The following is a 57,671-nucleotide window of genomic DNA, read 5'->3' on the forward strand; positions in this document are numbered from 1 at the left end:
ATGATTTAATTAAACTTATTATCGAGAGCTGCATCTAATTTTATTAGAAAATCTTTTCCAAATGTATCATTCTCTAAACCTTCGTACAAAAATGCAGGTAAAGTTTTATCGCAATTTTCTTTGTTACTCAAAATCGCCATGCGTAAGGCGGCAACCGTATCGGTATCTCCACCATAATCTATACTTGTTTTCAGGCAATCTTTCATAGAAGTGGCTTCCGAAACGATTTTAATGACCGCTTGTGTCGTTGGATAACCGTGCATATCAATTGGTGAAGTAATCCTGTAGGTTTCATTTTCCTTTAGCGTTTCATTCAAAAATGATATCAGGGTTGATCCATCCCCTAAATTGTATTTAAAGTAGTGAACAGCCAACGCAATACGCTTCGCACAACTGATCCCTTCAACTGTATAATGGGAAGTTCTTGCCTGAATTTCGCAGAACTGCATCAATTGATCGATATCCTTTAAGTAGCCAATACTGTAAGCTCTCATGGCAGAACCGTTTCCGCTACTTCCTTTATCGATTGTTTTGATAAAATCAATTCCGCTCTTACTGGCGTCCAATGCATTGTAAACTCTGTCGGAATACCCTCTTCTTTTATCTCTGTGAAAGACCTCAACAAATTTATCGGCCACTTTTACTTCGTTCCAGTTCTCGTCCTCTAACAACAATTCCGAAATTGCAATTGCCATCTGAGTATCGTCTGTATATCGTTTATAAATTTCGGTATAAAGTCCGTGTTTATGATATTGGGTTAAATGGTTGTTTTGAGCAATAAAATTCAGATCCCGAAATTCAAAACCTGCACCGTATGCATCGCCTATTGCTGCTTCTAGTATCATAATGAGTTGTGTTTTATAATTTAAAATGGCGGCTGATACTTTTTACGATTTGAATTCTATGTACTTTGCCGGTACCTCAGCAGTCAGCCAAACATTATTTTCGGACAAATAAAATTTAAATCCGTCTTTGTACATGGCACCGCTTCTTACGGTCAGAATCTGTGGAGCGCCACGTCTGCTTCCCACTTTTATCGCAGTTTCTTTGTCTTGGGAAAGGTGTACGTGCTGACGGCTCATTTTTTGTAAACCTTCACGTTTTATGCTTTCCATAAACTTTCCAACGGTTCCGTGGTAAAGAAACTCTGAAGGTTCGGCCTCATTCAGGTTCAGTTCGACTGAAATCGAATGTCCCTGACTGGCTCTGATTTTTGTTTTGTCTTCATTAAAAGCAAAACGTTTTTTATCATTGTTTTCTACCACATAATCCAAAAGTTCGACGTCTAATTTGTTTCCCTTTTGAGAACATTTCGTAATTAGTTCTTCTACATCTGCCCAACCGTTTTCGTCTAATTTTAAACCTATCGTTTCCGGTGAGTGTCTGAGTACCAGACTCAGAAATTTACTCACACTTTTTGCTATTTTTTCATTCATATTTTTTAATTTTTTAACGTTAAAGACAATCGTTCACACAAATCATCAATATCGTTTTTTCTTGCTACTCCCAAAATCCACTTCTGAGGAATGTTGTCAATTCCATAGTAAATACCTGCCAAACCACCTGTGATAGCAGCGGTTGTATCGGTATCTCCACCTAAGTTTACGGCTTTTAAAACGGTTTTCTCGTAGGAGTCCCCATTTAAAAAACACCATAAACTAGCTTCTAAACTATGAAGAACATAACCTGACGACTGGATTATATTTTCGGGATATTCAGCTATATTATTCTTTAAAATCCTATCAAACAATTGAAGTTCAAGAGGACTGTATTTCTTGTCCTTTAAAAATTCGACAAGAATACCCTGCATCTTTGTATATGCTTCTGTCTTATCACTGCCTTTTAAAAGTTCTAAGCAATACACAACGTAGATAAAACAGGCAAATCCTGATCTAAAATGGGCATGGGTAATAGACGATACTTCTTTTACTTTTTTATAAATGACTTCGATATCTTTTTCTTTTTTGAGATAAAAGACTAAAGGTAAAATTCTCATCAAAGAACCATTTCCGTTATCCTCTTCAAAAAAATTCCCTGAGAATCTAGCAGATTCACCTTTTACCACTCTCGCTAAAGAATATCTTGTTGAGCCTCCAATATCAAATACTTTGTGGTGCGCTCCCCAGTACCCTTCCTGCATCCATTTTACAAAAGTTTGCCCCATGTTCTCTATGTCATAGCCCGTACACAAACTTTCGGCAGTACAAAAAGTCAATGAGCTATCATCGCTCCACGTTCCCGGAGGCTGATTCCAACACATATACCCCATCATATCTAAAACAGGGTTTTCACTCAAAGTATCTCTTGATTTAAATTCAACCGGAACACCCAGCGCATCACCAACCGCTACACCAAACAAGCCCGATTTAATTTTATAATCGTAATCATCTTCTGTTATATCATTATAAATTCTGAAATTCTCTTCATCAAAACAAACGAAAACAATTTTCTCGAATTGATTTTTTAATTCAAAATTATTGATAGTATTAATCGCGATTTCGGCCGCCAGGTCTTTTGGGAACTTATAGATACCTGTACTTATATTAGGAAAAGCAATTGTTTTTATATTATTTGCGATCGCCAATTCTAAAACACTCAAATAGCAATTTTGCAACAATTCGACTTCGAGACTTTTACCTCCATTCCAGACAGGTCCAACGGTATGAATCACATATTTTGAAGGCAAATCACCAGCTGTTGTTAGTACAGCATCGCCCACTTTACATCCACCTTGTTTGTTTCGAATTTGAATACATTCCTCTAAAACCGCTTTTCCACCTTTTCTATGAATAGCGCCATCGACTCCGCCACCGCCTAATAAGGAAGTATTCGCTGCGTTTACAATTGCGTCAATCTGAATTTCAGTGATATCTCCTTTTAGAATTTCTACAATCACTTTTTAAATCTATTAAGTTTATCTCTTAGTTCAATATTCTCAGTTACCAAAGAACGATCCGTAAAATGTACATTCAATACACCTATTCCATCAACTATATTAGCGTTAAAATCAACTAAATCTTCAGAAGGAATCCAAAGTTCGTTATGATTTTTGTCTCCAACATTCTGAACTTCATATTTCTCTAAAAATGCAGTTTTAACCTCAAAAGCAGTAACGATTCCAATAAACCCGGAAAACTCATCAACTGTATTCCACTCAAAAGCTATTTGTTCAGCATATTTCTGATTGGTTACCGGATAAAAAATAGGTTGCCAGTCCAATCTTGGAGGAAATGATACATAACCTGTCTCGGCAATTAACTCCATTTCTTTCAATCCTACCGGACGATATAATCTTGTTGTTTCCATAATCTAATTATCTCAATTCATCCCTAACTTCCATCAAAGCAAAACCTAACAAATTTAAACCTTTCCATTTAGCAGGATTCAAAACATCTTTGTGATCACCAGCCATACCAATTCCCCAAATAGCATCAACCGGACTGGCTTCTACAATAATTCTGTCGTTTGTATTTAGTAAAAAAGTTTTTAGTTCTTGATTTTGACTGAATTTATGATAATTGCCTTCTTTCACAATGTCAAATCTGGCAGCTAACCAAAGCGTTTCATTATAATTCTTCACTTCTCGTCCTAACTTTTTAGCTTCGGCAGGAGAATTAGCTTTAATAATTTTTGCTAAAACTTCGTTATCTTTAAACAATTCAGCCTTCTTAGCCATCATCCAGTGTTCGGCAGTTTTGTAAGTCACTTTATCAACGGTAAAAGCACTTAACCACCACTGACTGAAACAGGTTTTCGAAATGCTTCCGTCGTTTGTTGGCTGGTGTCCCCAAAAAAATAAAAATTTACTTTCCGGAGCTATAGTATTTATATTGTATTTCATGTTTTCTGTTATTGAAACAAAGATGTGATTTCTTTGTTTTTTTGTTTCAGGTTTCAAGTTTCAGGTTCACTATATAACTTGAAACCTGAAACTTGAAACTTTTTAAACTAATTGATCCAATCCAATCACCTGAACGCTTTCGCCTTCGAAATCTTTTACGGAATTGGTGGTAAAAATAGCGTCGAAGCAATTTAAAACTTCGAAACCTTTATTGAAAATTCCGTGGCTTACGGCCAGGTATAATTTTCCTGCATTTTTCTTTTTTAACTCTTCAGCCAGTCCTACGAAAGTTCCTCCTCCGTCACAAATATCATCCACAATTAAACAATCCATTCCGTTTAGATCGTCTTCGTATACTTTGAAACCAGATAGTCTTCCGGTTTTTACATCACGGCTTTTGCTGCATTCTACCACCTCAATACCGCCAAGAAATTCAGAAACTTTGTAGATTTTCTTTAAAGCGCCACCATCCGGAGAAATTAATTTTACGTTTTCTCCAATTACTTTTAAAACTTCTGCTATAAAAGTATGATTAGGGATCACTTCACAATTGTTTACCAATGCCGGAGTCACTTCAGAGTGCGCATCAAAAACAAACACTTTATTCAACTGAAGCGCATTGATGATATCAGCATATACTTTTACAGATAAAGATTCGCCTTTAATCATAACACGATCCTGTCTGGCTGCCGGGAAGTAAGGAATGAACAAATCAATTACTTTAACCTCCATTCTGCGCAAAGCGTCTACTGTGATGCACAATAAACCTAAATCGTTGAATGAATTTAATCGGTGTGTAATGGTTACTTTTTGTGTAGGATCAAAATCAGGGTTAATTTTGATATGAGGCTCTCCTCCTGAAAATGTAAAGCTTTGGAATTTTATTTCTTCTTTATTAAGAATTGGAGTGAATTTTGGGTCTAAATTAAGTATCATAGTTTTTTAGTTTGCGTTAATTATACGCAAATATAGATCAATATATTTATTAAACAATTTATTTTGTGTAAAATTTACGCAAACTTTATTTCGAAGTGAAATCCTTTTTCGATTAACACTTTATATTTCAAGTCATTAAACCTAAAAAGTTTTGCAGGACGGCCGCTTTTTACGGGCGAAAAATGATCGGTTTGATCTAGAAAACCATAGCTGAGTATCTTCTTTCTGAAATTTCGACGGTCTATTTCTTTCTCCAAAATGGTACAATAAAGGTTCTCTAAGTCGGAAAATAGAAATTCTTGTGGAAGTAAATCAAAGCCAACCGGTTCATAAGTCAGTTTTGCTTTTAGTCTTGCAATCGCTTTTTCTACGATTAAATTATGATCGAAAGCCAGAGCGGGAATCTCGTCTATTTTGAACCATTGCACTCGTTCGGCATCAGTATCGGCTTTAATTTCCAGACCTGAAGCGTCTACTAAAGCATAATAGGCAACCGAAATGACACGATTTCTGGAGTCCCGGTTAATATCATCTCCAAAAGTATACAGCTGTTCCATATAAGTAAGCCGAACATTGGTCTCTTCGTGCAACTCTCTGATAACCGCTTCACTTAAAGATTCGTCGTGTTTTACTAAACCGCCTGGCAAAGCCCAATACTTTTCGGCAGAGCCAAACTTTTGCTCAATTAAAAGTACATACAAACTGTTGTTCTTATATCCAAACACAATGGCATCAACCGCAATCCGAATATTTTGAAAATTCTCCATATCTAAAAAATCATATCTCACAAATATAACGAATGAGAGCCAATTTTATAATCTATCGCCTAAGCAATAAATCATAAAACTGACTCTCATCACTATCCTTTTTCTTTCTGCCTGTCTAATTTATTGTTACTGTTCTTTTTGGAATAGACGTACAATCTGCCCCATTTTTTGCAACAGTAACCTCTGCTTTCACTTCATACGTTCCTGCTGCCGGGTAAATATGCGTAGTACTGGTTCCGGTTCCGGTGGTACCGTCTCCAAATGTCCACTTTACCCCCACTAAAGTCCCGGTTCCGCTATATCCAACGGAATAGTTCATTAATTTCGGATTAGTAGCATCAGTTGAATTATGTAGTTTTACAAAAATTGCTTCTCCCAGGCAATCTACGATCTCCTCAGCGTCGTCTTTGCTGCAGGAGTTCGCCGCAAAAAACACCAGAGCAAGCATTAAAATTGATACTATCTTTTTCATTTTTATTTTTTTTAAGAATTTATTTATCAAAATTATTCTATAAAAATACAGAAAACAATGATTTTCATCATAATCGGTTACCAAAAAACAATTTTAACTCTTTGGAGATAATTTCAAAAAACGAATTCAAGTTATTGTTTTTAGCGGTCAGCAGATACACATACTCTTCCGGTACATGAAAACTGTTCCATAACAATTGTAGTTTATTCTCTGTAATGTATTTTCTCGCATTGCAATTCCAGGTAACCGCAACCCCTTCATTATCGGATAACATTCGGAGCATTTCAGATTCAGAAGGAATAATATAATTTGGCACCATCGACGGCCTTTTTTTATTGAAAGCATGCAGCCAGAATAATTTTATGTGCGGAATTCTCGCATCATGGCTGTACCATTTTTGCTCATTCAGCCACTGCTCTACTGCTGTATAATTATCCGCCTTCAGTTTCTGACGAAATTCAGTCGCATCCAAACGTACCGGCGCCACCATGATTAGCTTAATTTTTCCCACGATTTCATAGATCGTATCAAACGTATCATACCTTTTTGTGGTGATTGCAAAATCAAGTTTTTTAGCATCCACTAACTCAAAGAGCACATCGTTTTCTGCAAAAGTAAAATCGATTAAATCAAACTTAGAGATCAGCAGATTTCCAATACAATTAAAAAGATTCCTCGAAATACCAACCGAAATTAATCGGGTAGCATCTTCTGCTTTTGCGCGAAAAGTACTCTCTACATTTTCAAGCCGGTCAAGGGCATCTATGATTAAATTATTGAGTAACTTAGCGTATTCCGTTGGTTCTACGCCTTTTGACTTTCGGTTAAACAATTTATTCCCAACATGGGCTTCCAGCATTGAGATTTGCTGGCTAACTGCAGGCTGACTCATAAATAACTCTTTTGCAGCAATCGAAAAATTTCCGTTTTTATATACAGCCTTAAAGGTTCTGTACCACTCCAGATTCACCATGACATAAATATATTTATAACAAACATAGTTTATTTTATTTTTACTGATATCACTTTAACCGTAAATTTGATCAAAATTTAAACTTATGAAAAAAATAGCCTTACTTACGATTATAGCATTCAGTGCTTTTAGCACCTCTGCTATAGCTCAAAAATCAACAAAAAAAGGTACCAAAAAGGTACTATTTGTTGTAACCAGCAACGATAAACTGGGGAATACCGGAGAGAAAACCGGATTTTGGTCAGAAGAATTCGCTGCACCATATTATGAACTATTAGATCAGGGTGTCGAAATCACCATTGCTTCGCCTTTAGGAGGTCAGCCGCCAATTGATCCAAAAAGTGTCGATCCGGCATCGGCAACTGCAGACACCAAACGTTTTGACGCTGATAAAACTTTACAGGAAAAATTAAAACACACCCATAAACTTTCTACGATCAACCAGAAAGATTATGATGCTGTTTTTTATCCGGGAGGTCACGGACCACTTTGGGACCTGGTAGAAGATAAAAACTCGATTGCTTTAATTGAATCTTTCTACACTCATAAAAAACCCGTTGCTTTTGTTTGTCACGCTCCGGCAGTTTTAAAAAACGTAAAAGTTAACGGTGTCTTTTTAGTAAAAGGCAAAAATGTTACCGGTTTTACAAATGCCGAAGAGGAAGCTGTGGGGCTAACCAAAGTCGTTCCGTTTTTACTCGAAGATGCTTTGACAAAAAATGGCGCCAAATTTTCGAAAGAAGCCAATTGGCAGCCATACGCTGTACAAGACGGTCTTTTAATTACAGGACAAAATCCGGCCTCGTCTAAACTGGTAGCTGGTAAATTATTGCAACAGTTAAAGTAAAAAAGGCGCTAAGGTTCTTAGGCACTTAACAAAAAAAGCTTAGAGCCTTAGTACCTCAGCACCTCAGAAACTTAAAAACACAACAATTAAAACAACAAAGATCATAAGGTTATGAATTACTAAGATTGTAAACAAAAAAACTTAGTACCTCAGTGCCTTAGCATCTTAGAAACTTAAAAAAAAATGCTAAACTTTGAATTATACAATCCGACGAATTTAATCTTCGGAAAAGGACAAATTGAAAAACTTTCTACTCTGGTTCCTAAAGATGCCAAAATCTTAGTGGCCTATGGTGGTGGAAGTATTTTTAAAAACGGAATTCACGAACAAGTCATCAACCACTTAAAGGGTTTTGATATTGTAGAATTTGGCGGTATTGAACCCAACCCGCATTTCGAAACTTTAATGAAAGCGGTTGCTGTTATTAAAGCGGAGAAAATTGATTTCATTTTAGCTGTTGGTGGCGGTTCAGTAATCGACGGGGTAAAATTCATTTCAGCGGCTGTAAATTTCGACGGAGATCCGATTGATATTCTGCAAAAACGTTTACTTATTAAAGAAAACGCTGTTCCTTTCGGAACTGTTTTGACTTTACCTGCAACGGGAAGCGAAATGAATTCAGGAGCTGTTGTTACCATCGAGGCAACACAGGAAAAACTGGCTTTTGGCGGAAGTGCCCTTTTCCCTAAATTTTCAATTTGCGACCCAACTGTCATTGCTTCGTTGCCTAAAAGACAATTGCAAAATGGTGTTGTCGATGCCTATACACACGTAATGGAGCAATACCTGACTTACCCGCACGAAGGCTATTTACAAGATCGCATTGCCGAAGGAATTTTACAAACTCTTATCAAAGTTGGTCCAAAAGTAGTTGAGAATCCAACCGACTATGCTTTGGCTTCTAATTTTATGTGGAGCTGTACCATGGCTTTAAACGGACTGATTCAAAAAGGAGTACCTTCGGACTGGGCCACCCACATGATTGGTCATGAATTAACGGCTTTATACGGAATTGATCATGCCAGAACTTTGGCGATTATCGGGCCTAGTTTGTACCAAATAATGTTTGATACGAAAAAAGAAAAACTTGCACAATATGGCCGAAGAATTTTCAGCTTAACGGGTACTGATGATGAAGTGGCAAAAGGAGCAATCGATAAAACCGTTGCCTTTTTCCATACGATGGGAATGGATACTAAGCTCTCACAATACACCGACGATTACAGCAAAACAGCCGATTTTATCGTAAATCGTTTTAACGAAAGAGGCTGGAAAGGTTTGGGAGAAAAACAATTGATTACACTTGAAAAAGTAAAATCGATTGTTGAAATGAGCTACTAAGGTATAAATTCCAAATAGAAAAATCCAAATTCCAAATTTTAAGCTCATTTGGAGTTTTACAAAAAAGGCGTTCTCACTTTCGGGGAACGCCTTTTTACAATACTAAAACAAAATTAACTAACTCAATTCTTGCTAAACTCATTAAATTCTAATTTATAAATAGTTACAACGTATTGATTGTCTTTTTATTGTACAGACCTGAAAATATTTTCTTTTTAATTTTAAACCTTCTGGAAACCATTGTATTTAATGGCGGTTTCTAAATTTCTTAAATGAGATTTTGTATTATTACTACATTATTAAGTACTTTTGCTTTAAATTATTAAAATAATGAGCGAAAATTTAAAATTTGCAGTAATTGGAGGAGGAAGCTGGGCAACGGCAATTGCAAAGATGTTATGCGTAAATCTTTCAGAAATTGCCTGGTACATGCGTAATGATGCTGCTATCGAGCACATACAGAAATACAAACACAATCCAAACTACCTAAGTTCGGTTGAATTTGATACTACAAAACTTAAACTGACGAATAATATTAATGAAGCTGTCGCTTATGCCGACTATGTGATTTTTGCAATTCCATCTGCTTTTTTAGATGGTGAATTAAAGAATCTAACAGTTTCATTGGCAGACAAAATCATCTTTTCGGCGATTAAAGGAATTGTTCCTGAGACAAGTTTGATCGTTGGAGAGCATTTTCACATTCAGTACGACATTCCCTACTACAACATTGGTGTAATTACAGGTCCTTGTCATGCTGAAGAAGTAGCATTAGAAAGACTTTCGTATTTAACCATCGCTTGCGGAGATCCTGATAAAGCACAGGTTGTTGCAAAACATTTATCCGGAAATTACATCAAAGCCAAAATTTCGGATGATATTATTGGTACCGAATATGCAGCAATGCTTAAAAACATCTACGCTATCGCAGCAGGAATTGCACACGGTTTAGGATATGGAGACAACTTTCAGTCGGTTATGATGAGTAACGGAATTCGCGAGATGAAAAAGTTCATCCGAAAAGTTCACAAAATGAAACGTAACATCAATGATTCGGCTTATTTAGGCGATTTATTAGTTACAGGATACTCTGTATTCTCAAGAAACAGAATGTTCGGAAACATGATTGGAAAAGGGTATACGGTAAAAAGCGCCATGATGGAAATGAGCATGGTTGCCGAAGGATATTATGCCACTAAAAGTGCTTATAAACTAAATCAGGGTTACGGTGCTAAAACTCCAATTATCGATGCTGTTTACGCTGTTTTATACGAAGGTAAAGATGCAAAATCGGTTTTCAAGAAATTAACGGAGTCTTTGGATTAAGTTTTTTCTTAGAAGATAGAAGCAAGAGTAAAGAAGCAAGACTACAGAACATAGATTGTAAACTTGGTTTGCCACATAAAAAAAGAGTCAGGACAGAATTAAAATTCATCTTGACTCTTTTTCTTTAATATATAGAAATCTAAACTCTTGCTTCTTTACTCTTGCTTCTATAGATCTCCGCTCTACAATCTTGCTTCTATAATCTATTTCACCATAATCCCCTCAACAAACAAAATAGGCACTTCCTCGGTATCATTTTCGTTGATTAGATTTGATTTAAAAGTAAATTTCTTGTCGTACAAAGTATTTCCAATAAAGAACGTTACCATAAACTCGTTGTTTAATACCAGTAAACTCTTTTCGACCATTTCGATTTTGACAACTGAAACTGCGGGAACCTCAACAAAGGCATGACGCAGAACAGACGTTTTTTTCATCTCTCCATCGATTGTTCCAAATGCTTTTGAAACGACCATAACGCTGTCGAGATTAAAATCACTGTCGTTTACCAGGTAGGCGTACCAAACCTTTTCCATAAAATCGTCGCTCCATTCCTGAACGGCGGCTACGAATACATTTTCTACTTCCGGTATTGTTATGTCTTTTTTCATCTATTAAATTTTAAAAACCTTTGTCAAAGCCAGAAGCTTCAACAAAGGTTTGTTTATTGTAAAGGTAATTTATAACGTAAAGTCATAGCCCTGATGGAAGCGGCATCCTTTTATTTTTTTCTTTAAAAAACAAAAGATACAGCGGACAGCAGGAAATAGCTCCTAAATATTTGCTTTAAACTGCTCTAAGAAACGAACATCATTCTCGTAAAACATACGAATATCGCCAATTTGATACAGCAACATCGCAATACGCTCTACACCCATTCCGAAAGCAAAACCATTGAATTCGTCCGGATTGATGTCACAGTTTTTAAGAACATTTGGATCCACCATTCCACAACCACCAATTTCCAGCCAGCCAGTTCCTTTAGTGATACGGTAATCGGTTTCGGTTTTTAGCCCCCAATAAATATCAATTTCGGCACTTGGTTCTGTAAACGGAAAGTAGGACGGACGTAAACGAATCTTTGATTTTCCGAACATTTCTTTCGTAAAATAAAGCAAAGTCTGTTTCAAATCAGCAAATGAGACATCTTTGTCAATGTACAAACCTTCTACCTGATGGAAAATACAGTGTGAACGTGACGAAATAGCTTCGTTACGAAATACACGTCCCGGAGAAATGGTACGAATTGGCGGTTTATGATTTTCCATATAACGCACCTGAACAGATGATGTATGCGTACGCAATAACACATCAGGATTTGTCTGAATGAAAAAAGTATCCTGCATATCACGCGCCGGATGGTATTCCGGTAAATTCAAAGCGGTAAAGTTATGCCAGTCGTCTTCGATTTCCGGACCTTCGGAAACATTGAATCCAATGTTGGCAAAAATATCAATAATCTGATTTTTAACGATTGAAATCGGGTGACGTGAACCAATAATTACTGGCTCTGCCGCACGTGTTAAATCACCAAAAACTCCTTTTACTTCTTGTTTGCTTTCCAGCTCTTCCTGAATAACTCTTACTTTTTCTTCGGCAACCGATTTTAAAGTATTTATTACCTGTCCGAAATCTTTTTTCTGGTCATTTGGAATATTTTTGAACTCTGTAAAAAGCTCTTTCAACAAACCTTTACTACCTAAATACTTAATACGGAATTGCTCTAAAGATTCTTTATTTTTATCATTAAAGGCCTTGGCTTCCTCTATATGTTCTTTTATCTTGTCTATCATCAGTCTTGCTTTGAAGGTGCAAATTTACGTAATTTTAGTTGAAAGTTAGCAGTCACAATTGCAGTTTTCGGTGAACTATATTTACAAAAATGGGGGCCGCAACTAAAAACTAGTCAATAAGTTCTCTTTCTAAAAAATAATTCACAATGGCTTCTTTCATCAAAACCGATTGTTCTCCTGCTTTTAACGACGGTAATTCTTCTTTTACTTTATAATGCGGCCAGCCATCGGCATCAAAAAAGTCAAATTCGTAAAACCCGTATGGCTCTAACAATCGACAAATAGCGATGTGCATCAGGTTTAATTTTTCATCTTTTTTAAATTCGCGGTGTACTTTTCCGAGTTCCTGAACTCCGATTAAATAAATTATAGCATCCAAATCAAGATCTTCTCCTTGCGAGAATTGATTAGACAGTATATCGACGAGCTTTTCCCATCGCTCTTTTAGTTGTGTATCTCTAGACATTGTATGATTTTTGATGGTTGATTTTAGGTCTTAGATTGCTGAAAAATTCAATTCTGAAGGGGACAGAACTACAATCTTAACTCTAAATTTTGATTTGCAAAGATACGGACTTGAAGTCCAATCCTGGTAAAAATAAATAATTATAACAACCACACAGTACTGAACGTTTAAATCATTCAGCTATTATTGATATTCGATAACCGTTTTTGAAATCACTTTATTACTACTTTTAGAAACCTTTTTTATTTCTATTGGAAAATTATCATTGTTGTACACAATTTCATAATTAGTATAGCCTGGAGTTTCACTTGTAACCGGATAAAAATATTCCGACGACACTAAATTATTAACCGATTTTCCATTAAAGCCTTCAAGTACAAAAGCAAGTCGATAATATTTATTCATAAATTTCATCGGATGGTTTTTATCATCATAAAAATAATTACTTTTTGAATTCGTCTCAGAACCGAACATAGATTCTTTACTTTTTTCCTGACTCACATTTTTAGCCTGATTAAAAGTATAAGACACTTCACTAAAAACGATGTATTTCCCTCCCTTAAAGTAGCCTGATTTTTGTGATGCAAGTATTCCGCCTGTATAAAAATATTCCGTTTTCTCATCCTGATTTTCACCCGACAAAGTATAACTTAACAAGTCTCCATTATAATAAAATGTAGTAAAATCAGTGGCTACATTATCCCTAAAATAATTCACCTTACTTATTTTATCGCCATTATATTCAAACTCAGATTTATTTTTATTATTGGACGTAACCGTTTTCAAAACATTCTTTTCATAGGCAAAATCCAAAACGTTTACGTCTGATTGCCCGGAATAATAAATAGTTTCCGTTAATTTTTTAATTAGAACTGATTTTTCAACAGGAATAGTATCTTTGCCGCCGTCCTCATTCGAACAGGAAACAAACAAAATAACACACAAAATACAAAGGCTTTTTATTAATACGCTTTTTCTCATTTTTAATCTATTTTTGCCAAAAATAGAAATATATAATCCATTTCAAAGTTAAGACCATGAGTTTTTTTGATATAATTGTTGCCGCCCTTTTAGCATTTAGTCTATACAAAGGCATTAAAAACGGACTTTTTGTAGAAGTTGCTTCTTTCATTTCTTTATTGTTGGGAATTTATATTGCCCTTAAATTCTCTTCTTTTATGAAAGAGCTTATCATGAAACACGTTTCATGGAATCCGAATACGATACAAATTACCGCTTTCATTCTGACTTTCATATTAGTGGTTATAGGTGTTTACTTCTTAGCCAAAATTCTTACCGGAATTGCCGACTTTGCTTTTCTGGGATGGGCAAATAAACTGGGCGGAGGCTTTTTCAGAATTTTAAAAACCATTCTGATCCTGAGTATTTTTATCGCTCTTTTTGAGAAAATCAATTTCAACAATACTTTTGCCAAAAAAGAAACATTAGACCATTCGATTTTTTACAATCCGGTTAAAAAAGTGGCAGCTTTCGTTTACCCTTCTGTTGAAAAGTGGTACGAAGAATTTAAAGACATTCATGCCGAAACGTCTAAAGAAACACATAAGGAAGAGTAATATTCCTGCCATTATATCTTACTAATTCAAAAAATAGCAATCTTTACAAAACACCACAACCTCAGATAATTGAACAAAATAAATTATCTTGCCTGATATTTCCAACAACCGATTTAATTTATAATCAAAACCCGTATGTTGTATTTAACCGGCATTATAATCACCTTTTTTCTGGTTGTTGTACTGGCAAGCAAAAAGAACAAAACCGAGGCCGACAAGATTCTGGCACTCTGGCTGTTTTTTACCGGCTTTCATTTATTCCTGTTCTATCTTCATTACAAGAATGATTATAGCGACTTCCCCTTTTTTCTGGGAGTAGAACTTCCGATGCCTTTAGTTCAGGGGCCCTTTTTATTTTTATACACTTCGGCGTTAACCAACCAAAATCGGTATAAAAAATTTAATCTTTTACACTTTATTCCTTTTGTAACTGCCTTTCTGGTATTGACTCCGTTTTATAATTTCCCTTTCGACGAAAAAGTGACTGTTTTCAAAAATGAAGGAAAAGGCTACGAGGTCCTGAATACTGTTTTGTATGCCGCAATATTACTTTCGGGAATTGTTTATGCTTTACTTTCCTTGCAGAAACTCGTAAAACACCGCAAGAACATCAACAATCAATTTTCGTTCACCGAAAAAATTAACCTGACCTGGCTGCGCTATTTAATTATCGGATCGAGCATCATTTGGCTCGTAGTCATTTTCTCTAACGATCAGTATATTTTTTCAGTTGTCGTTTTTTATTTGATTTTTATTGGGTATTTCGGTGTCAAACAAGTTGGGATTTTTACGAATCAACCCTTTTCCGAAAACAATCAAACTCTTATTTCAGTAGCAGAAAAAGCTGCTGTTGCCCATCCATCTGAAAAAATTAAATACGAAAAATCAACCCTCACCGCCACAGAACTTCAAACGATTCATCAAAAGCTGACTCAGCTTATGAACGACGAAAAGCTCTATAAAAATGCCGATTTAACTTTAACCGAACTGGCCCAGAAGATAAACGTTCATCCCAATACCCTTTCACAGGTCATCAATTCGGTCGAACAGAAAAATTTTTACGATTACATCAACTCCCAACGTGTTGAGGAGTTTAAAAAAACAATCCGTTTACCCGAAAATCAAAAATTCACTTTCCTATCTGTCGCATTGGAATGTGGCTTTAATTCGAAAACGGCTTTCAACCGAAACTTCAAAAAAGAAACCGGACTTTCTCCTTCTGAATATTTAAAATAATTTTCGTTTTAAACCCGACAGGTTTTTGAAACCTGTCGGGTTTGAATTTATAATTCAAAAATCAATTCTCCTAAACACATAAAAACATAGTTTTTGTAAACTCAGAAAAGGCATTTTATTTGTTTCAAACAAACATAGCTATGTGCGAAAACTTGTTTTTTGATCTCCTTTATTTTAAGATAAAAATCTATGTCCTTATGTGTTAAAAAATGAGCTCATTCCTTTAATACCTGAAATAACTTCAATTTTAAACCCGACAGGTTTTAAAAACCTGTCGGGTTTTTGAATTATAAACTGGAACCACCTTACAAGTTGGGGCGACCAGCATAGTACCACCGCGCATCTTTGCAGAAATTTAAACCAATTTATGCAATGAAAACCAAAGTACTTTACTCAGCCGTAATCGCTGTTTCAATTTTCTTTTTTATTGGATGCGAAAATGAAAATGACATTCAGGGACCTGGAAATTTAGTTCCGAAAACCGTCGATCAGGATGCCTCTATCCCTTCTATTTTTATAAACGGAACGCAGCTGCACGCTGAGGCTTTCGGAAATCCCAACAACCCCATGCTGGTTTTCCTGCATGGCGGGCCCGGCTCAGATTACAGAAATGGTCTGAATGTAAAACAACTCGCTGACGAAGGCTATTATGTGATTTTCTACGATCAAAGAGGATCCGGATTATCTAAAAGACACGACAAAAACACTTATTCTATTCCCCTTGTACTCGATGATCTTACCGAAGTCATAAAATATTACCGAAAAACCAGTACTCAAAAAATATTTCTCTTTGGACATTCCTGGGGCGCCATGCTCGCTGCGGCCTATGTTAACCAATACCCTGCAACTATCAGTGGTGTTATTCTGGCCGAACCGGGAGGTTTAAATAAAAATCTATTAGACGATTATGGCGAAATGAGCCGGAAAATAAAATTATTCTCCGAAGCCACCAGTAATTTACTGTATGTCGATCAGTTCTTGACGGGAAAAGAAAACCAGCATGAGATTCTCGATTACAAATTTGGCATTTCTACCAGTTTCTCCTATGCAAAAGGCAACAAAGAAGGTATTCCCGGGCCATCACCTTTTTGGAGAATCGGAACAACCGTTTTAGAAAGTTTTACCGATATCGCCGAAAATGATGGTTTCGACTTTACAACAAATCTAAGTCAGTATAAAACCAAGGTTCTCTTTTTGTACAGTGAGTTCAATCAATCGTACGGTTTGTCTTTTGCTCAAAAAGAAGCCGCTTTTTTCCCGAATGCCGCCATAGCCGAAGTAAAAGGAACAGGACACGAGATGATTTACTTCAAATGGGAAAATGTACATCCGCTAGTGTTGAACTATTTAAACACTCTAAAATAACCAGACGATGAAAACAATACTAGTACTAATTACCTTTATCTTATCTCTTTTCCTAACCAAAACCTATTCTCAAACTATAAACTGGGAAAATCTTAAAGAGCATCAAAAACACATTCTAAACGTAAATGCGGGCTGGGAACATAGTTTTGTTTACGGACTTGCTTACGGTTACCATCTCAAAACCAAACTGCCAATTGTAGTCGAAGCTTCTTTTTCATTGCCATCAGGCGAAACAATACCAGATGATTTTAAAAGCAAAATTGGTGGACAACTGAATCTTTACCAACTGAATCATTTCCGCTTTAATGCTGCTATTCACGGAATTTATCGTCGATACGAAAATCCGCTAGTCACCTTACAAAATTTTGGCGCCGATGCAACTGCGATTATCGGCTATTACAAACCAAAATGGTTTGTGGCCGGAGAATTTAGTTTTGACAAAGCGATTGTGACTCATTTTAAAAATTCGGCTGTCTATAAAGAAGTCTATCCCGACGTAAAAAACGGCTGGTACGAACCGTCAACCGGAGGCAATTTCAACTATGGCATACAAGCCGGATATTCCTTTCGGCGAACGGATCTCACTTTACGACTGGGAAAAATAATTACCCAGGATTTTAAAACAGAACCTCTAATTCCAATATACTTTCAACTGGGGTATAATTTAAAATTAGAATGATTTAGTTAATTGCAACAAACCCGACAGCTTTTAAAAACCTGTCGGGTTTTATTCCTCCTCTTTTTAGAGAAAATCACAGCGTATTTTAACGTTTTAAAAGCCATTTTAAAATTCAGAATTCAACTATCGAAGATCAACATTCCAGAATCCAAAACTTTGCGCTATCTTTGCGGCTTAATAACATGCTCTAAGGCAATTGCTACAGTGCAAATTTATACCCGGAAATTACTTAAACTCGTTTAGAGAATTGACATATTAAAATGAAGAAGATACGTAACTTTTGCATTATTGCACACATTGACCACGGTAAAAGTACACTGGCAGACCGCTTATTGGGCGCTACACAAACCGTTACAGCTCGTGAAGAAAAAGCACAATTGCTTGACAACATGGACCTGGAGCGTGAGCGTGGAATCACCATTAAGAGTCACGCCATTCAGATGGAATACACTTACAAAGGCGAGGAATATATTTTAAATTTAATTGACACTCCCGGTCACGTTGACTTTTCATACGAAGTTTCACGATCTATTGCGGCCTGCGAAGGTGCTCTTTTGATTGTTGATGCCGCTCAAAGCATTCAGGCACAAACCATTTCTAACTTGTATCTGGCTTTAGAGAATGATCTTGAGATTATTCCGGTTTTGAATAAAGTAGATTTACCAAGTGCTAATCCTGAAGAAGTAAGCGATGATATTATCGATTTATTAGGATGTAAATTAGAAGATATTATTCATGCTTCGGGAAAAACTGGTTTTGGTGTTGAAAATATCTTAGCAGCTATTATTGAAAAAATTCCAGCTCCAAAAGGAAATGTTGATGAACCATTACAGGCATTGATCTTTGATTCACATTACAACCCGTTTCGTGGAATCGAAGTTATCTTCAGAGTGATGAATGGTGAAATAAAAAAAGGGCAGAAAATTAAATTCATGGCTACCGGCAATGAATATTTTGCTGATGAAGTGGGAACTTTAAAACTAAATCAGGTTCCAAAAAATGTAATTTCTACCGGTGATGTTGGTTATTTAATTTCAGGAATTAAAGAAGCCAAAGAGGTAAAAGTGGGAGATACTCTTACGGATGCCAAAACACCAACAACCAATATGATTACAGGTTTCGAGGATGTAAAACCAATGGTTTTCGCCGGAATCTACCCTGTTGATACAGAAGATTATGAAGATCTGCGTTCTTCTATGGAGAAATTGCAATTAAACGATGCTTCGCTAGTCTTTACTCCGGAAAGTTCTGCCGCTTTAGGATTTGGTTTCCGTTGCGGATTCTTAGGAATGCTTCACATGGAAATTATCCAGGAACGTTTAGAGCGTGAGTTCGACATGACGGTTATTACTACCGTACCTAACGTTTCGTATTTGGCTTACACCAAAAAAGATCCCGAAACTGCATTTGTTGTAAACAATCCTTCAGACTTACCTGAACCTTCTCGTTTAGACCGTGTTGAAGAACCTTTTATCAAAGCAACCATCATTACAAAAGCCGATTTCGTTGGAAACGTAATGAGTTTGTGTATCGAAAAACGTGGTCAAATTACCAATCAAACCTATTTGACAACAGAACGTGTTGAGCTGAATTTTGACATGCCATTGGCCGAAATTGTATTTGATTTTTACGATCGTTTAAAAACAGTTTCTAAAGGTTATGCTTCTTTTGATTACTCTCCTATTGGAATGAGGACTTCAAAACTGGTAAAACTGGATGTTCTTTTAAACGCACAAACAGTTGATGCGCTTTCTGCTTTGATTCACGAAGACAATGCTTACAACATCGGTAAAAAAATGACCGAGAAATTACGTGAGCTGATTCCAAGACAGCAATTCGACATTCCGATTCAGGCAGCGATTGGTGCGAAAATTATCGCTCGTGAAACGATTAAAGCACTTCGTAAAGACGTTACCGCAAAATGTTACGGTGGAGATATCTCTCGTAAACGTAAACTTCTTGAAAAACAGAAAAAAGGTAAAAAACGCATGCGTCAGGTAGGAAACGTTGAGATTCCGCAAGAGGCGTTTATGGCTGTTTTGAAATTGAACGACTAGTTTTTTTTTAGAATATAGAAGAAAAAACAAAGAATATAGAGAAAACCTGATGATGAAAATTGTCAGGTTTTTTTGTTTAGATTTGATACAAAAAGGAAGTAAAAAATGAGAATAGAAAAAAATAAAATCATACCATATAAAAATCTAACATGTAACGATTGGAATGAATATTCTCACTATAAAGACTTAGAAAATACAATTTTCATTATCAACTTTCCAATTATCAGAAATTCAAATCCAATAATTGGTCGATACGAAGATTTTAATTTTAAAAATTGTGTTTTTGAGTATGAAATTAAAATCATAAATATTAATGATCCTAGTTTAACAATTTCCTTTTTAAATTGTAAGTTCAAAAAACCAGTAAACATTGACAACAACAATATAAAAGAAATCAATTTAATCTGGCATTATTCAGACTCTGAGAAAGATTGGCATCTAAATTCTTTCTTCGAAAGTGAAATGAGTATTTCCAGCAACAAATTTGAATTATTTTGTAAAATTAAAGGGCTGAATCAAACGCAAAGTGGTTCTTTTTCTTTTGTCGGAAATATTTTCAATTCCCAGCCAAGAGAAATTAATCCAAAAAGAGAAACTCAATATGAAGTTTGCAACATCGAAAATTGTAATTTATTTAACGGAAGTTTCAACAACAATACATTTTACATGCCCTTTAGTTTTAAACACAATATATTAAAATACAATTCTGAATACTCAGGTCATAGTTTTATAAATAATCTTTTTCAAAAAAGTTATTTTTCATATACTGACTTTGGAAACAAAGCTAAATTCAACAGATGTGATTTTTTAGGAACAACTTTATTTGATCATGTTAAAAGCTCAAACCAGGAATTTGATAGCTGTAAATTCAATGGATATACTCATTTCAACAATGCAAAAATTTCAAATCTATCAATTTTATATTCTAGTTTTAATAGGCCAACTTCTTTCAACGAAGCAGAATTTGACATTCTAAAATTGTTTGAAGCAAAATTTATTAACGGCGTTTATTTTGATGAAATGAAAATAAATAAAGTTTTGGACAGATCATACTTAAAAGACAAATCTAAGATTTCGGACTGGAAAAAAACTTTGCGAACTATAAAGCAAGAGTCGCAAAAACTAGAAAATAAAATTGATTTCAATAATTATAGAAATTATGAGCTTGCAGCCCATTACGAAGAATTAAATATAGGCACAAATTTCAAAGACACATCGATTCTTTGGGCAACAAAATGGTCCTCTAATTTTGGAAACTGGTTTTGGGCGTTAGGATTTACAGTAGTTTCTGGATTATTTTGGTTTTCAATTTTATATCGAATTGAAAATTCAGGAACGTTTAACTTTGAAAAAATAAACGAGTATTTTGTTGGAGCCTTTAGATTTTTTCTTGTTACAGACTTTTTCAATCCATTAGAAAATGACAGAACATATTTAGATAATGGCTGGAGTTGGTTAATTTTTATCTTTGGAAAAATCTTCATTGCATTTGGAATTTACGAAATGATACAATCCTTCAGAAAATTTAAAGCTTAAAATCATCTTAATCTACTCTTGTTTCAGTACAATATCATTAAGAGACCGGACAAAGTAGGGATGAAAAATCAGGCCATTTTTTTAATCAACTATAAAAAAAGCTGCCCGACCCATGTTCTAAACAAAGGTAATCTGTCTCAATTTGGAACAGCTTTTTTATTTCTTTAAACATCAAACCTTTGTAACTTTGAACCTCTGAACCTTTGAACCTAGAAAAAAATGGACGAAACCCCAAAACGATTTGACCGAATTGTTGCCATCCTGATTCAATTACAATCCAAAAAAATTGTAAAAGCACAGGAGTTGGCCGATCGCTTTGAAGTGAGTTTGCGAACGATTTATAGAGACATTCGAACGCTGGAAGCCTCAGGAGTCCCTATTTACAGTGAGGCCGGAGTGGGTTACGCCCTGATGGACGGTTACAGATTGCCCCCGGTTATGTTTACACGTGAAGAAGTAAGCAGCTTTATTGCCGCCGAAAAACTAATGCAAAAATTTACCGATCCGTCTCTTGGAGCACATTATGCATCGGCTATGTATAAACTGAAATCTGTTTTAAGAAGTACCGATAAAGACTGGCTCTCCAATATCGAATCACGAGTTGTGATGAATACCGCTGAACCTTTGTTTAATGATAATTCGCCGAATACTTTAGCGCTTCTTTTTGAAGGTATTGCCGAGAAAAAACAACTTTTGCTTTCGTACAAAACCTACGAAACAGATACTGCTACACAAAGAAACATAGAACCGGTAGGCGTTTTTCACGACAACAACAATTGGTATTTTTTAGGATACTGCCATTTACGACAGGATTATCGTCAGTTTAGAACAGACAGAATTCAGGGTATTCGCAAAACAGACTCTGATTTTACAATCGAACACAATGCTTTAGAAACCTATATCAATAAAACAGAAACCTGCCCAACAACAAAAGTTCGCATCTTAATTGATAAAAAAATTGCCCGTTATCTGTCTACTGAAAAAAAATACCACGGTTTTATCTCTGAAAAAGAAGTAGACGGAAAAATAGAAATGACTTTTATGTCACGTGATATCGAAAACTCATTTCCACGCTGGTTTCTCATGTATGGAGACTATGCTACTATTCTGGAACCGGAAAGGCTCAAAACCACAACACTGCAATTACTGGAAATCAACCGAAAAAGACTTTTATAAAAAAAAACACCTAAAGATGAGCTTCATCCTTAGGTGTTTTTCAAATCTATTGTTTCTCTTTTACCACATTGTAAAAATTGTAATCGGTATTGGAAGCATCGGTAATACCTATATTTCTTCCCATCGTTACAATTTGACCTCTGTGATACGTTCCGTGATTCACCACCTGCAACAAGTAATCGCTGACAGGCAAATCACACTGAAACCATGGATTTTCAATTTTGATTGTTTTCAACAACTGTTCGTCTGATAATGATGTGATGAATGCCGCTAATTTTGCAGAGGTGTTCAATAAACCCTCAAATACTTCATCCTTATTTAAATCAGTACCTTCCCTTCTTTCGGGCTGAGGTATTTCAGCTATTACCGAAAACCAATATTCTTCGGTTTCCCAAATATGGTTTAATGTTTTAACAATACTTGTATAGCTTGAAAGAACTTCTTTATGCAGCAATTCGTCTGTTTTTGTTGAAAGCCAGTTCACAAATTGCTGATTGACCCATAAATTATAAGCTGCATAATTGGTCATAATTTTTTTAAAACTCATACCGTTTGATTTAAATTTGAATAAAGATAGAATAAAATTTATTTAACACTTCTGATCACTACTGTCTCTCCCAGAAAAAAGGAGGTTCGATATTTAAAGCTCTTAAATATACGTAAGCTTGTCCACGGTGATGTACTTCATTGTCAACAAAATACAAAACATTTTGGATTATAGGAAATTCATATTGACCAAACAGATTGAATGTTTCACTAAAATCTTCAATCGACAATTGTTTCCAATATTCGTTAATTTCAGCTGTGGCCTCGTCCCATTTTTCAAGATACTGCGCTTTAAAGATCAATTTTTCAGATGCTTCTGTATAAGGTTTGATCTCTTTATTTACAATTCCTTTTAATGCAGGAGCTGCAATAGCTAAAAGTTCGTCTGTCAACTGCGCGAAAGTTCGCATTCCTCCAATCGAAAATTCAAAAAAATCTTTCTCCGGAAATGCTTCAATCACACGACGTGTAAGTGCGCGATGTCCTTGCCAGTGGATCAATAAATCTTCAGGAGTAATTACTTGGGCTGCTAATGTTTTCATAGTTTTAAAGTTTTAATTATTTCTTACTTCAAAAGTATTGAGGGCCGGTGACAACAGTTTGTCAGCAGGAAATAAAAAAATAAAAAATTTTTCATTTTCTCTTGTATAGATGCGATTCTCTGCAGATAAAGAGGGCGTTCCCAGAGAACATCTCCCTAAATTCGATAAAACCTTTGTACCTTTGCGCCTTAGAAACTTTGGAACTTAAAAGAAATGATCGAAGATAAAAATCCGCAGCGTACCAGTATAGCACAATTAGGTGAGTTTGGTCTAATTGAACATTTAACCAAAAATTTTGATGTTACTCAGGAATCTACCCTGAAAAGTATAGGCGATGATGCCGCTGTTCTTGATTTTAAGGACAAAAAAGTAGTGGTCTCTACCGATTTATTAATTGAGGGAGTACATTTTGACCTGGCGTATATGCCTTTAAAACATTTGGGATACAAATCGGTTGTGGTTAACCTGTCCGACATTTGTGCGATGAATGCAAAACCAACGCAAATAACGGTTTCTGTGGCAGTTTCTAACCGTTTCCCACTAGAAGCCTTAGAAGAATTATTTGATGGCATTACACATGCTGCAAAAGAGTATAAAGTTGATGTTATTGGTGGCGATACTACCTCATCGCAAAAAGGACTAATTATTAGCATCACCGCAATTGGTGAAGCCAATGAGGAAGAACTTGTTTACCGAAATGGCGCCAAAGGAACCGATTTACTTGTCGTTACCGGAGATATAGGAGCCGCTTATATGGGATTGCAGGTATTGGAGCGTGAAAAACAAGTTTTTCAGGTCAATCCAAACAGCCAGCCAGATCTGGACATGTACAGCTATTTGATCGAGCGCCAGTTAAAACCTGAAGCCCGAAAGGACGTTCGCACCTTATTACATGCACTTGAAATTAAACCTACAGCAATGATTGATATTTCAGACGGATTATCTTCTGAAATTATGCACATCTGCAAACAATCGAAAGTGGGTTGTAATTTGTATGAAGACAAACTTCCGCTGGATCCTCAGTTCATCTCGACTTGTGAAGAATTTAATATCGACAGTACAACAGTTGCGATCAATGGCGGTGAAGATTATGAATTATTATTTACCATCGACATCAATGATTTTGACAAAATAAAAGGAAATCCGAACTTCTCTATCATTGGACACATGGCCGATGAAAGCGAAGGAGTGAATCTGGTAACGCGTGCCAACACAAAAATTGCTTTAAAAGCTCGTGGTTGGGATGCCTTGACCGAATAGTTTTTTTAGTCGCAGTTTTCAGTTACAGTGTTTAATAAAACCACTAACTGAAAACTGTGACTGCGACTGAAAACTGAGACCGAGACTAAAATAAAAAAATCCAAATTCCGGAAACATAACCGGAATTTGGATTTTTTTTATTTGAAATTTCCTTGCCTATAAAAGCCCTTTGCATTTTGCCTCTTTGACTAAGTCGTCATCAGAACCGCTTTTCACTTTAAGCAGCTCCTTAAGTCCTGTTTTACGCTTTTCGATGGCATTGACAGAAATTGGAATGTATTGCGGCATATCTTCCAGCAAAGTCCCTTTTGACAAATGAAATAAAATCTGCTTGTCAAACTCATCAATTTCAATTGAATTATGAGTCGACTGATTGAGCATCTTTTGAACGGACTGGCTGTAGTATTTATCACTTTTCATGACTTTATCAAACGCGAAAAGCAATTCATCAAAAGTGAGGTCATTTTTAATGATTAAGCCATTGGGGCTAATCGTTCGGATGATTGTTTTAATTTTTAATAATTCGGTATACATGGTAAGCAGAATTATTTTGCATTTTGGCATTTTCTTCAGGAGTAACTTCGCCAGATCTTCACCCGAAAAAATATCTTTCTCTTCATACGGGGGCATGCTGATGTCTAAAAAAGCAACGTCAAATTCCGGAGTCTGAACATCTTCGATTAAATCATATCCCGATTTACAATCGTGGGCCTGCAAAATAAGAAACTCATATTGTTTAGGATTGTAGCGTGTAATCGCATTTTTATATCCTTCAATAATAAAGGGATGATCGTCAACAATTAAAATATTTTTCCTAATTAACTGAGGAACCGGGGCGTTGGGGTCAATTGTCATGTATGCTGTAGGTTTATTTTTTGATCTATAGGAATTTTAACCACTAAAAGAGTTCCTTCTCCTTTGACTGATTTTAAAGAAACGACACCTTTACATTCTGCAGCTCTGTATTGAATATTATGCAATCCTATTCCGTTCTTCGTTGTCTTGGTATTAAAACCAACTCCATCATCAGCAATTGACAGCACCAGATGGTCGACCTCGCTTTTAAACTCAACCACAATGGTAGTTGCCTCCGCATACTTATTGCAATTCTGAAGTGCTTCCTGAACAATTCTGTATAAATTAATTTTTACGGTATTACTCACCAGTTCCCATTTAATATTGGAATCAAAAGAGCTAACTAATTTTGTACCATAGGTGTTTCTCTGATCCTCAAACAATTTGTTTAAAATCGCGATAAAATTATTAATTAATTCTGATTTCTCTCTGTTTAAATCATGCGAAATCTCACGTATATCTTCTTCAATTTTTTTCAGTTCCTCGAGGTACTTTTTCCTCTTGGGAGCTGCTTCCAGTTCGTCTACTTTATCTAAACTGTCAAGGCTGATTCTAACACCAAACATTCTTCCCAAAACACCATCGTGTAAATCCTGTGCTACTTTTTTCTTTTCTTTAATTCGGGTCTGTTCAATATCATTTTGCTGCAGAATCATCAAATTATAGATGTCTTCGTTGGCCACTTGCTGCTGTTGTTTAAAAAGTAATTCCCGGTGTCTGGCCTGCTGTGTTTTGTAAACGTAGAAAAACAAACCAATCAGGGTACAAATACTGAAAACATAGATTAAGGTTTTATTCTTTTCCTGTAAGCTTGAATTTTGATCTTTTATTTCGTTGGTTTCATATTGAATTCTGGAGAATTTCTCTCCAATAATCCGCTCCTCTCTTACCACTTTTTCATTAATCTCTATATATTCCTTTGAATATTTTGGAGCATTTTCAGGATCGACAATAGCAATCTGTTTAAGAGCATCTAAGGTATTTCCTAATTTATTTGAAACCCGGGATAAATTTAAAGCCTGTTTTGAAAATTGAAAAGCTCTTAAGGTATCTTTCTTAAACCAATAATATTCAGACAAATGTATTTTATTCAATATAATTCCGGACGTGAGCTTTAAACTATCTCTAATTTTCAATGCCTCATAAAATTGATCCGGAAGTCCGTCAAACTCTTTTGATTTAAACTTAGCATAAGCCAGATTGTCTAAAAGCATTGCATACAAGGTTGGCCCCTCTACAAATAAATTTCCCTGCATCAAACCTTTCCTAAAATAAATTTTTGCCTTTTCGTAATCCTCCATACTTAGATAAACAAAGCCTATGTTGTTTAAGGAAGTCGCTTTTAACTGTAAATCTAATGGGATTGTTTTATCTTCTAAAATAGTCAGTGCCTTATTATGAAACACCAATGCTTTATCATATTCTGTTCGTTCGTTATACAATATACCTAATAAATTATAACAATCATAAAGCTGATTATTAACGTCTTTCTTCTTTTTTAAAATTTGAAGTGCTTTAAAAACCATTATTTCACTTTCGAAATAATCGGCTTCACTAAACTGCAAATCTGCCTTGAGTAAAAATGTCTTGGCAAGATTAAGGTCGTCATTAATCTTTAAGTATATTTTTCCTGCTGCAAAATAATTTAAAAAGGCGCTATCTGAAATCGTTTGTGAGCGATAATAATCGCCCAGGTACGTATAGACCTTGGCAATACTGAATGAATCTTTGCTGCTTATGGCACGTTCCAGAATTAACTTTGATGTTTTTTTATAGGCTTTCCAATCGCTCATGTTATAATAACGATTCGCCACCTTAAACAAATTCACTCTATTAAGCGAGTCATTCTTTTGCGCTATAATGATATCAAAAGCTTTCTGATTGTAGTTTTGCTTATAAGCCAAAGGCAAATTAGCATCATTAGCCAATGAAAAATAGATAGAGAGGCTATCTATTGAAGAATTTTCATTTTTATCTTTCTCTGTTTTACTGGTACAACCCAACAAGATAAGAGATAAAAATAATAATATCGCGTGTGTGTGTTTCAATTGTACCTCTGATTTTTACCAAAAATACTAAAACTATAGACATAAAAAAAGGCTGTCAGAAACAGACAGCCTTTTACGATATGATTTTTTGTTTTTCTTAATCTAGTTTTATAGTAGATCTTGTTGCCTGGCTGGCAGAAGCAAAACTTTTCAATTGAATTTTCTCGCTATGAAAATCTACTTTTCTAGTAGGTCTTGTCAGTTGTCCACCGCCACCGTCAAGAGCCACTTTGTTTTTGTTGTTCGACACTGTCGCTGGGTTTGCAAATGAAGCTACCAATACTAAAGAAAATATTCCGAATACTAAAGCTGTTTTTTTCATGATTTGAGGGTATTAAATGTTTGATTTTTTGTTTTGGGGAATCATCGCATTGTGCGAATCATGGCGTAAAACTAAGCCCACATTTAAAAAAAATGAATAGGAAAAAACAGGTTTATGGTAGAACGTAGCCAATTGATAGTCAATGGCAGGCAAATCAGTGTAATCGCCTAATTTTTAGACTTCTAAATAATTTCCTACAGCAAAATCGGCAATAATTAAATCAACATTTGATTTATAGGTTTTTGAAAAAGGAATTTTTTTTGAAGAATTTCGAATATAACAGATAGAGTTTCCGTTGTGAATTCTTGCAATATAATTTTGATTGATAATGTAGCTGTTGTGAATTCGAACAAAAGGATGTGACAAAATACTTTCGAAATGTTTTAACGTTTTAAAAGCCGTTATCATTTCACCTGAACTCAAATAAATATCTGTAGAGTTGTTATCCGCCTGAAAGTAACTGATATCATTGGCATTGATGTACCGATAGTCGCCATACGATTTCACGCATAAAATAAGCGGTTGCTCGGCATCTTTAACAGGTTTTGCAAACAACTCACTCAACGGGGTACTCTCTTCCTCCATGGGCTCAGCCTCATTTCCAGGAAGTGTTTTTTCGAGTTTCAAAATGGTTTTCAATACATCTGACCGTAGGACGGGCTTTAATATATAACCAAAAACACCATACTGAATGGCCTCAAAAGCCAAATCTTTCTTTGTAGTTGTAACGACTATCTTCGGAATAAGAACTAAAAAACGATGCAGTTCATTTATAAAAGCCAGTGATAAATTACTGGATAAATCTTTGGGATCAATTTCTAAAAAAACAAGGCAGGGACGGTGTTCTAAAACCAAATTCAAACCCAATTGGTAATTCGCAGCCGATCCCGCAAAAGTCAGTTCTGAAAAACCTTCCGCAATTGTTCTGGTTTTCAAAATACTTTCCACATCATCGTCAATGATAATATACGAATACTTTTTCAATCTTACGTTCTGTTGATTTTTCATGAACCCCCTACAACTACCCCTTTAGTTTCACCAATCCTTTTAAAAAGATTTTGTCTCGCAATTTATTCGCAACTAAAAATACGAATTTCAGCTATTCTACTATTTCATTGTTAATATGTTACAAACAAATGTTAACACAAAAGGATGAAACGCAAAAATTATCGCCAAAATACACCATTTAACATTAAAAAAACCCAAACTCCGTGAAGGAATTTGGGTCTTTATATATGAGTATGAATAAAAAATTACATTTTCATCAACCAGTTTTTCATCGAAACTTCGTTTTCAATTATAGCTTTCAATTCAGAAATCTTTACACGATCTTGTTTCATTGTATCTCTATGACGAATAGTTACCGTTTCGTCTTCGATGGTTTGATGGTCTACTGTAATACAAAACGGTGTTCCAAGTGCATCCTGTCTTCTGTAACGACGACCTACTGCATCTTTTTCATCGTAAGCTACATTGAAATCCCATTTCAAATCTTCAATGATTTTTTTGGCGATATCCGGTAAACCGTCCTTTTTAACCAAAGGCAATACTGCTGCTTTTGTTGGTGCCAAAACAGCCGGTAATTTCAACACTGTTCTTGTTGTTTGGTCTTCGAGAACTTCTTCTTGTAATGAAGTTGCGAAAACAGCCAAAAACATACGATCTAAACCAACAGACGTTTCTACTACATAAGGTACATAGTTTTCGTTTAGTTCAGGATCAAAATATTGCAGTTTTCTTCCTGAATATTCTTCGTGTGCTTTCAGGTCAAAATCTGTACGAGAGTGAATACCTTCTAATTCTTTGAATCCGAATGGGAAGTTAAATTCGATATCTGCAGCTGCATTGGCATAGTGTGCTAACTTTTCATGATCGTGGAAACGGTAATTATCTTTTCCTAATCCTAAAGATAAATGCCAGTTCAAACGTGTTTGTTTCCAGTGCTCGTACCATTTCATTTCTTCACCCGGACGCACAAAAAACTGCATTTCCATTTGTTCAAATTCACGCATACGGAAAATAAACTGTCTTGCAACAATTTCATTTCTGAACGCTTTACCCGTTTGAGCAATTCCAAAAGGAACTTTCATACGACCTGATTTTTGCACATTCAGGAAATTCACAAAAATACCCTGAGCCGTTTCCGGACGAAGGTATAAATCCATTGCAGAATCGGCAGAAGCTCCTAATTTCGTTCCAAACATTAAGTTGAACTGACGAACTTCTGTCCAGTTTTTAGAACCTGTTTCCGGATCAGCAATTTCCAATTCTTCGATTAATGCTTTTACATCTTCTAAATCTCCATTGCCTAAAGAACGGCCTAAACGCTCTCTGATTTCTTTTTCTTTCGCCAAATATTCAATTACGCGGGCATTTGTCGTAACAAATTCCTGCTCATTAAAAGCATCTCCAAAACGAGCACTCGCTTTTTCAATTTCTTTTTTAGCTTTCAGATTAAGTTTTTCTGCATAATCTTCTACCAAAACATCGGCTCTGTATCTTTTCTTTGAATCTTTATTATCAATTAATGGGTCATTAAACGCATCAACGTGGCCTGAAGCTTTCCAGGTTGTCGGATGCATTAATATTGCAGCATCTAAACCGACAATATTTTCATTCATCTGAACCATTGATTTCCACCAATATTCACGGATATTCTTTTTTAACTCGACACCATTTTGTGCATAATCATACACTGCACTCAATCCATCGTATACTTCGCTTGACGGAAAAATAAATCCGTACTCTTTTGCGTGCGAAACCACATTCTTAAATATATCTTCTTGTTTTGCCATAGTGATGCAAAAATATAAAAAGTACGTTTAAAAAAAAGAAAAATAATAAAGTTTGAAGCAATCATTTGGTTATTTTTGTAACTAAATTCTTTCTATTTGTGTTTAATTATCTAATCAACCTTTTTTTTCCTAAGGTTTGCCTGGGATGTCATGCTCTTTTACTCGATGGCGAAACTATTTTGTGTACCCGTTGTCGTCATGAATTGCCTCTTACTCAACATCATTTAAATCCAAAAAATGAAGCTGTAAAAAAATTTTACGGTAAGATAGATGTCCGTCATGCATCGGCATTTTTGTATTTCAACAAAAAAGGCATTGTTCAGGAACTTATCCATAATCTTAAATACAAAGGTCATGAAGAAATCGGAATCGTATTAGGCAATTGGTACGCCGAAGTTCTAAAAGATTTAAATTTAGAAACTCCTTTTGATGTGATCGTTCCTGTGCCGCTGCACCCTAAAAAACTGAAGGAACGGGGGTATAATCAGGTTACCGCTTTTGGAAAAACTCTGTCTAAAAATTTAGCGGTTGCCTTTGACTCTACTACACTGTATCGGAAAAAATACTCAAAAACCCAATCCAAAAAAAATCTGTTAGGCCGATCTGAGAATATTGAAAGCATCTTTGATGTCCAATTTTCAGAAATAAATCACGACAAACATTTTTTAATTGTTGATGATGTACTCACTACCGGAGCCACACTTGAAGCCTGTTCAAGAGCTTTGCAAAAAATCCCGGGAGCAAAAATCAGTATCGTCTGCATGGCAATGGCGAACTCTTAGTATAAAAATCCCAATAAAAAAAATCCAAATTCCAATAACGATCAACAAACAGTTATTGGAATTTGGAACTTGGATTTTGGAATTTGAATTTTGGAATTTATTCTATTCTAGTTCACGATTATTTTCTTAACCGTTCTGCGATCTCCATCAATCACAGTTACCAGATACATCCCGGAAGTAACTCCGGCTAACTGAATGTTATGGTTAAAGTAAGAGGTTTTGTCGTAAGAATTAAAATACACTTGTTTGCCTAGTATATCGTGTACATAAACCTGAACTCTATTAATGGTGTCAGTTGAAAACTGAATCGTAAAACTTCCCTTATTTGGATTTGGGTATAACGTAAATGGAATATTTTCAAGATCAATTTCTCCTAAAACAAAAGTTTGGTTGCAAATATTTAAAGAGGCTGAATTAATCGTTCCAAAATTACCTGAAACGTCATCTCGAACTCTAAAGCTCCAGGTTCCTTGCGGATCCTGACCATTAAAAGCCCTCAATGCATCTACCGGAATAACGATCTGACTTGTTACTTTAGAACAATCCAAAGGAACTCCTTCATCATCAAACTGAAGAATCAAAGTAGAGTTTATCCCTCCACAGCTTTTATTAGTATACAAATTCACAACAGTACCCTGCGGATTTACCATTTGTATTTCGAGATCAGAAAGTTTAGCGTGTGTTACATTTACCATAACATTGACATCAGAAACTTTCCCGGTTGAAGCCGGTACATTTACCGTTCTGGTTGTAAAACTAGCCCCGGAAGGAATTGCAAAAGCATTCCCGAAACTATAAGAATCACAAGTGGTGGTTGAGGTATAACCGACTGCAAATGATTTACTGTTTAAGGCATAATAAATATTTGCGGTTGGCTCAACCTTAATCCTGCAAGTGGTTGAAGCCGTTACACTGTTAGGAACCTGAACCAGCTGCGAACCGTCATTTGGTGTATTTGCGGCTAAAATTATTGGAAATGTCAAACCTCCATCTACAGACAATTTGATATTTACTGACGAAGATCCTGCCAGCGTGTTGGTATTATTCACATCCCAGGTTACAGTTTGACTAGACCCTATTGGCCAGCTTATATCTTCTCTATTTTGAGAAGTAACTGTAAAAGGTCCTGCATTAGTAACTACGGTTGCAATCATAGTATCGGTATTCGTCTGCGCTGCTCCTAATGCTCCATTGTCTCTTGCCGTTAGCGTAAAATGCAACGTTCTTGCAACAGCAGAAACAGATTCCCAAGTCGTGGTTAACTTATTCAAAAGCACCGTATTTAAATCCGGCATATAACGAACAAGGGAACTTCCCGGACTTATAGATCTAAATAAAGGCCCGTTGGGCTTAGTTGGATAAGCAATACTATTACTGTTTGCCGTTGATGATGATGTTGCACTATCAAATTGCTCCCAGTTATAAGTAATTGTACCCACTGAACTATTGCCTGTACCCACTAAAATAAAAGGGGTGCTCATTGGAATTGTATAATCTGGACCTGCATCAACCGTTGGAGGATTATTGGTAATTGCCGTATCGACAGGACAACTTTTTCCGGCAAGCGTATTCTGAATTTGTAAAATACTTGCATACGCAAAATAAGCATCTGAATGACTCTGAATGTCATAGCCTTTCGATACTCCGGCATATCCCATAATGGTTGAACCGCTTCCGGGCTCAACATTTAAACCTGTTCTTTCTGACGCATCATAAGAAAAAGTATGGTTGGCGCCTAATTGATGCCCAATTTCGTGTGCTACAAAATCAATATCAAAGGTATCGCCTTCCGGCTTTTGATCGGACGGTGATGTATAGGCACTTCCTTTCCCCATCGCGTCTGATGGTGTCGGGCTATCGCAAACACAGCCAATACAGCCGGCATTACCTCCTCCTCCATCATGTCCAAACAAATGTCCGATATCATAATTCGCTTCTCCTATTACCGAAGTCAATGTACTCTGAACTTCTTTACTCCAATAATCGTTACCATCTGAAGGATCTCTGGAAGTTCCTCTGGACGGATCAGAATAAGGATCAGTTAATGCATTGGTATAAATTACAGCATCATTGTTTGCAATTAAAACGACTCTTACGGCAAGATCTTTATTAAAAACACCGTTTACTCTTGACAAAGTAGCGTTCATTCCGGCTACTGCTCCTGCTTTTGTGCCTCCAAAATAAGCAGTGTATTCTCCGGTACAGGACAACGCCAATCGAAAGGTCTTGAAAACTTTATTGTTTGCTGCCGACTTTGCAGTATTCGATGAGTTGTTTTTTTGCGACACCGCATCTAATGTTTTACAGTCTAAGTGCGTTTTATCAGCCGCATCAGTACTGGTAAACAAAACATAAGAAGTTTTATCTTCCTTATTTTGTTCTATATACTCCGCTGGTTTATCGGTACGAAGTACCATAGTCTGAACTCCAATTGGTGCCACACTAAAATAAATTTTAGCCGTTTTATCGTCTAAACCGCGTCCTTCATAAGCTCTGATTTCAGGATATTTTGCCTGTAATTCAGGTTCAAAATTAGAGTATTCCCAAACTGTAAAACGTTCTAAAACGCCCTTGGCATTAGGAATCGTAATTTCTGCCGAAGTACTATTTGCCGATTTACTGGTCGTTGCAACAAGTCTTGCTTTCAAAAAATCTGAATTCAGCTTATAATACAACCGTCCTGAGTCAGACGAGATTCCTCTCTTACTCGGAGTAACCGGGCTCACTTTCTGCCACAAGGCATCGCTCTGGGCATACATATTTGCACAGCAGAAAATAAAAAATAAAAAAAGTAAATTTTTTCTCATATTTTAAAAATAACAGTACATCAAAATTACGTTAATAAAATCGGAATTTTAAACTTATCACAGACAATTAATACTTTTTGGTTTACAAGTTGTGCAATTTTCACAAAAAGTAACCGCTTGAGATTAAAAAATCAATTACGCTTAGTGTCAAATTTAAAATAGATAGTATAAATTTGCACCATCTTAAATTATTTGTTTTGAAGCTCTTTCATTCTATAAACGATTTTCAGTCCACCAAGAAAACAATTTTAACTCTTGGAACCTTTGATGGTGTACATATTGGTCATAAAAAAATTCTGGAACGCATTACCCAAAACACCGAAAACGGAAAGTATGAAAGTTTGGTGCTTACTTTTTTTCCACATCCAAGAATGGTATTGCAGGAAAAATCAGAAATAAAACTTTTGAATACCATCGCTGAAAAATCAAAGCTTCTGGAAGCAACCGGAATTGAAAATCTGGTGATTCATCCTTTTAACGAAAGTTTCTCGAGATTAACCGCTGAAGAATTTGTGCATTCCATTTTGGTTGATCAGTTTCATATTCAAAAAATAATTATTGGACACGATCACCGATTTGGCAGAAACAGAACCGCAAATATTGATGATTTAATTGCTTTCGGTCATGAATATGGTTTTGAAGTTGAACAAATTTCAGCTCAGGAAATTCAGGACGTATCTGTAAGTTCAACCAAAATCAGAAAAGCGCTGAATGAAGGAAATATGGCTTTAACCAACGATTATCTAGGGTACAGCTACTTTTTATCCGGCGAAGTGGTTCAGGGAAAACAATTAGGAAGAACCATTGGTTTTCCAACCGCAAACCTGCACATTGACGAAGATTATAAGTTGATCCCAAAAGCCGGCGTATACGTAGTTAAAGCGTTAATCGATCAAGAAGAAGTTTCCGGAATGATGAATATTGGTTTTAATCCAACGGTTAACGGGCAAAAACAAACAATTGAAGTGCATCTTTTTGATTTTGATGCTGACCTTTACGGCAAGAAAATTCAGGTTTCTTTATTGCAATACCTTCGCGAAGAACAAAAATTCGGTTCTGTCGATTTGTTAAAAGAGCAATTAAATCAGGATAAAAAAGAGGCTTTGGCATTTTTGAGCAGCCTTTAGCAACCTCCAACTTTACAAATCAGCAGCTGATTGCGAATCGGACGATTCAATAATCGCTTCAATTTAATGGATTTTATTGGAGCGACAATCTTATGTACCTCCACTAAACTAAATTCATCCGTTCTATTTTCTAGATAGTCCGGCGAAATATACTTTTCGTCCTTTTTAAATCATCGTAGTTATTTTTTTAGTAAATTTGATATAGCACTCTGTTTATCAAATATTTGCTATTAACTTCTTTAAAAATAACCATTATGAAATTACCTAAAGAAATTACCAACGGTTTTCTGATTTTCCTAGGAATCGGAATTTACTTTTTATTGATGAACGTATTAGGTTTGGCGCATTTATTCTATTTGCGAACCCTAAATGTCTTTTTTATCTTTTATGGTGTAAATAAAACAATGCGAATGAACCTTCATGAAGGCGAAACTAATTTTGTATCAAATGCGGTTTCGGCAATGGCAACCTCTGTGGTTGGTGTGGCTTTAAGCGTTTTTGGACTGTTAATTTACAGTTACGCCAGAGGTGGAGATGCTTATGTAAAAACACTTTCGGAAACATTCATGTTTGGCGGAAATCCTTCTGTACCAACTTACTGCATCTGCTTACTATTTGAAGGAATTGCTTCCTCGGTAATCGTCACGCTGATGATGATGCTGTACTGGAATAATAAATATGCTGCCGATTAATTTTTCAAAATAAATCAAACTTTTTAGCACTCTAAAATCATAAAAAAATACAATTCTATGATTTTAGAGTGTTTCTTTTTTGAAAATAGCTGTCAAATATTCATTTACAGGATTGGGCATTGGTTGATTGGAACAATTTAACTACTTTTGGAGCATCAAAAAACTGCATCAATGAGCATTACAAAACACAATTGGACAAAAGACGAAATAATCGCCATATATAATAAACCTATGATGGACTTGCTGTATGAAGCGGCAACCATTCACAGGCAAAAGCATGATCCTAACGTAGTTCAGGTATCTACTTTACTTTCAATCAAAACCGGAGGCTGTCCGGAAGACTGCGGATATTGCCCGCAAGCAGCACGTTACAACACCGGTGTTGAAGGAAATGATTTAATGAGTGTTAGTCAGGTTAAAGCACAGGCTTTACGCGCAAAATCCAGCGGATCATCTCGTGTATGTATGGGAGCTGCCTGGAGAAATGTAAAAGATGGTGAAGAATTTGACCAGGTTTTAGAAATGGTTCGTACCATTAATAAGCTTGACATGGAGGTTTGCTGTACCTTAGGTATGATTACCGAAAATCAGGCGCAACGTTTGGCTGAAGCAGGTTTATATGCTTACAACCACAATTTAGATACTTCTGAAGAATATTATAAAGATGTTATTTCAACACGTGGTTTCGAAGACCGTTTGCAAACGATAGAAAATGTTCGTAAAACGAATGTTACGGTTTGTAGTGGTGGAATTATCGGAATGGGAGAAAGTATCGAAGACAGAGCCGGAATGCTTGTTGCACTTTCTACTTTAAACCCTCAACCTGAATCTGTGCCAATTAATGCTTTGGTCGCTGTTGAAGGAACTCCGATGGAAGAGGAAAAACCAGTTGAAATTTGGGAAATGATCCGTATGGTGGCCACTACAAGAATTGTAATGCCGGATACACAGGTTCGTTTGTCTGCAGGAAGAACGAACATGAGCCGTGAAGGACAGGCAATGTGCTTTTTTGCAGGTGCAAATTCAATTTTTGCAGGTGATAAACTACTTACAACACCAAACCCTGATGTTCATGAAGACATGAAGATGTTCGAAATGTTAGGATTGAATCCACAAAAACCATTTATAAAAGTTTCACAGCCTAAAACGGTTGAAGCAGCTGATTCACAGTTTGCTCCTCTGGGCGAAAAACCAAAATGGTCAAGACCGGGACATACCATTGAAAGAAACCTTGAGGCTTCGGTAAAATCAAAAAATTAAGAAAAAGATTTTATAAATCTCGATAAATATTTTTAAATTGCTTATAACATGTGTTATAAGCAATTTTTTTATTTAAGAGAGATGAAGTTAAAACAAATCGAACGGGTAAAAAAAATTTCAAAAGCAGATTTTATTTCCCAATATGTAAAAAAGCAAATTCCTGTTGTTGTGGAAGAATTGACCGAAGACTGGCCAGCTTATCGCAAATGGAAATTATCTTATATCAACGAAATCGCCGGCAACATCACCGTTCCCTTATACGATGACCGACCTGTAAATCATGAAGACGGCTTTAACGAAGCCCATACTACCATGAAAATGAGCGATTATATTCATCTTCTGGAATCCAAGCCAACAAACTATCGCATTTTTCTTTACAATCTAATGAAAGAAGTACCCTCATTAAAAGAGGACTTTTTATGGCCGGATATAGGTTTAAATCTGGTTCGGCAAATGCCAATGCTGTTTTTTGGCGGCGAAAAGGCTCGGGTATTTATGCATTATGATATTGACTACTCCAATATTTTACATTTTCATTTTCATGGCGAAAAACAATGTATGCTCTTTGCCCCGGATCAATCCAAATACATGTACAAAGTGCCGCACGCTTTAATTTCAAGAGAAGATATTGATTTTGACAATCCTGATTACGAAAAATTTCCAGCTCTAAAAAACGCGCAAGGATATATCGCCAATCTCAAACACGGTGAAATGCTGTACATGCCTGAAGGATACTGGCATTATATGAAGTATTTAACCCCCGGATTTTCGATGAGCCTGAGGGCTTTTCCCAAAAACATTAAGAACCTGTCGAAAGCCGTTTATAATGTTTTTATCATGCGTTATTTTGATATTATGATGCGCAAATTCAAAGGTCAAAAATGGATTGACTATAAAAATGAAAAGGCCATCCGGAATACCAACCAAAATCTGCAAAAGACCTATTGAGCGCCTTTTTGTTATTACTGAAAAAGCAGCTGTAAAGATTCAATTTGCAGCTGCTTTTTCTGTTAATGGTTTAAAAAACTATTTTTCGGGTTCCGGTAGTGTCATTTTCCAATATTACTTTTACCAGTACCATCTGAGACCCTGAAGTCAGATTGGGTATTTGCAGTTCTTTGTCGCTAATTTTCTTTTTGTTGTATATTAATTTCCCCGAGAGATCAAAAACAGAAACTTCTTTGAGCTGTTCTTTGGATGAAATCACGTTTATTATTCTGTTTTTAGCCGAAACAAAGATGGAATTCTCTTGGTTTTCGAAATCGCCTCTACCTAATGTTTTGCCTTTATAGCGCAACACTAATCGATCTGAAAAAGTTCCGACCGCCGTTGTAAAAGTGTAATTACTCGCTTTTAAATCATGAATTACGCCGGCTACTTTATCTTCGATATAAATAGGCTGTTCGTTCATATTAAGGTCTACTTCGTCGATCGAAATCGTAAATTCACCCGCGATTGTAGTACGATATCCTAATGGAACAATATCGGTATCAACAAAAGGCAGCGCACGACCCTGAATTACATAATTGTTCCCGTTTGCTATACTGTAAAAATCGAGATAAGGATTAGCGTTAAAACTAATTCCGTCATAATTGGTATCATACTCATTTGTAGCTCCCTCAATATATCCTACCAGTAACTGTTTAAAGGCACCGGATGTGTTGCTCATGTTTAACCAGATACGTTTTTTTACCACAGCTGTTTCTTTTGATGTGTTTTCAGATTTAAAAAACTGATTGTTATTTCCTGCTACCCGCATAGAATTGTTAAACTGTACTTTCCCTTCAGCTACAGTAGTGACAAAAAACGATTGTCCGGCTGCTATTTTACCCGTTGGTTTAATTCCATTATCATTGGCCGGATTATCACTATGTAAGGGATCTGATTTAGCAGAAACCCCACCACTTAAATTATAAGAAGCATAATCATCGGTTGTATACTGATTTGTATAGGTTAATTGTACAGGCGTGTTGTGGGTCCAAAAATAAATAGTTCCGCCCAGTAAACTGTTTCCGCCTAGCAGTGCATCGGCACTTAATGCAGATGGGTAGGGATTACCAACTAAATAACTTTTTCCCGAACTTAAAAGTTCTCCTTCCAGATTTCCATTGTTTGGCACTCCTGAGAAAACCCCTGTAAATGCTGCTTTAACCGTATTCGAATAAGTCTCCGGGCCACGAATGATATACCCTTTGCCTACCACCATATTAGTTGTTCTATCGGTAACTACCCATTGCGTACCATCAAAACCAAAATATTTTGTTACTGCTGTTCCTGATGAAAGATCAATTAACCTTTGAGGATTTACGGGAGTTGACCAATACAGATAATCTTTTTTAAAGATCCCGGGACTTGTTCGCTCATAAAAAATACTTCCTGAATTAACGGCAGTATTCACCTGAAACAAACTTGAACTGCTTTTAAAAGTGAGCGAGGTTCCAGGTGCCGAATCAACCACTAATGCATTTTTAACCGTTAATGTGTTTGATGAATTTATGGTTACTTTTTTTCCGGCATTCACCGTACAGCCACAACTGTTTACGTCTCCGGATGAAGAAAAATCATCGGCAAAAACAATGTTCTGACTTACTGTTGGCGTTCCAAGCGACCATCCTCCGGCGATTGTATAGGTATTAGTTGCCAGAGCATTTATTACAATGTTCTGCAAAGGAAGAGAGGCACAGGTACCCGGATACTCTACTGTAAAATGATAAGTGCCGGGAGCCAAACCTGTGACCGTATATTTAGTCCAATCGCCACCTATCCCTCCGGTATAGTTATGAGAAACAGTTCCGGTCTGAACAATGGTATAATCGTTTCTATTGGGCAAATTCTTTAAAACTACTGTACCTGTCAGCACATCGCAAGTGGGTTGAACAGGCGGATCGTTAAGTGGTGTATTTGGCACAGGCTTAACGGTTATCGGATAGGTTGCCGTTGCCGTATAAGGAGTCGTACATGTTGGTGAAGCCGTTACGGTCATGGTTAAGGTTACCACATTTCCTGAATCTGCCGTTACCGAAGTATAGGTTGGCGTAAGCGTTGTGGCATTGGTAAGCGACCCGGAACCATTGTGTGTCCACAAAATTGTTCCGCTTGCTGCCGAAGCTCCGCTCACCGTTGCAGCGGCATTGGCACAAATGGTTTGCGAACCGCTTGAAGCAGCAGTTGGCTCGGCCTGAATATTAACGGTGTAAGTTGCGGTCGCAGTTTGCGGAGCACATGCATTATTACTGGTAACCGTCATTGTTAAAGTTACTGTTCGTGCAGCACCCCCCAAAGCTGGAGTATAAGTTGGTGTAAGAGTTGTAGCATTAGACAATGATCCTGTACCTCCGCTGAAAGTCCACAGAATTGTCCCATTTGAGAATGATGCTCCGCTTACCGTCGCAGTTGCATTAGAACATATGGTAACACTACCTCCCGCTGTGGCTGTTGGTAAACTCGCAACTGCTACGGTTGTCGCTGCAGATACTCCACTTTCACAGCTTCCGGGATTCACAACCTTTACAGTATAACTTCCTGCCGTTGTTACAACAATACTTTGTGTTGTTGCACCAGTAGACCAAACGTTGTTGGTAGCTGAACTGGATGTTAAGGTGACATTGCCGTTCTGGCATATGGTTACAGAGCCCGAAGGTGATATGGTAGGTGTTGAAGGCAGAGTAGTTGTAGTTATATTTTGTACTGTTGCAGTTCCTGTTGAACTGGTTCCACAACCATTTTTCGATCTGAGTCTGTAATAATAGGTTGTACCTACAGTTAATCCAGTCACTGTATAAGTGGTAACATTTCCTATATCAAGAGCATTATATCCCGTTACAAAACTCGCAAAGGTATTGACAAGCGAAACATCTAATAAATAACTCACTGCATTGGCTTCTGCAGTCCAGTTTGCCTTAAATGCAGCACAAAAAATATTAGTAGCCGCTTGCAATACAACATTACCGGGAGAAACGGCAGGTTTGTACGTTATGGTATTAGAATAGGCGCTCAAACAGCCACCATTAAAAGCTCTCACTCTGTAGTAATAAGTAGTCGCATTGCTTAAACCGGTAATATTTGTAGTTAAAACATTCCCTACATTTAAACCATTATAAGTCCCAACAAAACTCCCAAAATTAATATCGGTTGACAGATCAAGGGTATAATAAGTCGCCCCTGCAACCGATTGCCAATTGGCAGTAATCTGAGTACAGGTAGCTGCGGTTCCGGCCAAAGCAACCGGAGCAGTTCCGGACGAAGTAACGTTTACAGTAGTCGTATTGTTTGCGCTGATCGTTGAAACGCAATTGTCGGCTGCATTCCCACTTGTTCCGGAGGTTAAAGAAGTAACCGTTAAATTCTTAGCTCCTAAAGCTGAGAATCCCGGAGCTGTAAAAGTCCCGCTGCCGCTTCCCGTTACAGTCATAGTTGCCGGCGTTTGCGTCACACCATCAACCTGATAAGCAACACTATAACCGCCTACTGGCAAACTTCCGTTAAGTGTTATTGTTGACGATGTTCCGGCACAAATATTTACTGTTGTAGCACTCATACTGGTCAGACTATAAGTTGAACAATCGTATGAGATAACAACTCTTCCCGGGCCTCCATCACCTCCGGCTTTCCCAGCCCCAAGAACAGAGCTTTTAGCTCCACCTCCACCTCCGCCGGGAACTGTACCGGGATTACCATCCACTGTACCCAATAAGGATGAGATTCCTACACCTCCTGCACCACCACTATTTCCGCCATTTCCACCTGAACCAGAAGCGGCTGTTAAACCACTTTGTCCATCTACTCCTGCTCCACCATCGAATGTATTTGTACCCACACTTGAAGAAGCAAGACCTCCAGCTCCTTTGGCCGGAGTACCTCCCGATGTATTGGCTGTACCGCCACCACCGCCCACAGCAGAAACAAAACCAGTGACTGAAGAAGTTTTCCCTGTCTGACCATTAACTCCGGTACCTCCACCACCTCCACCACCTGCGGTAAGAGAAATTGTCACTCCTGACGAAATTGTATATACTCCTCCGGCAAAAGCGCCTCCACCTCCACCGGCAGCTCCTTTTTCTAAGCTTAATCCGGCGTTAGTTGTACCACCTCCGGCACCTCCACCTCCCCAGGCACTAATTGTTAAAGATGTTGAACCAGCCGGAATCACAAAAGTCGTAGTTAAATTTGTTGTTCCTGTAGCCGAAAAAGTGACTGTTTTAGTCTGTGCATAAAAAAATAAAGGCAATGCAAATAACTGAAGTGTAAGTAAATATTTTCTCATCGTGGTATTTTTTTATATTTAAAAACATAGCTTTTCAATCAGACAGAAATCCGATCAAAGTAATTTTTAAATACCTCAAAAAATAAAACAACAATACACAGGACAGATTAATCCTGAAGGCACAAATAAAATATTGGTAAGGAAAGTACTTTTTGTTTCATTTAATCGGGGCATTTAAATTCGCAATCAGTATTTAGGCAGATAAAAACTAACGGATATAGGTATTCCATATAGTTTTAATAGCAGGTGATAAAAATTAACTTAACAGGCTTTTAAGCATTTTAATCGTAAAGTAATAACAAGGTACGATTTTATTTACAATGAAACCACATGTTTTTGATTAAATTGTGCGATTTTAACACTTATCTTATTACACAATCTATTAAAAAGCAGTGTTTTAGCAGTAAACACAATGGATTACCTCAATTTCCCTGCAAATTTCAAAAAGAAACAAAAGAGTACTTGTTTAGTAAATCAAAGAAGAAATTGTTCACTGAAAATAAACGGCAGGAATTAAAAGGTGCCTGACAGCTGTTCAAAGCAAAATTTTCCTGATGATCAGCTTTCCACTTCTCAGTTTGATTTTTAGTATCAGAAACTGCTTCCCTGAATTGATTTTAAACCCTTGAAATTCCAGATTTTCAATATTTTCTTTTCGATACAATTGTTTTCCTAAAATATCAAAAATGATTATTTCGCTGATTGGTTCCCTAGCCGAAATCACTTTGATGACCCGGTCCTGCACCGAGATGATAACATCCTGCTTTTTATCCTGGAAACCATCTCCTCTCTGCCCGTCATCGGCTGTACTGAAAGCGACGTCTACTTTGTTTTGCCGCACAGAGAGTTCATGACCATACAAGCGGCCCGTCAAAACCAATGAAAGAATTATTCTTTTTATCAAAACAGGAATTTTAAGCCAACAACACTTGTAAGAATTAACTCAAAAATAAATACTCTGTCTGAAACCTGCAATCCCCAATTTTAGTGATATTTTAAAAATACCTTTCCAAAAAAAAAGTCCATTCCGAAAAACGGAATGGACTTTTTGAAATGAACTTTTATTTACGGTTTATTGAAATATAACCTTTCTTGTGGCTGTAAAATCATTTGCCAAAGTTACCTTAACCAATAAAACCTGATTTGACGATGGTAAATTCTGAATCTGTAATTCAGTATTACTCACTTTCTTTTTATTGTAGAGAATTCGTCCCGATACATCATACACCGTAACTTCTTTGATGTTTTCTTGTGCAGACTGTACCGCAATTACTTTGTTTTTTATCGAAACTAAGATTCCGTCTTTAACTTTTTCGAGATCTCCAATTCCTAAAGTTTTACCCGTATAACGCAATACGAAACGTTCTGAAAAGTTACCCACTTCTGTTTTAAAAGTATAATTACTTTGGGTCAGGTCGTGAATAACTCCTGTAGTTTTATCTTCAATATAAATCACCTGCTTGGCCATTTTACCGTCTACCTCGTCTATTCCAATTGTGAAATCACCCGCTACAGCTGTTCGATAGCCTAATGGAACAACATCCGAATCGGTAAAAGGTAACGCACGTGCCTGAATTACAAATTTATCCGCATTGCTTACACTGTAAAAATCCAAATACTGATTACCGTCAAGAGTTAATCCATCGTATAGACTTTCATAATCGTTAGTTGCTCCTTCTATGTATCCGACCAATAATTGCTTAAAAGCTCCTGTTGCACTGGTCATGTTTAACCAGATACGGTTCTTTTCGACAGCAGTTCCTTTTGAGGTGTTTGCAGATCTGAAAAATTGGCCATTATCTGCCGCTCCTAATCGCATCGCGTTGGTAAACAATATTTTTCCTGCAGCCTTAGTCGTTAGAAAAAATGACTGTCCAGCCGCAATTTCTCCAGTTGGTTTAACACCACCACCAGTGCCAAAATCTACATCCGATCTCGCTGCTGTTCCTCCAGTCAGATTGAATGAAGCATAATCATCCGCACTGTACTGATTACTTGGAAGAGGTTTTGCCGGTGTGTTGTGCGTCCAAAAATAAAGGGTACCATTTATAACATTTTCATTTGTTTTTATAAACCCTTCTATGCCCTCTGAAACAACCCTCTCTGCACTTAAAGCAGATGGATAAGGATTTCCTATCAAGTAACTTTTTCCTGAAGCCAACATTTCTGTTTCTATATTTCCATTGTTCGGAACTCCTTTAAAACTTGCTGGATAGGCTGTCTTAGAGCTATTCGAATAACCGGACGGAGCACGAATAATATACCCTTTACCTATCACCATATTATCATTCCTGTTCGTTCGAACCCACTGTGTACCATCGAAACCATAATACATAGTGCTAGGCGTTGAAGACGAAAGATCGACCAATTTTTGTGGGCTTACCGGAGTTGACCAATATACATAATCTTTTAGCAATATAGGAGGTGTGGTACGCTCGTACGTGATATCACCTGTATTGGTTACATTATTTTTTTGTACTAAACTTGCTGTATTTTTAAAAGTCATTGTACCACCACTAAGTACTTTAACATCATTGGTAATAGTTAACGTATGTCCAACTCCTATTGTGACATTTGCTCCGGAATTAACCTCACAGGCACATCCGCTCACATCTCCTGAAGAGATAAAATTGGAGTTAAAAATAAGTTTCTTTTCTGCCGTTGGAGGATTATTCCAGCTACCTGCATTATAAGTTGCTATTGCCGGAGGTGGATTGATTACTACTCCTGTAGTCGCAGTTGAGGTACAATTACCATTTCCAACGGTGTAACTATAGGTTCCTCCTGCAAGATTGGTATCTGTAACTGCAGTTCCGGTATAAGGTACAGCTACTGCTCCAGGCGATCTTGTTAAAGTTCCCCCCGAAGGAAGTCCACTTAAAGCGATACTACCAAAAGTCACCACACAGGTTGGCTGTGTAACTGTTCCTACTACAGGTGTCGTCGGAACCTCGTTAATCACAAAATTAACCAGAGTTCTACAAGAAGGATCACCTGAACAAGCTGCATAATAAGGAGTCGTACCAACAGTATTGGTGTTCATCAGACGCGAATCAATACCAACCGGATTGAACGAAGCTCCGGAACCAATTTTTGTTCCGCCAGAGGCTGTTGTATACCAATCTATTGTTGCCGGTAATGTATAATTAACCGTAATGGTAATGTTTGAAATATTAGCGTCCGGATTAAGACCATTACCATCATCAAGAGATTCTCTAAATGCGAATGCCCAACTACCCGATGGGTTTCCTGTTCCCCAGGTCCCTAAAGGAATATTAAAAACAGAACCTGAAGTCTTATTATTAGCATCCGTGGCTGGAAGAGGGTTCAAATCAGTTTGTACTCCTCCAACAGTTGCCGGTGGTGTTACCCGAACCAGCAGTTCGCTTTTCCAGGAAGGAGCGTTAGCAGTAAAACTTATCGCAACATTTGTAGCTGTTACTACTGCACCAGCAGGTAATGAAGGAAAATTTATAGTAAATCCTACGTTTCCTGAACCTGTATAAGATGTAGTATTTGATGTACCTCCTCCGTTGCTGGCAGTCATCGGTGTTTGAGCAACTGCGGCACAAGTCGATGAAGTGGTTAAAGAACCTGAACCTCCCTGGCAAATTGTAACCCCGGTTGCAACCGGATTTTTAATCGATACCGTTCCAAAAGAAGAAGTTGCCTCCGAACAGTTTCCGCTTTGCACTACTGCTCTATAGGAAGTTGTTGCAGAAATATTTGTTGCCGTTAATGTGGTAGTTGTATTAGCTATTGGTGTAATTACAGAAACGAAATTATCTGTAGAAGATTCCCATCTCACTACACTTCCATTATTTCCACTTAAATTAAAAACAGTACTGTTAGTCCCGGCACAAACCAAACTATTTCCTGAAACCGTACCCCCTATACTTAAAGGAAATACCGTTACGGTTAATTGAAATGTACTTGAGCAGCTTCCTTTTGTCGCCGTAATATTATACACAACATTTTGTGGTGTTGAAGCACTAGTACTCAATGTACCTGATATACTTGTCGGACTACCAGAGCTAGCTGCACGACCACTTACAGTTGCAGGCCCTGATGGAGCAGCCCAGGTATAAATCGTTGTTGGCGGTACAACTCCATTTGTCCCGTCTATAGGAGAAACATTAAATGTAGTTCCTGTACACGAATTAACTGCCATAGGTAAAATCACCGGTTTAGGATTTGTTGTGATAGAGACCGGGCTACTATCGCTGAAACATGCCGGATTCGAAGCAGGAGATACTCTACGTCTGTAATAAGTTGTATTTGCAACAGTTGGCGTAAGGGCGGCCGGTGTATAATCTTCCGCATCAAATCCTGTTCCGGTTGTTGCGTCTGTCCATGGCCCTGAAGCAGAGGATGAAAACTGCCATTGAAATTTAATCGTTGGATTTGCTGCACCATTGTTATACGCATAATTTGAACCGTCAAGAGTTGCTGTCGCTGCTCCGCAAACAGTTGAAGTGGCTGGGCTAACGGTATTTAGGCTGCCATTGGCCGGAGTAAGAGTAAAATTACACACATTTCCTCCGTTTTTTTCATAATGCTCTAATACAAGGTCACTGTTTCCATTTAAACTCACTAACACATTTTGGAAAACCTGAGAACTTTGCTGATTCCATTCATTCAAAACCAATACGCCATCTATATAAAGCCTTACCCCGTCATCACCCGTAATACTCACAAAGTAGCAACCCGCGGTCAGTGTCGAGCGCATTCTATAACGCACAGCAAATGTATCGGTTCTTAATGTTTGTGAAGTCCCAGCTGCGGTAAATGGAAAACATACGTCATTTCCTCCATAATTTTGAGAGAAAGCAGTTGTACCACTTGTAATAGTATTTAACTGAGTAAAAGACCCTAAATAATTAGCAAAAGCATTAGCATTAGAAGGCGGCACAGACACTTCACTTCCGTCTGAAAAATCATATACATGACCAATCCACGAATTTGTTCCTTGTGCCGTTTCATTGTCAAAATTATTGCTCCCACCAGTAAATGTTACAGAAATATCAGATGCTGTACCCGAAGTAGTTGAACAGTTGGAATCGTTAGTATATCGCACATGAAGTACTCCAGTGAATGTGGCCTGCCAGTTTGTTAGTGTTGCTGCACTATTATTACCTCCTGCAACTGCTGAACCAACATATCCAGCTGTATTACTGCTATTAAACAAAGTTATTCTTTTTATAAAACCAGTATTTGTTGTAGCAGAAATCGTATAGGTTAAACCCTGGATAACATTTACCGATACATATCTACCTACTGGTACGCCGGTAAAAGTAACTCCACCAATATTTGATCCGGATACTTCTCTGTTATAACAAATAGCTGTTGTAGTTCCAGATTGTGACCCTCCAAAGTTACACTGTCCATAATTTATAAGATAAGTAAAAAACAATACAAAACTTAATAGTAGTTTTTTATTCATGGGGCTATGTGGTATTTATGATTAAATTTGTTTTTACAAACAAAACACAAAACGTACTGCATTAAAAAACACATTTTTTGATGTTCTGTTTTTAAAAAATAACGGCTAAAAACCTGTTTTACAAGGCCCTAATAAACTGTTAATTTTTGCGTACAAAAATATTATAATTCCTCACATATACAACATTTTAGCTGAAGACTTTTTTGAGAAAAACAAAAAAAATAGTTGTGTTTTTAACATTTAAATGACTATTTTTAGCCGCAATCGTTAAAAAGAAAGAAAAAACCCATGAATTCAATCTGCACTCCAAAAGAGGCCTTACTGAAATTAGAACACTACTGTGCCTATCAGGAACGTTGTCATGCCGAAGTGGTATCTAAACTGTACAGCCTGAAAATGACTACCGATGAGATTGATATGATTGTGGTTCAGTTGATTGAAACCAACTTTCTAAACGAAACCCGATTTGCCTGCAGCTTCGCCAGAGGCAAACACCGCATCAAACATTGGGGCAGAATTCGAATTACCAATGAACTTAAAGCAAAACAAATCTCTTCGACCAATATTACACTTGCTTTAAAAGAAATTACAGCCGAAGAATACGAAGCCACTTTTGACCAACTTTCTGAACGATGCTGGAACGGCATTACCGAGAAAAACACTTTAAAAAAACGAAAAAAATTCTGCGACTATATGCTTCGTCGTGGATATGAAAGCTTCCTTGTTTACGATAAAGTCACTTTACTTGAAAAAGAATTCTAGTCTACAAAAATCCCGGGCTTAACCTCACTTCTTTCTGGCTTTTTTAGTCAAAATCACCACACCCACATACGCTATTTTCTTGCGAATTTTTTACTCAAAAGACGTTTTTTGCATATATTGTTCTAAAAAACCAATCATTTTGAGCAGTATTTTACGATTTTTCTTATACTTTAAAAATGTTATTTATAAGAAATAACACAGAATTGAATTTTTAAACATGTATTTCGTCGACTATTTTAACGCTTTATCGATTAAATGACCATTGCCAAAACCCGTCTCTTCTCGAACACGTAGATGTATCTATCTTTGCCCGGGCAAAATTTTATCCCATTCCGGCATAACAAATTGTATAGCATACACTCACTATGAAGAAAACTTTACTTTCTAATGTTCCCTTTTTTAATGCAAAAAACCTGTCATCTCCTACCCGATTAAAGGTTGCCATTTTAACTTCTTTAATGGTGTTCTTTTTCAACTCAACATATGCTCAATGTAGTGCACCTGCAACACCAGGAACAATCACTGGATCTGCAACAATCTGTCAATCTTCTTCACAGACCTACAGCATTTCTAATGTGACGGGAGCAACTTCCTATATCTGGACTTCATCAAATGGTAACCTCCAAATTACATCCGGTCAAGGAACAAATTCAATAACAGTAACATCACCCGATTATAACCTAACCTCAAACCTTACGGTACGAGCTAAAAACAACTGTGGAGAAAGCTCATCAAGCTCTCTTTCCGTAAGTGTGGTCGGTAACTCAAGAGGCGGCGTAATAAACAGAGGAGGTCTTAACCAAATTTGCATAAACACAGATACAGGTACAATGCGCTTAGAAGGTAATCCCGTAGGATCTGTTGAGAAATGGGAAAAACGTTTAAATAATTCCTCGACCTGGACTGATATTGCCAATACTACAAAAACTTATTCCGAAGTTCCTTCTTCTGCGGGGCCCTGGGAATACCGTGCCTATGTAAGCAACTATGGCTGTTCCCCTCAATATTCGTCTACCTATACAATAATCGTCAAACCTGAAGTTGTAATAACACCGGCTCCAGTTACCGAAGCAATGCAATTTTCCACTTCAGCAACATTAACCTACACTGGCAACAACTCAGATCAATATTATTTAAAATTTGATTCGGCTGCCGTAGCTGCAGGAATAAGCAGTAATACACAAAAAGGAAATACTTCGCGACCTAATGGAAGCATTACGATTCAGTTTCCATACTGCCTTGCTGTCGGAACCTACAATGCAGTACTTTATGTCGACACAGACTCTCCAAAATGTACCAGTAAAAACTACAATGTGTCTCTGGTTATAAAACCAAATCTTTCTGTTAGTGGTACTTTAAGTTCAGATCAAACGATATGCAATAACAAAACTCCCAACGACTTAGTACTTAATGGAGGGAGCGTGGATTCTGTTATTAAATGGCAAAGTTCTACAGATGCAGAATTCACCAATCCGTATGATATCCCATCATCAGCAAAGTTAAAAACACTTCCAGGTGCCAAAATAGGTCCTTTAACTCAAAGTACCTATTTCAGGGTCATCAGTCAGGCTAATGGATGCAGCAAAACTACTTCTAATGTCGTACTTATAACTGTAGATAGTGGTGCAGCAGCGACTTATACAAGTTCTCCATCTTCAACCACTTGTGCTAATACTTACATCACCTACACCACTCAACCCGGAAAAACTAACTATCGCTGGTATGTACCTGGAACCATCAATACGGATTATCAAATTCAAACCGGAGGAATTGGAACTTCAGATCATAGTGTAACACTTAAATGGTTAACAAAAGGAGACAAAACAGTAACGGTAAATTATTCAAATGGATGTTCAACAGCTGCAGACGCAAGCAATACGACTTCAGTAACAATAACAACCGCCCCAACAGTAGGCACTATCAAACAGCCCAATTGCACTACACCTACCGGAAGTGTTGTTTTGGGTAACATCCCTCCTTCAGGAAAATTAATGGAATCCAGAGGAACGGTATACACGTATACCACTGCGGGAACAACCTACGAGATTACCGGATTAGCGCCCGGAACTTATAAATTTGCCATTGACGATAATTGCACAAAAGTATATTCTGCGGATGTTGTGATCCTGCCCGGGAATGTCTGGAATGGAAATAAATGGTCAGGCGGAACACCATCATTCAACGATCTGATTCACTTTACCGGAAATTATACAGCAGAAGCCGATCTTAACGGATGTTCCTGTACGATTGACAATGGAGCGACAGTAACTATAAAATCGGGAGTAACCCTGACCGTAATGAACAGTATCGATGTTGATTCAGGTACTTTAGTATTTGAAAACAATTCAAGTTTGATACAAAAGACTAATGCTGTAAATACCGGAAATATTAATTATATCCGTACCAGTCCGCCTATATTTCAAAAAGATTATTTGTATTGGTCTACTCCAGTAACTCCACAAAAATTAGTGGACGTTTCACCTTTGACTACTGCCAGTAAATACTATGGTAATGACGGCACACAATGGGTACAAACCAACAGAGAAAGCACTATGGTTGTGGGGAAAGGATACATTATCCGAGGTCCTTCAAACTACACCAATACAAATAAACAAGAATTTACCGCGACTTTTAAAGGAGTTCCAAACAACGGAGATCTGGAAGGAGAACTTTTAGCTTCTGCAAAAAGCTACTTGATCGGAAATCCTTATCCGTCTGCTCTAGATGCAGATTTACTTTTGAAAGATAATCCGATGTTAAACGGAACTCTTTATTTCTGGACACACAACACACCGGCAAAACCTGTAGCAACGAATCAATACAGCAGTGATGATTATGCTTCATACAACCTGAGTGGTGGTGTTTCGGCAAAATCAGATAAACAGCACAGTAACGATCCTGCAAAAGACAAAGGTGTTAAACCAACTGGAAAAATAGCAGCCGGACAATCGTTTTTTGTAACCACTAATGCCGGAGGAAAAGTAAAGTTCAACAATGCAATGCGAGTAGGAGAATCTAATAACGGCCAATTTTTCAGACCTGGAAATACCTCAAAAGAAACTGCGATAGAAAAACATCGTGTTTGGTTAAACATGACCAATGCAACGGGAGCTTTTAAACAATTATTAGTTAGCTACATCGAAGGTGCAACCAATGACTATGAAAGCAAATATGACGGACTAACTTTTGATGGGAATCAATATTTGGATTTTTACAGTGTAGATGCCAAAAACAAATATGTAATTCAGGGTCGTGCGCTGCCTTTTACCGATTCAGATCTTGTTCCATTGGGTTACCGAACTACTGTTGCAGGTGATTTTACAGTTGCCATAGACGAAGTAGACGGAAACATGAGTACTCAGGCCATTTACATCGAAGACAAAGCAACCGGAGTAGTTCATAATTTAAGTCAAAGCAATTATACTTTTAAAACCGAAGCCGGCACCTTTGCAGAACGTTTGACACTGCGTTATAAAGCTGGCAAGACCTTAGGAACGGGAGATTTTGAAAATATTGAAAATGGTATTTTAATTTCGAGCAAAAACAAATCAATCCAGTTGTTGTCCTCGAAAGAAAACATAAAAGAAGTTTCTGTTTTTGATATCACAGGTAAACAGCTTTACAGCAAAACCAAAGTAAACAGTACCAAACTTCACATTCAGAACCTGTCATCAGGCAATCAGGTTGTATTGGTTAAAGTAACACTTGCCAATGATTTTACCACCACCCGAAAGGTACTGCTTTAATAAACAGTAAATCCTTTATTTTGTCCCATAAAAAAATCCATTCTGTTAGCAGAATGGATTTTTTTTATCTCTTAGATTGGTGTGAAACTATGGTTTTTCAATCAGAATACTGACTGCATTTCCTCCGAAACCTACCGCATTAATCAATATTTTTCTAAGGGGCTTAGTCTGTTTTTGCTCTTCTCCAAAAGGCACTCCGATAAAAGTATCGTGTTGAAACATTAAAAGTGCCAACTCTAAGCTCAATATACCGGATGCTCCAAAAGTATGTCCGATCTTCCATTTATTGGTGGTGAGCAAAGGCAACTGAAAACCAAAAACCTTTTCGATAGCGCGTAGTTCCGTCAAATCTCCTTTGATTGTTCCCGGCGCGTGCATCACAATAGCATCAACCGTTTCGGGAGCAACATCTTTTAAAGCCATTTTCATTGATTTCTGAAAACAAGTCGCTTCTGCAGAAATTGAGATATTATGTTCTAAAATTTCGGTTGCATACCCCACTCCTGTAACATATGCCAATGCATTTTCCTGTTCTCCAGATTCGAGACAACAAACCGCTGCGCCTTCCCCCAAAATCATAGTATTCTGGGTTTTCTCAAAGTCGAAGGCCAGATTGGGCCAGGATTCTAATTCCTGATCAATTCTCGAATATATTTTAAGCGCTCGCATTTGAGCAATCGTGAAATCGGTTAACGGAGCTTCACTTCCTCCCACCAAAAATTTATCTGCCATGCCTGATTTCAACCATGCCACTCCATTTAACAAAGCATGAAGCGCTGTTGAACAGGTTATAGAATGTGATATTTCGGGGCCGGTACTTTGCAAATCATGAGCAATCCACGACGATATATTCCCCAAAGTTGTAGTTGGAGAAGCTAAAGTTTGTGCCTTTCCGGTATCAATATACTCTTTATAATGCTTTTCAAATAGATCTGTTGCTCCGCGTGATGAACCAATATTGATTCCAAAAATATCTTCTGAATTCCATCCTGCTTGTCGGACTGCCTCTCTTGACGCTGCCAAAGCAAACAAAACCGAATCATCTAAAAATTTATACTTCGCATCTGACTCCCGCACTTCTGCAACGATTTGTTTAGATTCGGCATCAAGAGCAGCAACAGATGTTTCCTGTTGATCTAAAAATTGTTTCGTAAAACAATGCTCACGATCCAAATACTTTTTCCAAACTGAATCTGTAGTATTTCCTAAAGGTGAAATAGAAGAAAAAGCTGTTATGGAGATTTTTTTATTCAATGTTTGTAATTTATAACCCTAAGGTTGTTTTTCTAACCGTAAAAGTCGCAAACCGCTATGGCAGGCTTCCACATCTTACTTCTTAAATTCACTCCGTTTTACAAAAGTTCCCGCAACAATCTCTTTAATTTAGAGCCCTTACGATACTTTTTATTTTGATTTGGAGTAAACCCGTTAAGTCCGTGAAAATCTGTGTGCAAATTTACACCATTTCTATAGCATCTTCAATTGTTTTGTACACTTTTTGAAGCTGTTCGTCACTCATAATATAAGGAGGCAAAATATAAACAATGTTTCCTACCGGACGCAAAACAACTCCTTTGTCAATAAAGAAATTATAAAGCTTGGTTCGCATCGAACCGTAATAACTTTCTTCAGAATCTGATTTGATTTCGACTGCAAAGATAACTCCCAATGTTCGGGCTGTAATTACTTTCGAATGTTTCTCTATTTTCTTCTGAAAGTCGAGATGGCTTTTATGAATTCTCTCAATATTAGCCTGCATCTCCTCCGTATGCAACAATTCAATACTCGCCAAAGCCGCAGCACAACCTGTAGGATTCGCGGTAAAAGTATGCCCATGAAACAAAGCTTTATTGATGTCATCATCATAAAAAGCATCAAAAACTTCCTGTGTAAAAGTGGTAATTGCCATTGGGATTGTTCCTCCGGTTAGTGCTTTTGACAAACAAATCATATCCGGAACTTCAGTCACATAGTCCATTGCAAAGGTTTTTCCTGTTTTACCAAAACCCGTCATTACTTCATCGGCAATCGTAAGAACATTGTTCTCTTTACAAATCTGCATTAATTTTGCTAAAGCCTCAGGTTCGTACATGACCATTCCGGCAGCTCCCTGCACCAAAGGTTCAAAAATAAATCCAGCACAATCATGCTTTTCAATTACGGCTCTCAAAGCATCAAAACTTTCCTGCTCCTGCCCTTTTACCGGAACCGGAATTCGGACTACATCAATAAACATCCCCTGAAAAGCCTGGGTATAAAAAGAGATTCCACTTGCAGCCATTGCCGCGAAAGTATCACCGTGAAAAGCATTTTCAAAAGCAATGATCGTAGTACGCTTCTCCTTTTTATTGAAAAAAAACTGCAACGCGACTTTGATGGCCACTTCCACTGCTGTGGAACCATTATCTGAAAAGAAAATCTTCTGTTGGTTTTTAGGTAAAATTTCCATCAGCTTTTCAGCTACTTTAATCGCCGGTTCGTGTGTGAAACCGCCAAACAAAACATGCTCTAAAGTGGTTAACTGTTTGTAAATCGCATCGGCAATAAATCGGTTACTGTGTCCAAACGGATTGACCCACCACGAAGCAATGGCATCAATATATTCTTTGCCGTTTTCATCCCAAAGTAAAGCGCCTTCACCTCTGGAAATTGCAATTGGAGCCTGTGCTGTTTTATGTTGTGTATACGGATGCCAAAGGTATTGGCTGTCTTTTTCTGTTAATGTCATATCTGGTGAAATGTTTTTTTCTTGTGAAATGTGATTTGTAAAATGTGAGATGTACTTAGTGAAATGTTCTTTGTGAAATGTAAAATGTGAGTTGTGAGATGAAAGTTTTTTACTTTCCACAAACCACTTCTAACATTTCACAGATTACATCTTACAGATCACATTTCACAAATCACATCTTACAATTTTAATAAATTACTACGGAACAAATCGGCGTATTCCCGAATTACATTCTGATCAAAGTACGGTTCATCGTCAATTCTTCCGATACATTGTACGCCGGTTTTATTCAGAATTAAACTTTCGGTCGATTCGTTTTCGTTTCCACTGAAGATGATCCCTGCAACTTCAAAACCTCTGTTCTGAATCGCTTCTATGGTCAACAAGGTGTGATTAATGCTTCCTAAATAATGTCTTGAAACCACAATTACTTTATAATCGGACTGAATCAAATCGACAATGGTTTCTTTTTCGTTTAACGGAACAAATAGTCCGCCGGCACCTTCAATCACCAAATGATTCGTAGTTTCGGGTTCCACAATCTTCTTTATATCTATCGTAACACCATCAATTTCCGCAGCCAGATGCGGACTTGCCGGTGTGTTTAACTCATATGCATTAGGGTAGAATTGAGATTTTGAATTGGAGATATGAGATTTTACTTTATGAGTATCGCTAAAATTCAAATCTCCGGCCTGAATGGGTTTCCAGTAATCGGCCTCTAAAGCTTCAACAACAATTGCCGAAGTAACGGTTTTACCAACATCAGTTGAAATTCCGGTAATAAATATTTTCATACTTCTTTTGTTTCACAAAGACTCAACAAGTGAATATCTGTTTAATAATGTATGCAAAAATACCAATAAAAAACAAAACCCATCATTGCGATGGGTTTGTTATTTTTTATTCTTCTTTCAGTTCGTCTATCACTTTTCGGATTTCCTTAGCATATTTTCCATAACAGTGATGCACCCACCATTCGGTAAACACGCCAATAAGTAAAATTGTAAGTACAAAAACAAACACAAGCAGTCCTAATTTTCTGTTGGCAAAACCCTCGTCTAAAACCTGCATAAAATCCGGCATTTGGTACAAAATAAACCCGAAGAAATAAATTAGAAAAAAAGGCGATAACGAAAAAGTAAAGGTCTTATAAAGCTGCATATTAAGCCTGATATCCAGATACGTTTCATACAAACTGTCTTTCGTTTTTAATATAACCTTATCCAATCTTCTGTAGAACAAAAAAAGCTGGCTCAAATAATAAATACCTATGGCAAGCAATATCGCAAAAATGAAATAGAACGGCACCACTAAGTTTGGTGGAAACTTGCTATCAAATGGTAGGAGGCCTATAATCACAAAAGATAAAAACTGAATAAAGAATTCCATTCTTAAACTTTTCCTAATCCTGTCCAGTGGCATGCTTGCCGATTGTATTTTTTCTAAATTATTCGGAACAACGACGTTTTCTGTCTTTTCATTATTCCATGCGTTTTGTATATCGTTAAAATCCATATCCCTGATTTTTAATTATTTCTTTTAATTTTTCTTTTGCTCTGTTGAGTTTCACCCTCGCATTTCCTTCTGAAATTCCTAAGTTCTCGCCAATTTCTTTATGAGAGAAACCTTCCAATTGATAAAAAATGATTGCTTTATCTATTTTTTCGAGTTTTTGAACCGCTTTATAAAAATGATCAATCTGACTTTCTTTGATGTGCGAATCGCCTTCATCTTCTTTAATATTCTCAGAGGCGATTTCGTACTTATCCACCTTTCGCTTTTCCTTTTTCAGAAAAACAATGGCTGTATTCACTGCAACACGATACATCCAGGTCGAAAACTGACTTTCACTTCTAAAAGAATCATACGATTTCCAAAGCTGGCAGATAATTTCCTGAAACAAATCCTGTTGGTCGTCAGGATTATCCATGTACATCTTAGAAACTTTGTAAAGTATCCCCTTATGACTTTCGATCCGATTTAAAAATTCTTGTTCTTTCTCTTTCAAAATAATCTTAATTCAATATTGGTTTTACCTTATACCCCGCTTTTCTTAATAAATTAATCACTCCATAATCCCCTCCTAAATGTGCCGATCCTACAGCAAAAAAGACACTTTCTTTTTTCATCAATTCCGGCATGTTCTTTACCCAGTTGATGTTTCTTTCGTCTAAGATAACTTTATTTGTTTTTTCACTAGACATTTTTTCATCGGTCGTAACATCATACAACCCACTTATATTTTCATTTTTATAAAGCGCAACTGACTCAGCCGTTAACGAAGCACTTAACCCTTCCAGCA

The 57,671-nt window shown here is 36.9% G+C and carries 49 protein-coding genes (2 of these 49 cut by a window edge); 18 read left to right on the plus strand and 31 right to left on the minus strand.

Annotated elements, in window-relative coordinates; translation table 11 throughout:
• The 10 genes from ACN1CN_RS04715 to ACN1CN_RS04760 all read right to left on the minus strand — a co-directional run.
• Nucleotides 1–2, minus strand: a 2-nt sliver of a protein-coding gene (locus tag ACN1CN_RS04715; RefSeq protein WP_419134827.1) for a metallophosphoesterase family protein. The gene continues 730 nt to the left of window position 1, outside the view; only 2 of the gene's 732 nt are visible here; its start codon straddles the left edge of the window (only 2 of its three bases are visible, at nucleotides 1–2); its stop codon lies beyond the left edge, outside the window.
• Between the two features lie 3 nt (nucleotides 3–5).
• A complete protein-coding gene (locus tag ACN1CN_RS04720) occupies nucleotides 6–845 on the minus strand; it encodes an ADP-ribosylglycohydrolase family protein (protein ID WP_419134828.1) in 840 nt (279 codons plus the stop codon).
• Between the two features lie 42 nt (nucleotides 846–887).
• Entirely contained in the window at nucleotides 888–1,436 is a 549-nt protein-coding gene (locus tag ACN1CN_RS04725) for an RNA 2'-phosphotransferase (RefSeq protein WP_419134829.1), read from the minus strand.
• A gap of 5 nt (nucleotides 1,437–1,441) precedes the next feature.
• Nucleotides 1,442–2,896: an O-acetyl-ADP-ribose deacetylase gene (locus ACN1CN_RS04730; protein ID WP_419134830.1), complete on the minus strand. Its 1,455-nt coding sequence runs from the start codon at nucleotides 2,894–2,896 to the stop codon at nucleotides 1,442–1,444.
• Complete coding sequence (locus tag ACN1CN_RS04735; protein ID WP_419134831.1) at nucleotides 2,893–3,306, minus strand: ADP-ribosylation/crystallin J1; 414 nt, start codon at nucleotides 3,304–3,306, stop codon at nucleotides 2,893–2,895. The genes ACN1CN_RS04730 and ACN1CN_RS04735 overlap by 4 nt, the downstream gene beginning before the upstream one ends.
• 7 nt (nucleotides 3,307–3,313) lie before the next feature.
• A complete protein-coding gene (locus tag ACN1CN_RS04740) occupies nucleotides 3,314–3,841 on the minus strand; it encodes an NADAR family protein (protein WP_419134832.1) in 528 nt (175 codons plus the stop codon).
• 102 nt (nucleotides 3,842–3,943) lie between these two features.
• Nucleotides 3,944–4,777 carry a ribose-phosphate diphosphokinase gene (gene prs, locus ACN1CN_RS04745; protein ID WP_419134833.1) on the minus strand — a complete coding sequence of 278 codons (834 nt, stop codon included), beginning with the start codon at nucleotides 4,775–4,777 and terminating at the stop codon, nucleotides 3,944–3,946.
• A 74-nt stretch (nucleotides 4,778–4,851) separates the two neighbouring features.
• Complete coding sequence (locus tag ACN1CN_RS04750; protein ID WP_419134834.1) at nucleotides 4,852–5,544, minus strand: NUDIX hydrolase; 693 nt, start codon at nucleotides 5,542–5,544, stop codon at nucleotides 4,852–4,854.
• Between the two features lie 115 nt (nucleotides 5,545–5,659).
• Nucleotides 5,660–6,016, minus strand: coding sequence for a PKD domain-containing protein (locus ACN1CN_RS04755; RefSeq protein ID WP_264525625.1), 357 nt, complete (start codon nucleotides 6,014–6,016; stop codon nucleotides 5,660–5,662).
• A gap of 67 nt (nucleotides 6,017–6,083) precedes the next feature.
• Complete coding sequence (locus ACN1CN_RS04760; protein ID WP_264525626.1) at nucleotides 6,084–6,989, minus strand: LysR family transcriptional regulator; 906 nt, start codon at nucleotides 6,987–6,989, stop codon at nucleotides 6,084–6,086.
• A gap of 85 nt (nucleotides 6,990–7,074) precedes the next feature.
• Here ACN1CN_RS04760 and ACN1CN_RS04765 point away from each other — a divergent pair, with 85 nt between their 5' ends.
• The 3 genes from ACN1CN_RS04765 to ACN1CN_RS04775 all read left to right on the plus strand — a co-directional run bounded on the left by ACN1CN_RS04765 (nucleotide 7,075) and on the right by ACN1CN_RS04775 (nucleotide 10,503).
• Nucleotides 7,075–7,836, plus strand: a complete 762-nt coding sequence (locus ACN1CN_RS04765; RefSeq protein ID WP_419134835.1) for a type 1 glutamine amidotransferase domain-containing protein — start codon at nucleotides 7,075–7,077, stop codon at nucleotides 7,834–7,836.
• A gap of 183 nt (nucleotides 7,837–8,019) precedes the next feature.
• A complete protein-coding gene (locus tag ACN1CN_RS04770) occupies nucleotides 8,020–9,177 on the plus strand; it encodes an iron-containing alcohol dehydrogenase (protein ID WP_419134836.1) in 1,158 nt (385 codons plus the stop codon).
• A 330-nt stretch (nucleotides 9,178–9,507) separates the two neighbouring features.
• Nucleotides 9,508–10,503 carry an NAD(P)H-dependent glycerol-3-phosphate dehydrogenase gene (locus ACN1CN_RS04775; RefSeq protein WP_264525629.1) on the plus strand — a complete coding sequence of 332 codons (996 nt, stop codon included), beginning with the start codon at nucleotides 9,508–9,510 and terminating at the stop codon, nucleotides 10,501–10,503.
• A gap of 203 nt (nucleotides 10,504–10,706) precedes the next feature.
• On the opposite strand, the gene ACN1CN_RS04780 is transcribed toward ACN1CN_RS04775, so the two are convergent.
• From ACN1CN_RS04780 to ACN1CN_RS04795, 4 genes are all read right to left on the minus strand, one after another.
• Nucleotides 10,707–11,114, minus strand: coding sequence for a hypothetical protein (locus ACN1CN_RS04780; protein ID WP_264525630.1), 408 nt, complete (start codon nucleotides 11,112–11,114; stop codon nucleotides 10,707–10,709).
• A 162-nt stretch (nucleotides 11,115–11,276) separates the two neighbouring features.
• Entirely contained in the window at nucleotides 11,277–12,296 is a 1,020-nt protein-coding gene (locus tag ACN1CN_RS04785) for a phenylalanine--tRNA ligase subunit alpha (RefSeq protein WP_173965092.1), read from the minus strand.
• 109 nt (nucleotides 12,297–12,405) lie between these two features.
• On the minus strand, nucleotides 12,406–12,762 hold the full coding sequence (locus ACN1CN_RS04790) for a hypothetical protein (RefSeq protein WP_264525631.1): 357 nt from the start codon (nucleotides 12,760–12,762) through the stop codon (nucleotides 12,406–12,408).
• 183 nt (nucleotides 12,763–12,945) lie between these two features.
• A complete protein-coding gene (locus ACN1CN_RS04795; RefSeq protein ID WP_419134837.1) occupies nucleotides 12,946–13,743 on the minus strand; it encodes a hypothetical protein in 798 nt (265 codons plus the stop codon).
• Nucleotides 13,744–13,799: 56 nt separating this feature from the next.
• On the opposite strand from ACN1CN_RS04795, the gene ACN1CN_RS04800 reads away from it, so the two are divergent.
• The 7 genes from ACN1CN_RS04800 to ACN1CN_RS04830 all read left to right on the plus strand — a co-directional run bounded on the left by ACN1CN_RS04800 (nucleotide 13,800) and on the right by ACN1CN_RS04830 (nucleotide 22,388).
• The gene (locus tag ACN1CN_RS04800; RefSeq protein ID WP_419134838.1) at nucleotides 13,800–14,339 is read left to right on the plus strand and encodes a CvpA family protein; all 540 of its coding nucleotides are present in this window, start codon (nucleotides 13,800–13,802) and stop codon (nucleotides 14,337–14,339) included.
• Nucleotides 14,340–14,474: 135 nt separating this feature from the next.
• Nucleotides 14,475–15,575, plus strand: a complete 1,101-nt coding sequence (locus ACN1CN_RS04805; RefSeq protein ID WP_419134839.1) for a helix-turn-helix domain-containing protein — start codon at nucleotides 14,475–14,477, stop codon at nucleotides 15,573–15,575.
• Nucleotides 15,576–15,947: 372 nt separating this feature from the next.
• The gene (locus tag ACN1CN_RS04810; protein WP_419134840.1) at nucleotides 15,948–16,940 is read left to right on the plus strand and encodes an alpha/beta hydrolase; all 993 of its coding nucleotides are present in this window, start codon (nucleotides 15,948–15,950) and stop codon (nucleotides 16,938–16,940) included.
• Between the two features lie 7 nt (nucleotides 16,941–16,947).
• Nucleotides 16,948–17,619 carry a hypothetical protein gene (locus ACN1CN_RS04815; RefSeq protein WP_419134841.1) on the plus strand — a complete coding sequence of 224 codons (672 nt, stop codon included), beginning with the start codon at nucleotides 16,948–16,950 and terminating at the stop codon, nucleotides 17,617–17,619.
• A gap of 260 nt (nucleotides 17,620–17,879) precedes the next feature.
• The gene (gene lepA / locus ACN1CN_RS04820) at nucleotides 17,880–19,676 is read left to right on the plus strand and encodes a translation elongation factor 4 (RefSeq protein WP_173965098.1); all 1,797 of its coding nucleotides are present in this window, start codon (nucleotides 17,880–17,882) and stop codon (nucleotides 19,674–19,676) included.
• A 105-nt stretch (nucleotides 19,677–19,781) separates the two neighbouring features.
• Entirely contained in the window at nucleotides 19,782–21,212 is a 1,431-nt protein-coding gene (locus tag ACN1CN_RS04825) for a hypothetical protein (protein WP_419134842.1), read from the plus strand.
• 219 nt (nucleotides 21,213–21,431) lie between these two features.
• Nucleotides 21,432–22,388 (plus strand): helix-turn-helix transcriptional regulator, encoded by a 957-nt coding sequence (locus ACN1CN_RS04830; protein WP_264525637.1) that lies wholly within the window; start codon nucleotides 21,432–21,434, stop codon nucleotides 22,386–22,388.
• 46 nt (nucleotides 22,389–22,434) lie between these two features.
• Here the strand turns inward: ACN1CN_RS04830 and ACN1CN_RS04835 are convergent, their stop codons facing one another.
• Entirely contained in the window at nucleotides 22,435–22,935 is a 501-nt protein-coding gene (locus tag ACN1CN_RS04835; RefSeq protein ID WP_419134843.1) for a DinB family protein, read from the minus strand.
• Nucleotides 22,936–22,993: 58 nt separating this feature from the next.
• Complete coding sequence (locus ACN1CN_RS04840) at nucleotides 22,994–23,476, minus strand: DinB family protein (RefSeq protein WP_264525639.1); 483 nt, start codon at nucleotides 23,474–23,476, stop codon at nucleotides 22,994–22,996.
• Nucleotides 23,477–23,689: 213 nt separating this feature from the next.
• Here ACN1CN_RS04840 and thiL point away from each other — a divergent pair, with 213 nt between their 5' ends.
• Nucleotides 23,690–24,736: a thiamine-phosphate kinase gene (thiL, locus tag ACN1CN_RS04845; protein ID WP_419134844.1), complete on the plus strand. Its 1,047-nt coding sequence runs from the start codon at nucleotides 23,690–23,692 to the stop codon at nucleotides 24,734–24,736.
• Between the two features lie 156 nt (nucleotides 24,737–24,892).
• On the opposite strand, the gene ACN1CN_RS04850 is transcribed toward thiL, so the two are convergent.
• From ACN1CN_RS04850 to ACN1CN_RS04870, 5 genes are all read right to left on the minus strand, one after another.
• Nucleotides 24,893–25,591 carry a response regulator gene (locus ACN1CN_RS04850; RefSeq protein WP_419134845.1) on the minus strand — a complete coding sequence of 233 codons (699 nt, stop codon included), beginning with the start codon at nucleotides 25,589–25,591 and terminating at the stop codon, nucleotides 24,893–24,895.
• Complete coding sequence (locus ACN1CN_RS04855; protein ID WP_419134846.1) at nucleotides 25,588–27,639, minus strand: tetratricopeptide repeat-containing sensor histidine kinase; 2,052 nt, start codon at nucleotides 27,637–27,639, stop codon at nucleotides 25,588–25,590. Before ACN1CN_RS04855 ends, ACN1CN_RS04850 begins: the two co-directional genes overlap by 4 nt.
• Before the next feature lie 97 nt (nucleotides 27,640–27,736).
• Nucleotides 27,737–27,961: a hypothetical protein gene (locus ACN1CN_RS04860; RefSeq protein WP_264525643.1), complete on the minus strand. Its 225-nt coding sequence runs from the start codon at nucleotides 27,959–27,961 to the stop codon at nucleotides 27,737–27,739.
• Between the two features lie 174 nt (nucleotides 27,962–28,135).
• Nucleotides 28,136–28,945 carry a LytR/AlgR family response regulator transcription factor gene (locus tag ACN1CN_RS04865; protein WP_419134847.1) on the minus strand — a complete coding sequence of 270 codons (810 nt, stop codon included), beginning with the start codon at nucleotides 28,943–28,945 and terminating at the stop codon, nucleotides 28,136–28,138.
• Between the two features lie 269 nt (nucleotides 28,946–29,214).
• The gene (locus ACN1CN_RS04870; protein WP_264525645.1) at nucleotides 29,215–30,756 is read right to left on the minus strand and encodes a glycine--tRNA ligase; all 1,542 of its coding nucleotides are present in this window, start codon (nucleotides 30,754–30,756) and stop codon (nucleotides 29,215–29,217) included.
• Nucleotides 30,757–30,854: 98 nt separating this feature from the next.
• Between ACN1CN_RS04870 and ACN1CN_RS04875 the strand changes: the two genes are divergently transcribed.
• Nucleotides 30,855–31,538 carry a ComF family protein gene (locus ACN1CN_RS04875; protein ID WP_419134848.1) on the plus strand — a complete coding sequence of 228 codons (684 nt, stop codon included), beginning with the start codon at nucleotides 30,855–30,857 and terminating at the stop codon, nucleotides 31,536–31,538.
• Between the two features lie 107 nt (nucleotides 31,539–31,645).
• Here ACN1CN_RS04875 and ACN1CN_RS04880 read toward each other — a convergent pair whose 3' ends face one another.
• Nucleotides 31,646–34,345 carry a reprolysin-like metallopeptidase gene (locus ACN1CN_RS04880; protein WP_419134849.1) on the minus strand — a complete coding sequence of 900 codons (2,700 nt, stop codon included), beginning with the start codon at nucleotides 34,343–34,345 and terminating at the stop codon, nucleotides 31,646–31,648.
• A gap of 197 nt (nucleotides 34,346–34,542) precedes the next feature.
• On the opposite strand from ACN1CN_RS04880, the gene ACN1CN_RS04885 reads away from it, so the two are divergent.
• The 4 genes from ACN1CN_RS04885 to ACN1CN_RS04900 all read left to right on the plus strand — a co-directional run bounded on the left by ACN1CN_RS04885 (nucleotide 34,543) and on the right by ACN1CN_RS04900 (nucleotide 38,372).
• The gene (locus tag ACN1CN_RS04885; protein WP_419134850.1) at nucleotides 34,543–35,472 is read left to right on the plus strand and encodes a bifunctional riboflavin kinase/FAD synthetase; all 930 of its coding nucleotides are present in this window, start codon (nucleotides 34,543–34,545) and stop codon (nucleotides 35,470–35,472) included.
• A gap of 254 nt (nucleotides 35,473–35,726) precedes the next feature.
• Nucleotides 35,727–36,164 carry a hypothetical protein gene (locus tag ACN1CN_RS04890; RefSeq protein WP_264525649.1) on the plus strand — a complete coding sequence of 146 codons (438 nt, stop codon included), beginning with the start codon at nucleotides 35,727–35,729 and terminating at the stop codon, nucleotides 36,162–36,164.
• Nucleotides 36,165–36,335: 171 nt separating this feature from the next.
• Nucleotides 36,336–37,424, plus strand: a complete 1,089-nt coding sequence (bioB, locus tag ACN1CN_RS04895; protein ID WP_264525650.1) for a biotin synthase BioB — start codon at nucleotides 36,336–36,338, stop codon at nucleotides 37,422–37,424.
• Nucleotides 37,425–37,505: 81 nt separating this feature from the next.
• The gene (locus ACN1CN_RS04900; protein WP_419134851.1) at nucleotides 37,506–38,372 is read left to right on the plus strand and encodes a cupin-like domain-containing protein; all 867 of its coding nucleotides are present in this window, start codon (nucleotides 37,506–37,508) and stop codon (nucleotides 38,370–38,372) included.
• Between the two features lie 70 nt (nucleotides 38,373–38,442).
• Here ACN1CN_RS04900 and ACN1CN_RS04905 read toward each other — a convergent pair whose 3' ends face one another.
• From ACN1CN_RS04905 to ACN1CN_RS04915, 3 genes are all read right to left on the minus strand, one after another.
• A complete protein-coding gene (locus ACN1CN_RS04905) occupies nucleotides 38,443–42,687 on the minus strand; it encodes a T9SS sorting signal type C domain-containing protein (protein WP_419134852.1) in 4,245 nt (1,414 codons plus the stop codon).
• A 535-nt stretch (nucleotides 42,688–43,222) separates the two neighbouring features.
• Entirely contained in the window at nucleotides 43,223–43,591 is a 369-nt protein-coding gene (locus tag ACN1CN_RS04910; RefSeq protein ID WP_419134853.1) for a T9SS sorting signal type C domain-containing protein, read from the minus strand.
• Nucleotides 43,592–43,759: 168 nt separating this feature from the next.
• Nucleotides 43,760–48,130, minus strand: a complete 4,371-nt coding sequence (locus ACN1CN_RS04915; protein ID WP_419134854.1) for a T9SS sorting signal type C domain-containing protein — start codon at nucleotides 48,128–48,130, stop codon at nucleotides 43,760–43,762.
• A 288-nt stretch (nucleotides 48,131–48,418) separates the two neighbouring features.
• Between ACN1CN_RS04915 and ACN1CN_RS04920 the strand changes: the two genes are divergently transcribed.
• Both ACN1CN_RS04920 and ACN1CN_RS04925 read left to right on the plus strand, forming a co-directional pair.
• Nucleotides 48,419–48,892: a regulatory protein RecX gene (locus ACN1CN_RS04920; protein ID WP_419134855.1), complete on the plus strand. Its 474-nt coding sequence runs from the start codon at nucleotides 48,419–48,421 to the stop codon at nucleotides 48,890–48,892.
• Between the two features lie 365 nt (nucleotides 48,893–49,257).
• Nucleotides 49,258–52,638 carry a T9SS sorting signal type C domain-containing protein gene (locus tag ACN1CN_RS04925; protein WP_419134856.1) on the plus strand — a complete coding sequence of 1,127 codons (3,381 nt, stop codon included), beginning with the start codon at nucleotides 49,258–49,260 and terminating at the stop codon, nucleotides 52,636–52,638.
• A gap of 87 nt (nucleotides 52,639–52,725) precedes the next feature.
• Here the strand turns inward: ACN1CN_RS04925 and ACN1CN_RS04930 are convergent, their stop codons facing one another.
• The 6 genes from ACN1CN_RS04930 to ACN1CN_RS04955 all read right to left on the minus strand — a co-directional run.
• On the minus strand, nucleotides 52,726–53,892 hold the full coding sequence (locus ACN1CN_RS04930) for a beta-ketoacyl synthase N-terminal-like domain-containing protein (RefSeq protein ID WP_419134857.1): 1,167 nt from the start codon (nucleotides 53,890–53,892) through the stop codon (nucleotides 52,726–52,728).
• Nucleotides 53,893–54,094: 202 nt separating this feature from the next.
• Nucleotides 54,095–55,366 carry an adenosylmethionine--8-amino-7-oxononanoate transaminase gene (gene bioA, locus ACN1CN_RS04935; RefSeq protein WP_419134858.1) on the minus strand — a complete coding sequence of 424 codons (1,272 nt, stop codon included), beginning with the start codon at nucleotides 55,364–55,366 and terminating at the stop codon, nucleotides 54,095–54,097.
• Nucleotides 55,367–55,545: 179 nt separating this feature from the next.
• Nucleotides 55,546–56,163 carry a dethiobiotin synthase gene (bioD, locus tag ACN1CN_RS04940; protein WP_419134859.1) on the minus strand — a complete coding sequence of 206 codons (618 nt, stop codon included), beginning with the start codon at nucleotides 56,161–56,163 and terminating at the stop codon, nucleotides 55,546–55,548.
• 106 nt (nucleotides 56,164–56,269) lie between these two features.
• On the minus strand, nucleotides 56,270–56,884 hold the full coding sequence (locus tag ACN1CN_RS04945; protein WP_419134860.1) for a hypothetical protein: 615 nt from the start codon (nucleotides 56,882–56,884) through the stop codon (nucleotides 56,270–56,272).
• On the minus strand, nucleotides 56,874–57,377 hold the full coding sequence (locus tag ACN1CN_RS04950; RefSeq protein ID WP_264525660.1) for an RNA polymerase sigma factor: 504 nt from the start codon (nucleotides 57,375–57,377) through the stop codon (nucleotides 56,874–56,876). Before ACN1CN_RS04950 ends, ACN1CN_RS04945 begins: the two co-directional genes overlap by 11 nt.
• Before the next feature lie 7 nt (nucleotides 57,378–57,384).
• Nucleotides 57,385–57,671: the 3' portion of a TraB/GumN family protein gene (locus ACN1CN_RS04955; protein ID WP_419134861.1), read on the minus strand. 577 nt of this gene lie beyond the right edge of the window; the window shows 287 of its 864 coding nt (coding positions 578–864); the start codon falls outside the window, past its right edge; the stop codon is at nucleotides 57,385–57,387.

The organism is Flavobacterium sp. T12S277, assembly GCF_048514875.1.
Lineage (GTDB): Bacteria > Bacteroidota > Bacteroidia > Flavobacteriales > Flavobacteriaceae > Flavobacterium.

Bases quoted from the DNA above. Each gene is read 5' to 3' on its own strand.
- ACN1CN_RS04720 (WP_419134828.1), bottom strand. From the start codon at position 845: ATGATACTAGAAGCAGCAATAGGCGATGCATACGGTGCAGGTTTTGAA.
- ACN1CN_RS04925 (WP_419134856.1), top strand. From the start codon at position 49,258: ATGAAGAAAACTTTACTTTCTAATGTTCCCTTTTTTAATGCAAAAAAC.
- ACN1CN_RS04905 (WP_419134852.1), bottom strand. From the start codon at position 42,687: ATGAGAAAATATTTACTTACACTTCAGTTATTTGCATTGCCTTTATTT.
- bioB (WP_264525650.1), top strand. From the start codon at position 36,336: ATGAGCATTACAAAACACAATTGGACAAAAGACGAAATAATCGCCATA.
- prs (WP_419134833.1), bottom strand. From the start codon at position 4,777: ATGATACTTAATTTAGACCCAAAATTCACTCCAATTCTTAATAAAGAA.
- ACN1CN_RS04785 (WP_173965092.1), bottom strand. From the start codon at position 12,296: ATGATAGACAAGATAAAAGAACATATAGAGGAAGCCAAGGCCTTTAAT.
- ACN1CN_RS04740 (WP_419134832.1), bottom strand. From the start codon at position 3,841: ATGAAATACAATATAAATACTATAGCTCCGGAAAGTAAATTTTTATTT.
- ACN1CN_RS04870 (WP_264525645.1), bottom strand. From the start codon at position 30,756: ATGGCAAAACAAGAAGATATATTTAAGAATGTGGTTTCGCACGCAAAA.
- ACN1CN_RS04915 (WP_419134854.1), bottom strand. From the start codon at position 48,130: ATGAATAAAAAACTACTATTAAGTTTTGTATTGTTTTTTACTTATCTT.
- ACN1CN_RS04780 (WP_264525630.1), bottom strand. From the start codon at position 11,114: ATGAAAAAAGACATAACAATACCGGAAGTAGAAAATGTATTCGTAGCC.
- ACN1CN_RS04835 (WP_419134843.1), bottom strand. From the start codon at position 22,935: ATGAGTTTTAAAAAAATTATGACCAATTATGCAGCTTATAATTTATGG.
- ACN1CN_RS04800 (WP_419134838.1), top strand. From the start codon at position 13,800: ATGAGTTTTTTTGATATAATTGTTGCCGCCCTTTTAGCATTTAGTCTA.
- ACN1CN_RS04725 (WP_419134829.1), bottom strand. From the start codon at position 1,436: ATGAATGAAAAAATAGCAAAAAGTGTGAGTAAATTTCTGAGTCTGGTA.
- ACN1CN_RS04805 (WP_419134839.1), top strand. From the start codon at position 14,475: ATGTTGTATTTAACCGGCATTATAATCACCTTTTTTCTGGTTGTTGTA.
- bioA (WP_419134858.1), bottom strand. From the start codon at position 55,366: ATGACATTAACAGAAAAAGACAGCCAATACCTTTGGCATCCGTATACA.
- ACN1CN_RS04755 (WP_264525625.1), bottom strand. From the start codon at position 6,016: ATGAAAAAGATAGTATCAATTTTAATGCTTGCTCTGGTGTTTTTTGCG.
- ACN1CN_RS04900 (WP_419134851.1), top strand. From the start codon at position 37,506: ATGAAGTTAAAACAAATCGAACGGGTAAAAAAAATTTCAAAAGCAGAT.
- ACN1CN_RS04760 (WP_264525626.1), bottom strand. From the start codon at position 6,989: ATGGTGAATCTGGAGTGGTACAGAACCTTTAAGGCTGTATATAAAAAC.
- ACN1CN_RS04770 (WP_419134836.1), top strand. From the start codon at position 8,020: ATGCTAAACTTTGAATTATACAATCCGACGAATTTAATCTTCGGAAAA.
- ACN1CN_RS04790 (WP_264525631.1), bottom strand. From the start codon at position 12,762: ATGTCTAGAGATACACAACTAAAAGAGCGATGGGAAAAGCTCGTCGAT.
- ACN1CN_RS04765 (WP_419134835.1), top strand. From the start codon at position 7,075: ATGAAAAAAATAGCCTTACTTACGATTATAGCATTCAGTGCTTTTAGC.
- ACN1CN_RS04825 (WP_419134842.1), top strand. From the start codon at position 19,782: ATGAGAATAGAAAAAAATAAAATCATACCATATAAAAATCTAACATGT.
- ACN1CN_RS04830 (WP_264525637.1), top strand. From the start codon at position 21,432: ATGGACGAAACCCCAAAACGATTTGACCGAATTGTTGCCATCCTGATT.
- bioD (WP_419134859.1), bottom strand. From the start codon at position 56,163: ATGAAAATATTTATTACCGGAATTTCAACTGATGTTGGTAAAACCGTT.
- ACN1CN_RS04850 (WP_419134845.1), bottom strand. From the start codon at position 25,591: ATGACAATTGACCCCAACGCCCCGGTTCCTCAGTTAATTAGGAAAAAT.
- ACN1CN_RS04750 (WP_419134834.1), bottom strand. From the start codon at position 5,544: ATGGAGAATTTTCAAAATATTCGGATTGCGGTTGATGCCATTGTGTTT.
- lepA (WP_173965098.1), top strand. From the start codon at position 17,880: ATGAAGAAGATACGTAACTTTTGCATTATTGCACACATTGACCACGGT.
- ACN1CN_RS04860 (WP_264525643.1), bottom strand. From the start codon at position 27,961: ATGAAAAAAACAGCTTTAGTATTCGGAATATTTTCTTTAGTATTGGTA.
- ACN1CN_RS04735 (WP_419134831.1), bottom strand. From the start codon at position 3,306: ATGGAAACAACAAGATTATATCGTCCGGTAGGATTGAAAGAAATGGAG.
- ACN1CN_RS04795 (WP_419134837.1), bottom strand. From the start codon at position 13,743: ATGAGAAAAAGCGTATTAATAAAAAGCCTTTGTATTTTGTGTGTTATT.
- ACN1CN_RS04920 (WP_419134855.1), top strand. From the start codon at position 48,419: ATGAATTCAATCTGCACTCCAAAAGAGGCCTTACTGAAATTAGAACAC.
- ACN1CN_RS04815 (WP_419134841.1), top strand. From the start codon at position 16,948: ATGAAAACAATACTAGTACTAATTACCTTTATCTTATCTCTTTTCCTA.
- thiL (WP_419134844.1), top strand. From the start codon at position 23,690: ATGATCGAAGATAAAAATCCGCAGCGTACCAGTATAGCACAATTAGGT.
- ACN1CN_RS04890 (WP_264525649.1), top strand. From the start codon at position 35,727: ATGAAATTACCTAAAGAAATTACCAACGGTTTTCTGATTTTCCTAGGA.
- ACN1CN_RS04880 (WP_419134849.1), bottom strand. From the start codon at position 34,345: ATGAGAAAAAATTTACTTTTTTTATTTTTTATTTTCTGCTGTGCAAAT.
- ACN1CN_RS04945 (WP_419134860.1), bottom strand. From the start codon at position 56,884: ATGGATTTTAACGATATACAAAACGCATGGAATAATGAAAAGACAGAA.
- ACN1CN_RS04810 (WP_419134840.1), top strand. From the start codon at position 15,948: ATGAAAACCAAAGTACTTTACTCAGCCGTAATCGCTGTTTCAATTTTC.
- ACN1CN_RS04840 (WP_264525639.1), bottom strand. From the start codon at position 23,476: ATGAAAACATTAGCAGCCCAAGTAATTACTCCTGAAGATTTATTGATC.
- ACN1CN_RS04775 (WP_264525629.1), top strand. From the start codon at position 9,508: ATGAGCGAAAATTTAAAATTTGCAGTAATTGGAGGAGGAAGCTGGGCA.